This is a genomic window from Pseudomonadota bacterium, from assembly GCA_039815145.1.
Taxonomy (GTDB): domain Bacteria; phylum Pseudomonadota; class Gammaproteobacteria; order Steroidobacterales; family JBCBZW01; genus JBCBZW01.
Map to the genome: position 1 here is coordinate 1 of JBCBZW010000025.1, position 54228 is coordinate 54228.

Consider the following 54228-nt stretch of genomic DNA (forward strand, 5'->3'; position numbering starts at 1 on the left):
CGGAACTGATCACCGGGATGCCGACCAGCACCCCGTAGCCGACGAGCACCATGTAGAGGGAGATGCCCATGGCGCGCCAGTTGTCGAAGGGGTTGCTCGGTGCCGGGGTGCCCATCGTGACGACTCAGAATGCGTGCGGCGGCGTAGCGCTGCGGTGCGCAGGCGAGTAGAAGGGTTTGCTGCTGATCGTGCAGGGCTCCCAGGCGACGCGCCAGGCGAGCTCCCGTTGATAGTCGATCTTCGCCCAGACCCTGCCCGGCAGGCTGCCATCGGTGAGTTCGATCTCGGCGAGGGCCAGGTTGGCCTTGAGCACTGGCGACCACGTAGCGCAACGGACCACGCCGATCTCTCGCCCCTTGCGCCGGTTGTAGATGAATGCGTCGCCGACGGGTTTGTTGCCCGCCACCACCAACTTGGTCAGACGTCGTGTCGCCGGCCTGCTCTGCTCGGCCTTGAGCGCCGCTCGGCCGGTGAAGTGCCCCTTCTCCAGATCCACGGCCCAGCCCAGGCCGAGCTCGTAGGGCGACCGACGATGTTCCGGCATCAACGCGGTCTCGGCCGTGACGAAGTCGAAGCCCGGCATGATGAAGCCCGCTTCGATACGGGCCATCTCCATCGCGTCCAGTCCGATGGGCACGACGTCGTAGCTGGCGCGTTGCGCTAGCAGAGCCTGCCACAGGGCATCGGCCTGTTCCGGTGCCACCCAGATCTCGTAGCCAAGGTCCCCGGTGAAGCCGGTTCTGGAGACCAGGGCGGGCCCGCCCGCGAAGGACGTCTGCACGCTGCGGAAAGGCTTCAGTTGCGCCAGTTCCGTGAAACCTGCGGCCGCGAGCACCGTGTGCGATGTGGGGCCCTGCACGGCGAGGGCAGCCACCTCGTGGGTTTCACAGGTGATACTGACGTCGAAGCCGAGGGCACTGCTCAGCAACCAGTCGAGCTGATGGTGCTGGGCGCACAGGCGGTACTCACGCTCGCCGAGGCGGAAGATCGTGCCATCGTCGATGGCCTTGCCCTCGTCGTCGCACCACACCACGTAGGTGATGCGCCCCACGGCGAGCTGGCTCACATCGCGGGTGACCAGCCGATTCAGGAAGTCCCCTGCATCAGGGCCCGAAATGCGGTACTTCTCCATGGGAGTGAGATCCATCACCGAGCAACCGCTGCGGATCGCGTAGTACTCCCGGGCCAGGTTGTCCACCACCTTGGCAATCTTGTAGCCGTTCCACACGGTCCAGTGTTCGCGCGTGGACGCGGCCTCGTAGTGATCCAGAAACGGCGTTCGGCCGAGGGGCTGGCGGAAGTGCGTATGGTCGATGGCGCTCATGCGTCCCCCTTGCCGGCGAGGATGGCCGCGGCCGCGTTGCTTCCGGCGGTGCCGGCCACATCGCCACCGGGATGGCAGCCTGCGCTGCAGAGAAAGAGCCCCCGGATGGGCGTGGCGTACTGGGCGGCGCCGTAGAGGGGGCGCAACATCATCGACTGATGCATGGACAATTCACCGTGGTGCCAATGGCCGCCGACCGCGCCGAAGGTTCGTTCGATGTCCAGGGGCGTCATCAGATCGGCGCAGGTGACGCGAGCCGGCATGCCGCCGTCGTACTGACCGAGGGTGTCCATGACGGTGCGTTGCACCTCCTCGCGCCACGCACTGCTCTCCTCCGCAGCCGCCTTGTAGGGAACGAAGGAGGCATTGATCGACATGACGTGCATGCCCTTAGGTGCGAGGTGCGGAGCCGTGAGCGACGGGACAGTGATCTCGAGCACCGGAGCGTCGCTGATGCGACCGTACTTACTCGGGTTGAAAGCCCTTTCGACGTAGTCCGCCGAGGGGGCGACCAGCAGCCGGCCAGCGAGGGCCTGGCGCGAGACTCCGCGAAACTCGGGAAGGGAGTCGAGGCCGAGGTGCAGCTTCGCGACCACGCCCTTGCCGCGGATCTGGGTGACCCGGCGGGCGAATTCGGTGTCCAGGCGGGGGAGTCCGACCAAGTGCTCAAAGGTGCCGCGCGGATCGATGCCGGACACCACGGTTTGAGCGGCGATGTGCTCGCCGTTGTCGAGGGTGACGCCACTCGCCCGGCCCGCTTCGCCGGTGGTGATCGACTGCACCCGCGCGCCGTAGCGCACCGTTCCACCGGTCGCTTCCAACGCCTTTGCCAAAGCCGACGCAAGGCAGCTCTCGGGCCCGGCGGCCACCGTCACGGATCGATCTCGGGCGTTGGCCAGGCGATGCAGCCAGGTCAGTACCGTGCCGGGGGTGCGCGGGCCCATGGCCGACCCCTGCATGGCCTCGAGGGCCAGCAAGCCCTTCACCCGGTCGTCGTCGAACTGCTCGTCCAGGAGATCGTAGATGTTCATGCCGGCGACGCGTAGCAGTTCTCGCAGGCCTTCCCGGCCGAGACCGAAGCGCACGTTCAGGGCCAGGGAGGCCACGCTGCGCAGCTCGGCGGTGCTCAGGTGTTTCAGGCGCGGCGGCGCCTGGCGGAACACGGGACCGAGGCGCCGCGCAAAGTCGCTGAAGCGCTTGCGCAAGGTCCGGTACGCATCAGCGTCCGCTGCGGCCACGCCCTGGCCTGAGAGTTCGGGCCCTTGGGCAGACAGGGTGCAGCCCTGGGGATCGAGCACCGTCGTCGGCGCCGGCGGCGAGGGTGCGTAGCCATGACGGGCAAGGGCGAGTTCCTCGACCATGTTCGCATCGGCGGGAAACTGGGCGTGGGCAAAGGGTGCCTCGAATCCCTCCGCGAAGGTGCGGTGGGATGCCATGCCGCCGGGGCCGCTTGCCGCTTCCAGACACAGCACGCGCTGGCCGCCGCGGGCCAGGTAGTTGGCGCAGACGAGAGCGTTATGGCCGGCGCCGATGATGATCGTGAGGTGGGCGTCAGTCATCGGTGAACTCGCGGGGCGTGACGTCGGTGCGGCGCAGGTCGCCGAGGATCTCGCGGGCGGCGTTGCAGCCCGGCGCTCCCATCACGCCGCCACCGGGGTGGGAGGAGGAGCCAGCCAGGTACATGCCCTTGATGGGGCCACGATACTGAGCGGCACCCGGGAAGGGACGGTTGAAGAGCAGCTGATCGAAGGTAAGTTCGCCGTGGAAGATGTTGCCTTCGAGCAGACCCACCTCCGCTTCCAGTTCGTGCGGCGTACGCACCTCGGCGTGGGCGATGAGGGACTTGAAGTCGGGGCTGTAGTCCGCGATCTGGTCGATCACCGTGTTGCCGAAGGCGGTGCGCTTGTCGTCCGTCCAGCCACCCTCTATGTCGGCAGGGCAGTACTGCACAAACACACTCATCATGTGCTTGCCCGGTGGCGCGATCGTGGGGTCGTACTGGGAGGGAATCAGCGTGTCCGTGTAGGGATCGGTCGACCAGCGCTTGTCCTTCCAATCGTCGTAGGCGAGTTCCAGTCGCTCCAGGGTATCGGTGAAGTGCATGTGCCCCAGGGTGAGGGGCGAGCCCTCGGGCAGGGCGGGGAAGCTCGGCATGCCCTCGAGGGCGATGTTCAGCTTGCCGGAGGAGCCGCGGGTCTTGAACTGCTCGGCGCGCCTGCGCAGGGTCGGCGGCACGTCGTCGCTCTCCAGCAATCGGGTGAAGGTGGTTTTCGCATTGAGGCTGGAGACCACCACCGGTGCGTCGATCTCCTCACCGGAGGCGAGCACGACGCCGGTGGTTCGGCCACCGGAGGATTTGATGCGCTCCACCGCCGCATCACAGCGCACCTTGCCGCCGTAGCTCTCGAAGGCGCTCGCCAGGGCCTTGGCCACGGAGCCCATGCCGCCGCGGGCGAAGCCCCAGGCGCCGACGTTGCCGTCCACATCGCCCATGGCGTGGTGCAGCAGGACGTAGGCGGTGCCCGGCGAGTACACGCCGAGGCCCGTGCCGATGATGCTGCCGCCGGAGTAGTGGGCGAGGATCGTCTCGTTCTCGAAGTAGTTTTCGAGGTACTCGGCGATGGACATGGTGAAGAAGCGCACGAACTCGCAGAGCTGGGCCTCGCTGAGGGACCAGAACTTCTTCAGCAGGTAGGCGAACTCGAACGCGTCGCGGGGTCGCAGGGAGGTGGGGTCCGGCGGGGTGCGCAGGAGCATGCCGCGGATGAGCTTGCACCAGCGCAGCACGTCCGCGTCGAAGCGAACCGCTGCATCCGCATCCCGAGGGCTGTGGCGGCGCTGCTCGCGCCGGCGCACCGCCGGATGCTGATAGCTGCCGAAGTAGTCGCCGTCACGCTTGAAGGTCATGCTGCTGACGAGGGGAATCACCTTCAGCTCATGGCGTCCGAGGTCTAGAGCGGAGTAGATTTCCGGGCGGAAGAGGCTGCAGACGTAGGAGCAGTTGGAGTACTTCCAGCCCTCGTGCAGTTCGCGGCTAACGGTGGCGCCCCCGAAGTACGGGTTGCGCTCCAGGACCACGACGTCCAGGCCGCTCTTCGCGAGGAATGCCGCAGTCGTCAGGCCGTTGTGTCCGGCGCCGATCACGATGGCGTCAAATCGAGGCACGTTCGATCCCTGTGACTTCGAAGGGCCAGGGCTCGACGGTAATCAAAACTGCGCCGCCGGATCGTTTAGGCGTATAGGCGCGGTATTCGGTGCGGCGGACTGTCAGTACCGTCCATGGTCGACGTCACCGCTCATATCCACGGAATCACTCGCCAACATCGAGGTCTGCCGTGCCCAAGAGATCGCCCCACACGCCCCGCCGTCCGCTCTCCGACGAGGCGCTCGGCATGGGTGCGGACATCGCGCGTCGCGACTTCATCAACGGACTCAGCGCCTTAGCGGGAGCCTCGATGCTCCCGGGGGCGGCCTTGGGCGCGGGCCAGGCCTCGCCCACCGGCGCACCTGCTGGGGCGGCGGCCCCTTATCCGCCGACGCGAACGGGCATGCGCGGCAACCACGACGGTTCCTTCGACGTTGCCCACGCCCTCGCCAGGGCCGGCGCCGTAGACTTCGGGCCCGTGCGCGCCACGGGTGAGAAGTACGACCTGGTCGTCGTGGGCGCGGGGCTGAGCGGCCTGACCGCGGCGTTCCTGTTTCACCAGCGACACCCCGACGCGCGCATCCTGATCCTCGACAACCACGATGACTTCGGTGGGCACGCCAAGCGCAACGAGTTTGCCGTGCGCGGCGAGCGTCTGATCGGCTACGGCGGCACCCAGACCTTCGAGGAACCCCAGCGCTACCCGCGGGTGGTCAAACGGCTGCTCAAGGACCTTGGCGTGGACATGGGCAAGCTTGGCGATGCCTACGATCAGAACTTCTACCGCCGCCATGGCCTCGCCGGTGCCGTGCTCTTCGGCGAGAAAGACTGGGGCCGGCGTGAGCTCATCAAGTACGACCTGGGGGGATTCTGGAGCTGGCTGCCCCTGGCGCAAGGCGAAACGGCGAAGGCCGCAGTCGAGGCCATGCCCCTTTCACCAGGAGCCAAGGCGCAGATGCTGCGCGTGCTGACCGACCCGACCAACTATCTGGCCGAAATGAGCGATGAGGAGCGCCGCGAGTATCTCTACACCCTCTCCTATGCCGAGTTCCTACGTCGCCACCTGGACGTGAGCGAGCCGGAGGTGTTCCGCGCCCTCGCCGGCCTGACCACGGACTCGACCCTGGACATCGAACAGACCTCGGCGGCGGATGCCTTCACCTACGGCACCCTCCCCGGCGGCGAGGCGGCCGGCGAAGACACGAGCTTCGACTTCGCCGACGACCCCTACATCCACCACTTTCCCGACGGTCTGGCCAGCCTGGCGCGGATCATCGTGCGCCGCCTGATCCCCGCCGTCGCGCCGGGTCATACGATGGAGGATGTGGTCACCGCGCCCTTCGATTACGCGAAGCTCGACATGGTGGAGCATCGCGTTCGCCTTCGCCTCAACAGCACGGCGGTCAACGTCGTCAACGTGGAAGGAGATGCCGGCGCAGCCCCTCACGTGGCGGTTACCTACGTGAGCGCGGGCCAGGCACACCGCGTACATGGTGAGCGCTGCATCCTGGCCTGTAACAACGCCATCATTCCCGCCCTTTGCCCGCAGTTGCCGGCAATGCAACGGACCGCCCTGGCGCAGCGTACGCGTGCCCCCATCATCTACACCAACGTGGCCCTCACCAACTGGCGCGCCTTCGACAAGCTCGGGGTGGGGTGTGTGGCGATGCCGGGCCGCTTCTTCGTCAACGCCATGGTCGACTTCCCGGTCAGCATCGGCGATTACCAATTCTCGCCGACGCCCGACGCACCGGTGGTGGTGCACATGGAGCGCTTCCTGTTCTACCCGGACTCGGATCAATCCTCGCCCGATCTCTACGCCCGCGGTCGCCAGGAGTTGATGACCACGCCCTTCGAGACCTTCGAGCGCGAGGCACGATCGCAGCTGACGGAACTGCTAGGCCCTGGAGGCTTTGACCCGGCGAAGGATATCGCAGGCATCACCGTCAACCGCTGGGCCCATGGCTATGCCTACGGCTACGACTGGCGCCACGATGACTTCTACGACGACTGGGACGATGAGCGCTTCCCACACGTTGCGGGCCGCAAGCCCCTGGGTCGCATCGCCATCGCCAACTCCGATGCGGGCGCCGTCGCCCTGTTCCCCCAGGCTGCCATGCAGGCCTATCGCGCCGTGCGTGAACTCACTTGAGCCCAGCGACGCATCGCCTGGGCAGGAGACGATGACGATGAAAGACCAGAACTGGAGCGCGGCGGCGAAGGACCTCACGATCGAGGCCCGAGCGTTCCTTGGCGGTGACTACCAGGCCTCCCTGTCCGGCGAGACGAGACCGCTCACCCAGCCGGCCAACGGCGCGCCGCTGGCGGACGTGGCCGAGTGTTCGACGGCGGATGTCGATCGCGCCGTCACCATCGCTCGCAAGACCTTCGAGAGTGGCGTTTGGTCGCGCATGGCGCCTCGCCAGCGTAAGGCCGTCATGGTGCGCTGGTCGGAGCTGATGGAGCAGCACGCCGATGAACTTGCCCTGCTCGAAACCCTCGATGCGGGCAAACCGATCGGCGATACCACCGGCGATGACGTGCCCTCGGCGATTCGGACGATTCGCTGGAGCGGTGAAGTGATCGACAAGTTGTACGATGAGATCTCGCCGTCGCCGGCCGGCACCCTGGCCCTCGTGCAGCGCTTGCCCCTCGGCGTAGTGGCCGCGGTAGTGCCGTTCAATTTCCCCATCTCCACCACGGCCTGGAAGCTCGGTCCGGCACTGGCCACGGGCAACTCGGTGATCGTGAAGCCCTCCGAAAATACGCCCCTCACGGCGATCCGGATCGCCGGGCTCGCCGCCGAAGCCGGCCTCCCGGAGGGCGTTCTCCAGGTGCTGCCGGGCGATGGTCCTACGATCGGCGCGCACCTGGCCCGGCACATGGACGTGGACGGAGTAACCTTCACCGGTTCCACCGCCGTGGGCAAGCGCATCATGCAGGATGCGGCTCAGTCCAATCTCAAGCGGGTGTTTCTCGAACTCGGCGGCAAGAGCCCGAACATCGTGTTCGCCGATGCCGATCTGGACAAGGCCGCCGCCGGCGCCGCCCTGGCCGTGTTCTACAACGGCGGGCAGACCTGCACGGCAGGCACCCGCTTATTCGTCGAGAACGCCGCCCACGACGCCTTCATCGAGAAGGTGCTGGCCCACTGCCAGGCATGGCACCCGGGCGATCCCCTGGACCCGGACACGGCGATGGGGCCGCTGATCAGCCAGAAGCAATTCGACACGGTCTCTCGCTACGTTGCCATCGGCCAGGATGAGGGTGCATCGCTGGTCGCGGGCGGCAGCCGTGCCCATGCGGATTCCGGTGGCTACTACTACGAGCCGACGATCTTCACGGGCGTGCGCAACGACATGCGCATCGCCCGCGAGGAGATCTTCGGGCCGGTGCTCTCGGTGATCGGTTTCGATACTGCTGACGAGGCCATCGCCATGGCCAACGATTCGATCTACGGCCTCGCCGGCGCGGTGTGGACCACGAATATCAACCGCGCGCACAAGGTGGCCGATGCCTTGCGCGTGGGCACGATGACCGTCAACAACTACTTCGGCGGCGACATCACGGTGCCCTTCGGCGGCTTCAAGCAGAGCGGCAACGGCCGCGACAAGTCGATCCACGCCTTCGATGACTACACGGAACTGAAGACCACCTGGTTCGAGTTCGACGACTGAGCCACCACGCGAGGAATATCGCTTGAAGCGTACTGTCACACGTCGGGATTTTCTGAACGGAGTCGCCCTGGGAGTTGGCGCGTCGATGGCGCCGGGGGCACTGACACGGACCTTGGATCCCCACCTCGCGCTCGCGGGCTACCCGCCGGCGAAGTCGGGCCTTCGAGGCTCTCATGCCGGCTCCTTCGAGGTCGCCCACATGCTCCGCGACGGTGGCGCCATTCCCGAGGGTGAGGACACGGGCGAGACCTACGATCTGGTGGTGGTCGGCGGTGGCATCAGCGGCCTCTCGGCAGCCTATTTCTACCGTCAGGCTGCTGGCCGGGATGCCAGGATTCTGGTGCTGGACAATCACGATGACTTCGGCGGTCATGCCAAGCGCAATGAATTCACCGTCGGCGATAAGCAGCTGATCGGCTACGGCGGCACCATGCTGATCGAAGCGCCGGGGGGCTACCCGGCGGTGGCCGCGCGGCTGTTGCGCGAACTCGGTATCGACACGGATCGCTTCCGCGAGGCCTATCACCACGATTTGTTCGATGATCTCGGTTTGTCGTCGGCCATCTTCCTCAATCGCGAGACCTTCGGCCGTGATCACCTCGTCGTCGGGTCTGCCGGTGACGCCAAGGTGTTGGAGCAGGCGCCCCTCACGGGGCCTACGAAGGCAGAGCTGGTACGGCTGTTTGCCGATGAGCGCCACTATCTCCACGATATGGACTCCCGCGCTCAGCTCGCCTACCTGACCGACGTGAGCTATGAGCAGTACTTGCGCGATCGTGCCGGCATCGGCGATCAGGCCCTAGCCGTGATCAAGGATATCTCTCGCGGTGTGTGGGCTATCGGGATCGATGCATTCCCGGCCCGAGAGGCCCTGGTGAGCGGATACCCGGGCTTTGGCGATCTTGGTGAGTCGCTCTTCCCAGCGGAGGAGGGAGGCGCGGAAGACCCTCACCCGTACATCTACCATTTCCCCGACGGCAACGCGACGATCGCACGGATGCTCGTGCGCGACATGATCCCGGCGGCCGCCCCGGGCTCAACGATGGACGACATCGTACTGGCACGCTTCGACTACGGGGCCCTGGATCGCCCGGCGAATCAGGTGCGCGTTCGCCTGAACAGCACCGTCGTGCGCACCCGTCACCTGGACGACGAGCTGAGCAATCCCGTGCGCGTGACCTACGTGGAGGGCGGCAAGGCGCGCTCGGTCACTGCAGGCAAGGTGGTGCTAGCGTGCTATCACGGCATCATTCCGCACCTATGCCCGGAGATGCCGGATCCCCAGCGCAGCGAGCTAGGCCAGGCGGTGCGGGCGCCCCTGGTCTACACCAACGTCGTGCTGCGTAACTGGCAGAGCTTTGCCAACCTGGGGTTCCATCGCGCCCTGTGCTCCGGAAGCTTCTTCCACAACGTGATGCTCGACTGGCCCGTGTCCATCGGTGGCTACGACTACCCGGTGAATCCGCAGGATCCGATGGTGCTACACCTCAACCACGTGCCGGGTCAGCCAGGCCCTAGCGCCCGCGAGCAGTTTCGTGCCGGCCAACGCTCCCTCCTGACCACGTCCTTCGACACCTTCGAAGGGCACGTGCGAGATCAGCTGACGCGTATGTTAGGGCCCGGAGGCTTCGAGGCGGATCGTGATATCGCGGGCATCACCGTAAACCGTTGGCCCCACGGCTACGCGTACGCCCACGATCCGAAGACCGATCGCATCGCCTTCGAGCCGGATTTGTGGCCGCCTGAGGAGCGCTACTGGGAGCGCAATCGCAAGGCGTTTGGCAACATCGCCATCGCGGCCAGCGATGCGGCATCGAATGCGATGTCGGAGGCGGCTATCGAGCAGGCTCATCGCGCGGTGTCAGAGCTCGGCTCCTGAGGCTCCCCTGAGACTCACTGAACGCCCTTCGTGCCAGCGCTACCGTGCATCTTCTTCCTCGGATTCCACCAACGCAGCGAAGCCCGCGCCAGCTTCCGTCGACAAGTTGAACACCATCGACGCCCCGGCGTTGGAGATTGCCTCCACCTCGTCGTCGAACTTCGCGGTCGCGGCGATCTCACCGGTGAACGCATCAGCACGCATACGTTCGATCACCGCCACGGTCGCGGTGCGGTTAGGCAAGGCGATCATGATGCGAAGGGGCACGGAAGGCAGCACTAGGCGCTCCCAAAAATCCGTGTCGCTCGGATCCCCCGTGATCACTTCGCGGCCAAGCCTACGGTGCAGCGCCTCGGTCACCGGATCGATGTCCACCCCAACCACCGTGTTGCCCTCGCGCGAACGCATCGCATCGTAAGCCCCAGCCCCGACGCCCCCCATACCGATCACCATCGTGCGGTAGGACGACAGATCGATCCGATCGTCCTCGGGAATACGCGAGCGGCGCTGCATCGCCTTGAAGCGCCCCGAGTGGTTCGCGTAGAGCGGCTTGGCCACCGCGCTCAAGCCAGCGGCCACCACGAAGGAGAGGGCCAGGGCGACGGCCAGCGCGACCAACCAATCCGCCCCAAGCCAACCGTTGCTTACGGCGATCGCGGTGACGATCAGACCAAACTCGCTGAAGTTGGTGAGATTTGCGGAGGCGACCAGCGCCGTTCGCGCGCGCAAGCGGAAGAGCAACATGAGGGCGAAGAACAACGCCCCCTTGAGCAGGATCAAGGGCGTCAATGCGGCCCCGAGCAATAGCGTATCGATCGTCCACTGCGTGTTCAGGCCGATCGACAGAAAGAACCCGAGTAGGAAGAGGTCCTTGAACCCGAACAGAGCCTTGCCCATCTCGTCGGCCTTGGCGTGGGTGCCGATGAGCACCCCTAGGATGAGCGCGCCGAGATCGCCCTTCAGCCCCGCCCACTCGAACACCTCGGCGCCGCCGAGGGCCAGGAGCAAGCCGTACAGCACGAGCAACTCGCCGTGGCCCGCGCGCTTGAGCACGGCGTGGAGCACCGAGCGCAGGGGGATGAGGAGCACCAGGGCAGCGGCCCAGGGCGTGGGCAACTTGCCCGTGGATGCCGCCAGGAACAACACGGCGAACACGTCTTGCACGATCAGGATGCCGATGGCGGCGCGCCCGTGCAGGGCGGTCACCTCGCCGCTGTCCTCGAGCACCTTCACCACGAAGACCGTGCTGGAGAAGCTCAGGGCGAAGGCCAACAGACTCGCCTGTTGCCAGCTCAGCCCCGTGAGCGCGCCCACACCGACGCTGCCCAGCCACAGGAAGAGCAGCGCACCGAACAGGATCGTAAGGCCCGTGTGGGCGAAGGTGACGCCCCACACGTGGGGCCGCAGAAGCGTGCGCAGATTGAGCTTCAAGCCGACGGTGAACAGGAGCAGGGTGATGCCCAGGTCCGACAGCTTGGCGAGCACCTCACCGGAGGCACCACCGCTGGCCTTGAGCAGGAAGCCTGCGGCCAGAAAGCCCACTAGGGGAGGAATGCCGAGCGCGCGCGAGGCCAGCCCGCACGCGAAGGCCAGCGCGATCCACACGATATCGCCGAAGGCGATTGCTACCCAGTCGAATTCCATCGTGGCGCCGGTCCGTCGGGCGAGTCGCCAACGCTCATGCTACGCCAAGCCCACCCGCCACTCCCAGCGCGACGACTGCGTATTGACGACCGTCACCCCGCGCCGTCGGGCTCAGGCCTTCGGACGATCGCGCGCTGGCGATACCACGCGATCCCACCCCAGCCCGCCAACAGCACCGCGAACCCCGCGGCACCGAGCAGGCCGCTGTGGGGCCATACGGGCGTCGGCACGAACAGCAGTCCGATGCCGGTGCCAGCGTTCACCGCGCCGTGCATCGCGCCCGCGGCCCAGATGTTGCCCCCGCCCTCACGCACAAGGGTGAAGTAGGGCGCGAAGAGCACGGTCCAGGCGATCATCAAGGCAACACCCAAGAGGCCAAGACCGGGGTAGTTGTGTCCCATGAGCACGATGGGCGCGTGCCACAGGCCCCACAGCAGCCCGGTGATCAACGACACGCGCCAGAAGCCGAGGTGCGCGAGGCGCGTGTAGAGCCAACCGCGCCACCCGAGTTCTTCATTGAAGGTGATCAGGACCGTGTTGATCACGATGCCGACGGGCAGGTTCACCGCCAGGGTCAGCCACAGCAGCTGCTCGGGCGATACGGGAAGCGATGCCCCTGCCGCCTGCGCCGCCGCACTCGCCTGCGCGTGCAAGCGCGCCGCGGCGTCGGCCGGCGGCGCGCCAAGTACCACCAGGATTAGCGAGGTGGCGAGCACGATCAGTAGCAGCGGCAGCCCCCATCCGATCGCGACCCAGCGCACGGTGCGCCCCCATCGGAAGGGCGTGAGGCCCAAGGTGCGTAGGAACGCCCCGCGATCGAACAGGGCCGTGGCCAGCACGGCCCCCACGGCGGGCCCGAACATGTAGGCGAGCAACGCCGCGGCCACCAGGGGCGGCGGCGCGCCGGCGAGGCCCCCTGCCCCGTGCAGCCCCAGCGCGATCGCCCAACTGACGCCGAAGGTGGCGAGGAGAAAGGTCAGCATTCGCATATCGATCGCGCTCCGCTTATTTCGATGAATTACTAATTAGCAAAAATACGAAATAAGAGCAACACCTGAGCGGTGGGAGCGTGCCTTTGTCGATCAGCACACAAACGCGGGCATTTCCCTCAAGGCACTACTCCGCGCGCCGTTATCCGAAGAAGGATCGCTACGAGTACGCCCATGGCCGCCACTCCATCGACAGTGCTGGACCCGATCGCCCCTGCCCCCAGGCGCGGTGCGCAGCCCCTCGCCTGGGTACTGGTCGCCGGCTGGCTGCTCAGCGCGAGTGTGCTGCTGTGGCACTTCGGCCCCGGCGCCCAGGCCCTGTGGTCCTCAGACCCCAACGACGGCCGCGCCGCCTTCGTCTTCGACCGCGACGCCATCGCCCAAGCCCTGGCTACGCGTGCCGCCCTGCTCGTGCCCGCTCCGTACGAGGCCACGGTGTTGCACATTGCCGCCGAGGACTGCCGGTGCAGCAAACGCAGCAAGCCGCATCGCCAACGCATCGAGGCGGCTTACGCGGACCAGGGGGTGCGCTTTGTAAGCGTGTCGCCCGACGATCCGTTCTCGGCTGCCTTGCGCCAGGCGGTACCCGCCGCCCCCGCGGCGGTGGTGCTCGATCACACCGGTCGTGTGCTGTACGCAGGGCCCTACTCGAACGATGGCATGTGCCTGCCCCGCGGCGGCCAAGGCGCGGTGGAAGCCAGCCTGCAGGCGCTCCTCGACGGCGACGCACCCCCGATCTTCAACCCCCTCGGCGTCGGCTGCCTCTGCGCCCGCGCCGCGAACGACACTCACTCCTGAGCACGCCTGCCTTATGAAGCTATTCGTAAACTCGAACGACGCCAAGACGCTCACCCCCCTTTGGGCGCAAGCCGACCGCCTCATGCTCGGCGTGATGGGTTTGCTGACCTTGGTAAGCCTGGGGCTCGCCCCCTGGTACGGCACCTGGCTGGAGGCGCTGTTGATCGCGGTGCCGACGCTTGGGATCACCGCCTTCCTCGTCATCACCCAAGGCGGGGCGCTGCTGACCCGCTTGCACATGGGGGCGAGCTTCATGCTGATGAGCGCCCTGCACATCCACCAGGGCCACGGGATGATCGAACTGCACTTCGGCGTGTTCGTGTCCCTCGCCATCCTGCTCGTCTACCGCGACTGGCGCCCGGTGGTGACCGCTGCCGGCGTCATCGCCGTGCATCACCTGGCCTTCAGCCTCCTGCACGGCGCTGGCGTCTGGGTGTTCCCCGAGGGCGGCAACCTCGCCATCGTGCTCGTGCACGCCGCCTACGTGGTGGTGGAGACGGCCATCGTGGTCTACCTCGGGGGGGTGTTGCTGGAGGAGTATCTGAAGTCCCAGCACGTGGCAGACGACTCGCGGCGCGCGGCCGAGCGCCAGACCCACACGATCGATCAGGTACGCGCCACGGCCAGCGAACTCCTCGACCTCAACCATCGCCTGGGCGATACGGCCCGCACCGCCTCCGCCGCAGCGGCGCAGCAGGCCTCGAGCATCGATGAGACCTCAGCGCACTTGAACGAGATCAGCCAGTCCGTGCATCAGTGCACGGAGAACGCGCGTCTCACCGACGAGATCTCGGGCCAGGCGGCCCGCGAAGCCGAGGAGGGCAGCCAAGCCATGCGCGACACCGTCGCGTCCATGCATTCGATCGCGCGCAAGATCCATATTGTCGACGAGATCGCCAGCCGCACCGATCTACTCGCCCTCAACGCCGCCGTCGAGGCCGCCCGCGTGGGCGAGAAGGGCAAGGGATTCGCTGTGGTCGCGCACGAGGTGCGCAAGCTCGCCGAACGTAGCCAGGCGGCCGCTAAGGAGATCGGCACGGTGGCCAGCGAGAGCGTGGAGCTCACCGAGCGCACCAGTCGCCTGATCGAGGGCATGGTGCCGTCGATTCAGCGCACCTCGATGCTTGTTCGGGAGATCGCTGCGGCCTGCGCGGAGCAGTCTACCGGTGTGCAGCAGATCAGCGACGCCGTGACCGACCTGACGCAGGTGGCCGGCAGCAACGCGGAGGCGGTGGAGGCCTTGAATCGCTCAGCCTCGCAGATGGAAACGCTCGCCGCCCAGTTGGGGGATATCGCTGGCGGCGCTCAGCAGCAGGTGGCGCAGGTGGTCGATTCGGGCAGTGACGACGAGGGCGGCGCGCCGGAGGGGGATGACCTCGCCGTGTGGATGCTGTCGGACGCTGCGTCCGCCTGAGCGAGCACCCTCGCTAGGGCGCGCGCATCCCGTCGAGCTCCAACACGCCCTCCTCTTCGATCCGGATCGCCGGCAGCAGCGCGCTCACGTCGAGGCGCGCTGCGAGGCGCCAACGCACGTCCGTGTCGTTGCCGCGGAGCATCCCACTCACGAAACGCATGCTGTCGATCACGTTCAAGGTGGCGGGCAGCACGATGTTCGCTTCGCCGTAGCCCTCCACCTCGGGCAGGTTGTTGGCCACGCCCTCCACCACCTCGAGATCGTTGAGGAAGAGGCGATAGCTCATGCCGCGCATGGACAGGGATGAGGCGTTCGGGTTGACCACCAGCAGGTCGATCTCAAAGCGCGGTACCAGCTGATTGCCCTGGGACGAGGACAGGGGCCGCACCCCGAGCACGCGCACCGAGGGCGCTTCGAACTGAGGGTTGAGGGTGGAACAGCCGCTGGCCAACAAGGCCAGGACACCGAGCGTGAGAGCCGACAGGAGTGATCGCATCATGCGCGGAGTATAGCGGCGCTCACGGCGCTTCGCCCGCGATCGCCAGCACCGGTCAGACCAAAGCACGCCTCACGCAAGGTTCGACGCCTGATCGTGTCGAGGCTCTAACGCGCAAGGCTACGTAGCGGTACCGTACACTACGGATAACGGTCACGGACGAGGATCCCGATGCTTCCAGGATTCCCAGCTGCCAGAGGACTTGGCCGCGCCCGAGCGCTAGCGGGGGCGATCGCGCTGCTGGCGCTGCTCGCCCTGACCTCCCACGCCCAATCCCTGCGCGAGCGCATCGACCAGACCCTGAACGGCCAACTTACCGTCGCCGAGCGCATCGCCGTGCTGGACGAGGTGTTCCAGGGGCTCGAGGCCACCGCCGAGTCGGACCCGCAGCTCCTCGGCCACGCCTACGTCGCCCGCGGCTACGTGTTCCTCCAGGCAGGGCGTCTCGAGGAAGGCATCGCGGTACTGAACGAAGGCATGGCACGAGTGCCCGCCGCGCAGGCACCGAACGAACACGTCAACCTGCGTTCGATGCGCGCGGCCTCGCTGCTAGCGGCGGGCCGCACAGAGCAGTCGGTCGATGAGTACGAGTCGATTCTCGCCAACCTTCCCGAGACGGTCGATCCCAGTATCGAACTTCGCGCACGGGCCAACTACGCCAGCGCCCTGTTCGAATCGGGCCGCATCCTTGCAGCCTCCGAAGTGTTGCGCGAGTCAATCCCGAACGCCGAGTCCCTCGGCAACGATCGCATGGCCCTGGGGCTTGCTAACAACCTGCTCGTGATCCTGATACAACGCGGCCTGCATGAGGATGCTCAAGAGTGGCTGGAACGCCTCACACCGCTGCGCCAACGCGCGAACGACCTTTCCCTGTTGAATTCCCTACGCTTGCACGAGCTCGAACTACAACGGATCTTCGGCGATGCCCAAGGCGCTGCGGACGGCCTAAGAGAATTTGTGGCAAGTGACACGCCGGGTAACGCCTCGGTGATCGGAAACGCCTACGAGTATCTTGGCGACGCCGAACGCGAGCTTGGTCACCTCGTCGCGGCCGAAGCTGCCGGCCGTCGCGCCATCGAACTCCTTGAGAAAGTACCTTGGGAGTTGCCGGAGGCACACATCTCCCTGGCGCGAACACTGCTGGCAAAGGAACAACCGGCGCAGGCCGAGGCCGTACTCGACGCGATCTCCACCACCGCCCAACTCTCCCCCGCACGCACCAGCACCATCGCCAGCCTGCGCCTCGAAGCGCAGCTGCGTCAGGCTGGCCTCGACCGGTCGACGGCGCAGCTACAACAGCTGCTGCAGGCGGTGGAGGATGACCGACAGGTCGACTCCCTCGACTACACGCGGTACTACGACGCGCGCCTGGAGGCCCAACGTCAGCAATCGCAGATCGCTCGCATGCGTGAGGCGGAAGCGCTGCTGGCCGCGGAAGCCGAAGCTGCCGAAGCGCGCGCCCGCGAACTGGAGACCCGCCAAGCCGCCCTGCGCGATCACCGCAACATGGTGCTCGCCCTGATGCTCCTGGGCTGCGCGGCCGTGCTGGCCACGCTCTACAGCCTCAACCGCCGTCAGTATCAGCGCAAGCTGCTGGAGGGCGAACAGGAACGCAATCGCCAGCTAAGCGTCGCCGTGGAAGAACAGGCGGTGCAACTGAAGCGGCAACTGAGTGAACAGGCGGACATGGAGCACGCCCTGCACGAGAAGAAGCACACGGAGCAAATCGGCCAGATCGCCGGCAACGTGGCCCACGACTTCAACAACCTGCTGCAGGTGATCTCCTCAGCGAACGAGACCCTCGATCAGCAGTTCACCGAGCCTGCGGCGCGCGACATGCTGCGGGCCTCGAACCAATCGGTGGCCTATGCACGGGCGATGACGCGACAGCTCCTCGCCTACGCGCGCCAGCAGGAACTCGTGCCGAGGCCCGTGGATGTGGTGGGCCTCCTACGCGACAGTCGAACGCTTTTCCGCTCGGCTGTAGGCGAAGAAGTCACGATCGAATACGAGCTTCCCGACACCGCGGTGGCCATGCTGGATGCGTCCAAACTCACCTCCGCCGTACTGAACCTCCTGACCAACGCGGCGGACGCCATGCCCGCGGGCGGCACGGTACGTGTGACGGTCAGCGAGCCTGCGTGGGGAGCGCAGTGCGCCGAGGAGTGGCCATCCCTGGCCCCTGGCGACTACGTGGTGATTCGCGTGTCCGACACGGGCACGGGCATGGACGCGACCACCCAGGATCAGGCCTGCGAACCCTTCTACAGCACGAAGGCCGAACACGCCGGCACTGGCCTCGGGTTGAGTTCGGTCTACGGCTTCGTGCGTCAGACCGGCGGCGACCTGCGCATCGTGAGCGCGCCGACGCGAGGCACCACGGTCAGCCTCGCTGTGCCTGCGGCCGCGAGTGCACCCCCGGTACCGTTGGCTCACGAGGCACGTGCGGAGCCCACCCCGGCGAGCGCAGGCGAACGCGTGCTCGTGGTGGAGGACAACGACCTCGTGGCAGGCTCCCTGTGCGCCATCCTCGAGAGCATGGTCGCCGAGGTGCAGCACGTGAGCTCGGCGGATGAAGCGATCGCCCACCTCAGCGCAGGCAACGACTACGACTTCGTGCTCTCAGACGTGAGGATGCCCGGCGAACACGACGGCTACGACCTGGCCCGGTGGCTGGAAGAGCATCGCCCGTCGATGGCCACGATACTCATGAGCGGCTTCAACGATCACCTCGACGAAGACAGCCCCTACCGCATGATCAACAAACCCTTCTCCCGCGCCGAACTGCGCGAGGCGATGCGATCGGCGGAGCCCCTGACGTCAAGCTAATGCCCGCGCAGGGCTAGCCGATATCCGTATCCACGTGGAGCATGGGCGCCGCGTCGATACCTTCCGCATCCATCAGGACGGCGAGGCGCTGCAGGGCGGAGACGATCATCGACTTCTCCCAATCCTCCAGCGCGGCGAAGCGCTCGACGAACTCCTCCTGCAGAAGGGCCGGCGCGTCGTCGAGCACGATCGTGCCTTCGTCCGTGAGCTCGGCGTGGACCACGCGCTTGTCCACATCGCTGCGACGGCGCCGCACCAACCCGTTCTTCTCCAACCGGTCGATGATGGTGGTCATGGTGGCCTGACTGAGGCTCATCTGGGTGGCGAGGCGAGAGATCGACACGCCCTCCAGCTCCTTGATGGTCTGCAGGGTCAGCACCTGCGGCGCCGTGAGCCCCGAGCTCTTACGCAGGCGCCGCGAATGCAAGGTCATCGCACGGATGATCTTGCGCAGCGAGACCAAGACCGAGTTTTCGTCCGTCAAGCCAGTCGCTCCTAACGAGGCCAGTGCAGGTAAGCGGCCACTATACGACCGCCCGATGGGCAGCGGAATGGGCTGATGGCACCCGCCAGTAGGCCCGAAAGCTCAGGTTTCTGCCGACCTGCGACGGAACGGCCAAGACCTGAAAAATCCTTCGGACTAGAAATGTTTTCCATCCAGGCGCCTCAATGTTCGTCTTATACAGCAATACCAAGCAGCTGTTTCTACTAATTATTTTATTCTTCTCGCGCTAAGTGTAAACTCTCACGCCTAGGGAATTACTCACGAGTCTAAGCACCTCACCCCCGGGATGGGAAAAGACGGCCCTTGAGAGAGCGAACGGCAACCGAATCAGCGAGCGCACTGCACCCCGCCACGTCCCCTCGCGCGGACGGCGCCAGGCGGGGCGTCCCGTGACGCCGGGGGCCGACGGCTCGCCCCACGACGCCTTCCCCCAAGGCGTTTACCGCGTACGCGCTGCGGCGCTCGGCAAGGGCCAGTGGCGATATCGCAAGACCAGCTGACCTACTGACGAACCCACACATTTTGAGACGAACGAGGCGAGCATGAACAAGCGAATCTGTCTGAGCGCGGCTGTGGTAGCTGCCATTACGGCGAGCCCACAGGCGTCAGCAGAGATCGAGGAAGTGGTGGTGACTGCCACCAAGCGCGTCTCGACGACCCAGGACGTAGCCGTGGCCGTGCAGGCATTGGGCGAGGAGACGCTCAACCAACTCGGCGTCGCGAACTTCGAGGACTACCTGATCCAGCTGCCCGGGGTGACCGCCGGCGGTAGCGGCCCCGGCCAGAACACGATCTACATTCGCGGCCTCGCCTCCACCACGCCAAACCTGACCACCGCCGGGGTCGCCGGCCTCGCGCCTAACGTGGCCTTCTACCTGGACGATCAGCCGCTCGCCCAGCCGGGGCGCAACCTCGACGTCTACGCGGCGGATATCGCTCGCGTGGAGGTGCTCTCCGGACCTCAGGGCACGCTGTTCGGCGCCAGCTCGCAGGCCGGCACGGTACGCTTGATCACCAATAAGCCAGACCCGAGCGGCACCTACGGCAACGTGAAGCTGGGCACCGGCTTCACCGTGGGCGGCGAGCCGAGCACCAACGTAGAAGCGATGCTGAACGTGCCGGTGACGGACAAATTCACCCTGCGCGGCGTCGCCTTCGTGGACAACCAGGGCGGCTACATCGACAACGTGGCGGGCACCCGCGACGTCTCCGAGAGCGCCCGCTTTCGCCCGGCGGGCACTCTGCGCTCCAACGGCGTGCCCGTCTCGGACAATCGCGCGGGCTTCCAGGCCGGCGCAGACCTCAGCGGCGTCACCTTCATCGATGCCGACAACGCGACGCGCGTAGAGGACAACTTCAACGAGACCACCTACGCCGGCGCACGCCTCGCCGCTCGCTTAGATCTCACGGACAACTGGAGCCTGCTGGTCAGCCACATGCAGCAGCAGCTCGACTCCGAGGGGGTGTTCTTCTCCGACCCCACCCTGGACGACGACTACGAGATCCAGCGCTACCAGGACGACACGCTGGAAGACGAGTTCGGCAACACGAGCTGGACCCTCGAAGGCCGGGTCGGTGAGCTCGAACTGCTCTACACCGGCGCCTTTACCGATCGCGATACGGACCAGGTGGTGGACTACGCTGACTACCTCTTCGTCGGCCAGTACCTGCCCTACTACATCTGCGACGGTTCCGTGAGCTACCCCGGCGATGCCGCGCCCTCTGGCACCTGCCAGGCGCCCGACCTGTTCGTGACCTCCACCACCAGAACCAAGGTGCAGACCCACGAGATCCGCCTGAACACGCCCGTGGACCGCCGCGTCCGCGCCACCGTCGGCGCCTTCTACAGCGACCTCGAACTGCAGGAGCGCAACGACTTCACCTACCCAGGCTCGGTCGCTGCCGCCCCCTTCGGCGCCTTCGCACCGAACTTCCCCTTCCCCACCGGGTTCACCTCGGATGCGGGGCCCTTCCCCGCCGGGGTGATCTTCCGCAACGACATCCAGCGCACGGACGAGCAGTACGGCGTGTTCGGTGAGTTGACCTTCGACCTATCGGATCAGTTCGCCGTCACCGTGGGCGCACGGTGGTACGACATCGAAGTGGACTTCGACGGCAGCGCCAATGCGTCCTTCTGCAACTCCGGCGCCGCCGAAGACATCAACGGCTTCGGCACGGATATCACAGACCTCTACAACGGCGACGGTCAGATCACCTTCCGCGGCAGCTGTAACCCGGATAACCAGATCACCTACACGCTCGACAACATCGATGAGAACACGCCAGCTCAGGTGGTCGCCGCGCTGAACAACGCGCCGGACGCCGCCACCACGGACGGTGTCATCGGTAAGGTCACAGCGTCCTGGACGCCGAACGACAACCTGCTCTTCTACGGCACCTGGTCCGAGGGCTTCCGCCCCGGCCTGCTCAACCGCCCGGGCGGCGCGGCGGGACCGAACGGGTTTACGGTGCCCTTCACCCTGGATACGGATGATGTGGTCAACTACGAGATCGGCTGGAAGCTCGACCTCTTCGACCGCACGTTCCGCTTCAACGGTAGCGCGTTCCTGGTGGACATCGAGAACCTGCAAACCACCATCTTCGACCCCAGCATCACCAACCTGTTCTTCTCCGATAACGCCGCCAACGCGGAGATCTTCGGTATCGAGGGTGACTTCATCTGGGCACCGGGCAACGTGGACGGCCTCACCATCAGCGGTGGCTTCTCGTTCCTGGACACGGAGATCACCGAGGTCCTCACGCCCACCAACGACGTGCGCGAGGGCGACGAACTCGCCTTCGCGCCTGGGTTCCAGGCCACCCTACGCGCCCGCTACGAGTGGCAGCTGAGCAACGGCTGGACCGCCCACCTCATGCCCAATATGTCCTACTCCAGCGAAGCCTTCAGCGACATCATCACGATCAACCGTGACGAGATGGACAGCTGGGCACTGTTCGGCATCACGGCCGGCGTCACCAGCGACCGCTGGGGTGCGGAGCTCTACATCGACAACCTGTTCAACGAGCAGGCGGAGTTGGCGCGCAACTTCATCAACGATCGCGAACGGGTGACCTTTGCCCGTCCGCTGACCGGTGGCGTGCGCGTGAACTTCGGCTTCTAGGCGAGCCCTCGCGATAAGGCCGTGGCGAACGGTGAGCCGTCGCTGACGGCACAGGTGCAAGCGCTCATGCGGGCCGGCCAGCTAGGCGCGGCCCGCAGCACCCTCGAAGAGCGGCTCCAGGAGTCAGACGAGGACCTCGAGGCCCTGTACCTGCTGGCCGTCGTGCTGCGCTACCAGGGCGCACCCGAGGGCGCGCAGCAGACCCTGGATCGCCTGTTCGCGCTCGATCCCCAGCATGGCCGCGGCCATCAAGAGCGTGGCCACCTGATGAAATCGCTCGGTCGCGCGCAGGACGCGATCGAGGCCTTCACCGCTGCCTGCCGCTTTAACCCCGCGCTTCTCGCCAGCTGGCGCGCCCTCGAAGAGCTCCTCTCAGCGAGCGGCCAGGGCGCACGCGCCCAGCAGGTAGCGACCCAACGGCAACAGCTGGAGCAGCTGCCGAAGCCACTGCTGGTGGTGCACGACCTCCTCGCCCAGGGGCGCCTGCTGCAAGCGGAAGAACGCTGCCGCGCGTTCCTGCGTCGGCACCCGCGCCAAGTGGAGGGCATGCGATTGCTGGCGCAGATCGCCATGCAGCTGGGCGTACTCGATGACGCCGAGTTCCTCCTTGAGAGCGCCGTCACGTTGAGTCCGGACCACATCCCGGCCCACATCGACTACATCACCGCCCTGCGCAAGCGCCAACAGTTCGAGAAGGCGCAAGCCCAGGCGAGGGCATTGCTGGCGCGCGATCCCGACAACGTCCAGTTCCAGTCCATCTTCGCCGTCGAGTCGATGCAACGCGGCGACTACGACTCCGCCCTCGAACAGTTCGAACGCATCCTTGCACGCCTGCCCGACGATCCCGTCACGCTCACCTCCAAGGGCCACGCACTCAAGACCTGCGGACGCTACGACGAGGCCGTGGCCGCCTACCAGCGGGCCATCCAGGCACAGCCCCGCCACGGCGAGGCGTGGTATTCCCTCGCCAATCTGAAGACCTATCAGTTCTCCTCGGCGCAGCTCGAGCAGATGCGAGCGCAGCTTGAGGTACGCGACCTCCCTCACCAGGATCGGGTGTACCTGTGCTTCGCCATGGGGAAGGCGCGGGAGGACGAGCAGGCCTACGAGGAGAGCCTCACGCATTACGCCGAGGGCAACGAGATCAAGCGCCGCCAGAGCCGCTACGACGCGGATCGCATGCGCGCGGAGCTCGCCGCCCAGCAAGCCGTCTGCACGCCCGAGTTTTTCGAGGCGCGGGGCGGCTATGGCCACCAGGCACCCGACCCGATCTTCGTGGTCGGCCTCCCGCGCGCTGGCTCCACCCTGTTGGAGCAGATTCTCTCCTCACACAGCCAGGTGGACGGCACCCTGGAGCTGCCGAACGTACTCACCCTCTCTCAGCAACTCCGCCGCCGCCCCCGGCCGGACACCGCAAGCGATAGGTCCGCCGTGGCGGGCGCCTATCCGGCGATCCTGGCCGACCTCAGCGCCGAGGACTACGTACGCTTTGGTGAGCAGTACATCAAGGAAGCCCGTATCCATCGCCGCGGGGCGCCGCGCTTCGTCGACAAGATGCCCAACAACTTCCGCCACATCGGGCTGATTCACCTCATGCTGCCGAACGCCAAGATCATCGACGCGCGGCGTGAGGCGATGGCGTGCTGCTTCAGTGCCTTCAAGCAGCTGTTCGCGGAGGGGCAGGAGTTCTCGTACTCGTTGCACGATGTGGGGCGCTACTACGCGGACTACGTGCGGTTGATGGAGCACTGGGACCGCGTGCTGCCCGGCAAGGTGCTGCGCATACGTCACGAGGATGTGGTGGATGACCTCGAGGGACAGGTGCGGCGTTTGCTCGAGTACTGCGAGCTGCCCTTCGAAGCGCAGTGCCTGCGCTACTGGGAGACGGAGCGAGCGGTGCGAACGCCCAGCTCGGAACAGGTGCGCCGGCCGATCGATCGGGGGAGTACGGAGCAGTGGCGGGCGTTCGAGCCATGGCTTGCCCCCTTGCGGGAGGCCCTTGAGCAGGGGCAGTAGCGACTAGACTTCATAGGCTTGAGCTTCCGTTAGACGGCGTGGGATATTGTCGCAGCATCCCCTGGCAACCGGTGATCTCGTGACCGCATCCTTCGAGACCAGCACGCCTTCTGAACGGACAGCAGCCCCCACCGTCGGCGCAGGTCGCCTGCAAAGCCTCGATGTGCTGCGTGGGTTTGCGGTGCTGATGATCTTCGTCGTCAACATCAAGATGATGGCGAACGGATACAACCACTACGCCGATCGATCTCTTTGGCAAGGCGAATACGACCAACTGATCGGCTACCTGCACAACCTCTTGGTGCATGGAAAGTTCGTGACTATTTTTACGGCGCTGTTCGGAGCAGGTTTGGCGCTGCTCCTCGCACGCGAGAAGCCCGTTGCTCTGGCGGTCGTTTTGCGGCGCCTTGCTTGGCTAGCAGCTTTCGGTGCGATCCACCTCATCTTCATCCGGGAAGGTGACATCCTCGTGCAGTACGCCCTGGTAGGATTCCTGGCGATTCTCTTTGTGAAAATGACGGCGACTGCGCTGCTCACGATAGCGGTTTTCCTCCAGCTTACACTCTTCGTCGCAGGGGTTGTGTTTCCCGTTCATTACGACGCCATCCCCATACTCTGGCAGGACGGGCCCGACATGCACCTCGAGGTGCAACGGATCATGCTCGGAACCTCGAGCGACCAAGTGTCGGCACGCCTCGACGCCGTTCGGTTCTACATGCTGGATCTATTCGTGTTCGGCCGGGATTGGCTCGACAAGCTGTCGGTGATGCTGCTGAAAACAGGCTTCCTGACGGGCGAGCTTGCGGCTAGAACCTATGGCGAACTCACGATCATCACCGCATTGGTTTGCGCCACCTTCCTGTTGGCAGCACCGCTCTGGCTCGCCCGCTTCCGCTTCGGTCCGCTGGAGTGGCTTTGGCGCTCACTCACCTATGGAGAACGTCAGAAGATGATTCGATCTTGACCGTCGAGCGCTCGGCAAGTCTCAGGGCTTGAGATGTATCATCTGTAATCCCGAAGAGCCAGCCCGATCCGAAGGTGCATGGGCAAGGCCCACTGCGTAAGGGACGTTTCCGGTCATGCGCAAACCAAGATCGCACTTCACCGTCACAGCACTCGCGTTGTTGGCATGCGCAGCATGTTCGATGCCCGGGGGTAGTGAGTCCCTCGCCGACAGCCCTGTTGAGGCCCAAGGCTGGAAACGCTGCGCCGATGGCGTGGGTCGAGCTGAGGTACTCGCGCAAACGCAGGCCGCCATCGCCGTCCTGCACGACTTCTCGGACGCCATCTACGACCCGCAGCAAGTGGTCAGCTTGACCGCGCCACGTGACGTACTGCCCGGTGAGACACCGTACGTTCTCGGCTCTGCGTCCTGGGGTGAGGGCGTCTGGGGCCGTGGCTACTTCACGGCGAAGATCGACGCACCGCGCTTCGCAGGAGCCGACGACCACAGCGCGTATGCGAAGTGGTACCGATCACGCAACAACTCCACACACCCCCTGATCCGGGACATTGCCCGGCGAGCCATCGCCTACATGCGTCTCGAACGCCGAGGAGAGGCACCGCCGGGAAGCCTCGAGAAGATCGCAGCGGCGACGGATCTCCTGCTCCGCGTGCAACAGCCTGATGGACACTATCTGGTGTACCGAGGGTTGGCATCTCCCGGCGTCCCCTCCGCGCTGAACTGGGAAGAGACCGCGGGAACGATCCGCAGCACCTACTCGACCTCACAGGCGACCCGGGCCTTGTTGCTGGCGTATCAGTTCCACGAGGAGCGAGGGACCTTGACACCCCAACTCGAGAAGCGGCTACGGCAAGCCCTAATTCGCGCGGCGCAGTGGATTACCCAGTTCAGGGAGAAGGTGATCAACCGGGCTTACCTGAACGTTCGCGCGCAGGCCATCGAAGCCCTGCTGGCAGCGTACGCGGTGGGTGGCAACGTCTCTTTTCTTGACCAGGCCGTGGATCTTTTCAACGGGATGAAGGACCGTCAACGAGAGGACGGCGTCTGGGCGCTGAAGGGAGCCCCCGATGAACTCCACGACAGTGACGCCTCCTACACGGGCATCATTCTGCGAGCCCTTCTCAGCCTCAGAGAGCATCTTCCCGACGACTCCAGCGATCCCGATCACGCCCTCACCGTGTCGGACCTCGAGCGGGCCATCGCGAAGACGACGCAGCATTTTCTCGCTGCGAATACCGGTTGGGCAAAGGATGCACCTGCCGCCCGCGTGACCAAGGACGGCCACGTCCGACAGTACCGAGCACGCAGACGATCGACGGCCGGCTACGGATGGCAGGTGGCCACACAGATACAACGGGCGGTAGTGCTCAGGGTTCCTGGAGTCGACCCCGAGGCGTCGAGCGACTTGGCGCATTGCATGCTCGGCGCCATGGCGGGCGGTGTAAACAACGGCACGCTATTTCGAGAGACGGCAACGCTGATGGAGTCCCTCGCCTCGTTTTCGGCCTCCGAGTCCGCGGCACCCAACGCCCCCGATAGGAGGAACGGAGCGTTCTAGCGAGGTGGCGGCAGACTCCTGATCACCCCTCGCTGCCAACGCCATTGGCTCAGCACCACGAACCCTGCGAGAACCACCGCCCCACCAGCCTCGAGCAGGATCAGCAAGTTCATACGCAAGGTCAGCGCTGACATCGGCGCGTAGAGGTAATGACCCAGGGCGCTTACGCTGATTAGAGAGAAGACGCCGAGGCCGAGGGCCGCCATCCCACGACGTCGCGCACGGAAGGCGAAGTAGCCCACCGCCAAGCCGATGAGCGCGACGATGAACAGCATGTCCACGATGTGCGGACCGGTGATCCAGTCGGGCTCGGGGTAGCGATGAAAGAACACGATGTTGTCCAGGCAGTGCGCCGTGGCGACGATCAGGTTGATCCCCACCAGCACCAGCGCCGCCCGATCCCAGCCATTTGTGGGCATGGCCCTCATGAGCTCACCCTCGCGTGAGCGGCATTGAACCCCGCCGTCGTACCGGTGATCGGAATCCGCGTAGCCATGGCTCACCTCTTAGTCTCAAATGGCCGTAGCGCTCATGGTAGCGCCCCTTGGGGATCGACTTGCAAACCCGTGCAGGCACGCCGCGCCGTGGACAAGGAGCTGAGCATGACCCGTCGCAACTTATTGAACTTGATGGGCTTCGGTGCGCTCGCACTGGGCCTGATCACGGATTCGGCCGCGGCCCCTTGCCCGGCGGACTGGACGCCAGCCTTCCCCGTCGACCCCGTGCGCTACCCGTTCACGCACCAGTGCATCACCCTAGGCCAAGGCACGGTGCATTACTTCGACGAGCAGACGAACGCCGACCCCATCGCCACGGTGCTGATGCTCCACGGCAACCCCACCTGGTCGTACTTGTACCGGGATATCGCCCAGGGCCTGCGCGATGCGGGCTACCGCGTGATCGCCCCGGACCTCTACGGCTTCGGACTCTCAGACAAGCCGTCGCTCGCGAACTTCGGTTACCGGCCACGGGATCACGCGAGCACCGTCGCCGCCTTCGTCGAAGCGCTCGACCTGCGAGACCTCATCCTTGTAGTGCAGGACTGGGGCGCACCCGTCGGCATCAGCGCGGCCGCCAACGCACCGGATCGCTACGGCGCATTCCTCATCATGAACACCTTCCTGCAACCGATGAGCTTCGCTAACCCCGGAGTTAACCACCTCGGGGTCGATTTCTCCACCGACAACATCGTTAACGAGGACGAATGGCGCACCACCGGCCGCATGCCGCGCGACGTCGGCATCAGCCTGGGGTCGCTCTACGGCGAGGTGGGCAGCGAAGACTTCATCGCTGTGCGCGATGCCTACTGGGGCCCCTTCCTGGACCCACAGACGGAACTTCCCCTGAGCCCCGACATCGTGGCGCCGACCAACATCTTTGCGCAGAACCTGCTCCTGAGCGCACCCCTGCTGGCGCGCAGCCGCGCGACGATGCGCACGCAATTCAGCGACCGTCCGCTGTACCTGCTGTGGGGGCACGACGATCGCATGTGGGGCGCCCTGCGTTGCGACGTGGATGTGGACCCCGCCTGCCCCGCGGAGAGCACCTGCCGCTTCCGCGACGGTGCTCGCTTCTGCATCGGCGCCGACGACGACTTCATCTACCCCCAGATCGACAACGTGCGCGAGGCGTGGGGTGGCGCGAACATCGTCGGCGAGACCATCAGTCGAGACGGTATCCACTTCGTGCAGGAAGTGGAGCAGGAGGCGATCATCGAGGCGGTGCAGGCCCTGCAGGCCGCGATGACTCAGAGGCGAACTGAGCCCTAGCCCAAGCGGCCATGGTCGGCAGGTAGTCGGGCGGGTAGCCCAGAGAGAAGAGGTTGTGCCAGCGGGCCATCCCGTGACGGTAGCCTTCGAACACGTGTAGCTCGATGCGCTTTTCCTGCGCATCTCGCAGGTGGGTCAAGGTGCGCACGGCCAACCTCGTCGGCACGTTCTGATCATCACTAGCGAAAAAGACGAGCAGCGGCACGTCCAATCGCTCGAGGTAAGGGCTGGGGTCGTAGAAGATGTCGGCTGCGTAGCGCTCGAAGCGCGCTTGATCGTAGGCCGCGAGACGCATCCCGATCACCGCCAACCACTGGGCGTCCACTTCCTGCAGCCGACGGGAGAGTTGATCGCGCTGGGCGGGTAGCGGGGCTTTGGCGCGCGCGGCCTCGCGGTAGTAGTGCCAGATGTCCGAGCGTAGGGCGGCGATGGTGGCGAGGGTCGGCTCATCGTCCAGCCCCGCCGCGAGTAGCTCGTGGCGGATCTCCCACAAATTGGTGGTCATCCAGTTCGTCGGCGGCCCCGCGCGATTGATGATGAAGCGCAACGCGCCGTCGCGGGCCGCGATCTCCGGTGTGAACCAGCCACTCTCACTGGAACCGAACACGGCGACGCGCGAATCATCCACATCGTCCAGGGTGCGCACGAAGCGCAGCGCCGCGAGAGCATCTTCGATGAAGTCTGCGTAGGTCGCCTCGGCGAGTTCACCGCCGGAACGCCCGGAGCCTCGCTTGTCGTAGGCCAACACCGCCACACCCTCACGCAGGAGGGCGTTGGCGTGGGCGGTGACGAAGGGCGGCAGGCCAGCGGCGGCGCCAGACCCGTGCAGCAGGATGATCACCGGGTAAGGGCCTTCCCCACTCGCCCTCGGCACCAATAGCGAACCCGCGAGCACCACGCCGTCCGCGCTCGCAAACTCGCCCTCTCGCACCTCTCCGTGAAGACGCAGATGCTGGCTCCAGGTGAATACCCCGACGCAGAGCGAAAAAGCTAGTAGAGGTGTTAGGAGAAGCAATAGCTTGCGCATGGGAGACTCCAGGGTGACGGGTAACTCCCCTAACGCTGCGCACTGCCCGCAGGTGAAGTCGTCTCAGGTGGCGGACTGAGACGTCTCGTTCGAGGCGGTGAGTAGCGACTTTCGATAGGCGGCGGGGCTGGTGCCATACGCCGCGGCGAAGGCGCGGTAGAAGGTCGCCTTGCTCGGGAACCCTGCGTCCAGGGCGAGTTCGAGCGCAGTGCGTTGGGTGTTCGCGGGATCCTGCGCCAGCGCGCAGAAACTCGCCAGGCGCTGGGCAGTGATGTACTCGCCAACCTCCATCTGATGCTCACTATCGATCGCACGGCGAATCGTATCCGGGGCGAGCCCGGTCTGCTCGGAGAAGGCCTGCAGCGTGAACTCGGGATCCAGATGGGGTTGGCGCTCGGCCAACAGCGCGACGACCTGCCTCGTCTCCTTGGCGTTGGCGGACGCTGGCGGCGAGCTCGGCGGCGGGCGGTTCAACGCATCCGGATGGCTCAACACGTAGTAGCCGAAGAAGAAGATCACCCCGACGCTCACCAGTGCGCCCAGGGTATCCGCATCCCCCAAGGGGGCGTAGCCGATCACCTGCGCGAGCAGTGCGGCGTAGCTCAAGAACACGGCGAACAACACCGCTCCCAGCCAACTCAGCAGGTGGCGCAGGCGGGGACGCTCGCGGCGTTTGCTGCTTCGCAGACGCCCAAGCAGCAAGCACACGCTTATCGCGCCGTAGGTCGCGAAGCTAAGCGACTTGAGCAACACGAGGGCGACGACTGCAGTGCCCAACTGCGGGTGCGCGATGCCGATTGAGTGCTCCCCCGCACGCCCAAGGAGAACCGCCACGGCCAACGCAGCGCACGCGAGGGGAACGAAGTGCAGGGCGACGTGCCTCGGGCGTCCACTCCCCACCGGCGCGATCGCGGCGCGAACAAACTGGTACAAGGCAGGCGGCAGGGCGAACTCCAACACCAACCCGAGCGGCCAGTCGCGGCCGGCTTCGGAGATGTCCAGCAACTCGCCGAACAGCATCGCCCCCAGGAAGCCATTGAGCACGGCCAACCACCGCGCAGCCTCGCCGTTGCGCGTGCGCAGGGTGAGCAGGGCGACCGTGAGGAAAGCGGCCTGAGCGACGCCTGCAGCGAGCGCCCAAGCGAGTACGTCAGTGGAGAGACTCATCGTGCACGGCCGATCCTCGAGGATCGCCCAGCGTACCTGTCGGCACACTACCTCGGCGTCTCAGGAACGGCCCTGAGACGTTCCAAGCGTCTGTCCTAGTGGGCATCCAGGGGATGAAAGCGTACGAGCTGCCCCCCGTCACCCCTCGGCGGCACACTGCCCGAGAGCACGCGAGCGAAGTAGCGCTCCTCACAGTGCAGGCGGTCGCCGCTTACCTGACGAAGGGAGAGCTCGAACGCGAGGTGGGGAAAGTCTGGCGAGAGCGCCAGGTGAGACACCCATCTGCCTGTTGCGGCCGCCTCCAGCCGCATGCTGCTGGAGAGCGCGGGTGCGCGATGCGTAGGCATCTGATCCGGGGTGGAGAACGTGACGGGCACCCCGTAGTGCAGGCGTAGCTCGGCGCGGTGGGGGCCCTCGATGCCGTCGATTTCGATCGCCAGCTGCAAGCGATCTTCTTCGAGGCGAACGTAGTGGACGTCCGCCTCGAAGCTCTCGCCGGGAAACCCCGACATGCTGAACTCGCAGGTCTCATCCGCACGGGTGGAACCTGCACAGAGAGCAACGAGCCAGGCCAGGACAACTGGCGCGCGCAACGCTGGAAATCGCACGTCGCGTGCTCCTCTCCCTGAGACGACGTGATCCCGGAGCACGGCGACCATCGCCGTGCCCCGATCGGAACGGCTGCCTTAGCCCTTGGCCACGTAGGCGCTACACCAGCCCGTCGACTTCACGAGGTTACCCGCGAAGATCGGGCACGCGCCCCACGCTGCGCTGCCGCCCTGGAAGAGCTGGCAGTTGGCGCACGCCTGGCCCGCGGCGTAGCGCGGCTGGGCACCGCTGTCCACGGCGGTGGCGTCGTGCTTGTAGCCGAGGCTCGTGGCCTGGGCGCTGTTTTCGTCGAGCTTGTTGCCATCGACCATCTCGCCGACGGCGCCGGCGGCGTCTTCGACGCGCTGCTCAGCGGCGTCCATCGCATCGCCGACGGCCTGCTCAGCCTTGTCCATGACCGATTGCGCCTCATCGGCCACCGAGTCGGCCATGTCCGCCGCAGCGTTCGCTGCATCGTCCGCCATGTCCGCGGCGGTGTTCGCTGCATCGTCCGCCATGTCGGCTGCCGCGTCGATCGCATCGCTGGCACCCTGCTCTACCGCTGAGGCCGCATCGCTCGCCATCTCGGCGGCGTCGTTAGCGGTCTTCTCGATCGCCTCGGCCGCGTCCGCCGCGACTTCGCTGGCCGTGCTGCCGCCACCGGAGTCACTTCCCCCGCCGCAACCGACGAGGCCCAGGACCGGTAGCGCCGCTGCGCTGGTACCAAGCAGCTTGATGACTTCTCTACGATCCTGCTTCGCGTCTCGCTCGCTCATATGACTCTCCCAGGGTGGCGATGTGTTGATCCGACAAACATAACGGAGACCGTGCATAGTGCCGCAAGGCGTAGGAAAGCAGTAGCGTCGCTATTTTTCTTTGCGATTCACCCAACCTCGAGTACGCGACAACCATGCCACCTACAGCGCCAGTCACGTAGACTTCTGGATGTGATTAAGATCGATTCGCAACTACTGTCCGAGGATGCCCTGGTGGGCGTGATCGATGACTTCATCCTGCGCGAGGGCACGGACTACGGCCAGCACGAGCTAACGCTCGAGGCCAAGCGCGAGCAGGTGCGCGCCCAGCTGGACGCGGGCAGCGCCGAGATCTGGTTCGACCCCGACTCGGAAACGGTCACCCTGCGCCGTGCGGACGATCCCCCGCCCACCTAGTAGTCCCCTTGGCAGCGCCCTAGGGCGCGCAGGCCAGCTCGCGCTAGGGCACCTGGGTGAAGTGACCGTGAATGCACAGCCACTTGCCCGCCTCGCGGACGAAGATGCGAGTGGACTTGCCGCGACTGGTGAAGCGCTCGTCGCCGATCATGCCCGAGTCGGTCCAGTAGTAGGTGAGCCAGGCGGTATCTCCGCGCACGGTCACCTCAGGTTGGTGCATCTGCGTATGCACCCCGGTTGCACGCGAGGTCCAGTCCTCCATCGCGCGCAGTTCGAGCGCCTTGCCCTTGGCGAGGTAGACGTCGCCCTCGCCGAATAGCGTGTAGTCCGGATGCACGTGCTGCGCGTAGGCCTCGACGTCGCCGCGCTCGAGGGCCGCCCACATGGCCACCAGGGTGGCCTTGATGTCCTCGGCGTCGTCCGCCTGGGCCGGCAGCATCCATGTCACACCCACCAGTAGCGCGCAGCCTAGCCTCACCCACCTCGTCATCCTCATCTCCCTGTCGTCGACCAGTCGCTCAGCGCCCCAACGCCTTCGAGCGCACGTGCGAGACCATAGTACTCCGCCCGGCAGCAACGGCGCTGGCAACATCGCCCGCGCGTGCTAGCGTCGCACCCTAATCGGCCCACCACCTCCCGGGAGTGTCCATGACCCTTCGCCGCACCCTTCCCCTGCTCGCCCTGTGCCTTGCCCTCTCGGGCCCGAGCTACGCAAGCAAGCGCATCGCCCTCACCTTCGACGACGCCCCGCGCGCGGACGGTCTCGTGTACTCGGGCGAAGAGCGCGCCGGCGCCCTAATCGATGCATTGGCCAGCGTGGACGCGGGCCCCGTCGCCTTCTTCGCCACCACCCAGGGCATCGAGCGCGAGCGCGATGGCCGCGAGCGCCTCGAGCGCTACGCCGCCGCCGGCCACCTGATCGCCAACCACACCCACTCCCACCCGTGGGCCCACCGCACCGAGGTGGCGGCGTACCTGGCCGACGTCGACCAGGCGCAGACCTACCTGAAGGAGATGCCCAACTACCGGCCCTGGTTCCGGTTCCCCTTCTTGGACGAGGGGCGCGAACCTGCTCGGATCCAGGCGATCGCCGACGGATTGCAGGAACGGGAGTTGGTGAACGGCTACGTCACCGTGGACAACTACGATTGGTACCTCGACCAGGCCCTGCAGGACGCCCTCGCCGAAGGTCGTCCGGTGAACTATGAGGCCCTCGGCCGCCTGTACGTGCGCATGCTCACCTACACCGCCGAGTACTACGACAGCATCGCCGCGCAGATGCTGGGCGAATCGCCAGTGCACGTGCTGCTCCTGCACGAGAACGACCTGGCGGCGATGTTCGCCGACGACCTCGTGCGCGCCCTACGCGATGACGGTTGGACGATCGTGAGTCCCGACGCGGCCTACGACGCCCCGCTACCTACACCGAAGACTCGCCACACGAGCCAAGGTCGCGTCTTCGCCCTGGCCGCCGACGCCGGACGCTCTCGCAACACCATGTGGACCTGGGCGATCGATGAGGGAATGCTGGATGTGATGCTCGCGCGCAGCGGTGCACTCCCGCCCGCGCCATCAACGTCTGAGCGATAGCGCAGGCACGTCTCTCGCTGGTAGAGCAAACCTGGCCTACCGGTTCCGCTGAGCGAGCACGCGCTCGCTCGTCGGCCTGCGGAGTCAGGTCTCGCCCCTCGGCCCCCTCCCGTATCGTAGGGAAAAAGCAGAACGACCGGGAGACGACCCGCCGGAGCTCGCGAGCGCATCCGCACACACCTCGCTGCACCCTGGCGCACACACGAGGTAATGGCATGACGATGAACTCACCACCGCCCCGCTTGGGGCTCACCATCGCCACCGTTGCGGGCGCTCAGCTTCTGCTGGCCTCGGCGGTCGGCCTAGCCGACACCCAGCCCACCCTGGCCGGCGCCGAGGCCAGCGAGCGCTTCACGCGGATCCGGCCCCTCGCCTACGAACGGGCCCTACGCAACCCGCTCAAAGGCTTCACCAACAACGGCGGCAGCGACAACGAGTGGGCCACCCTCACCCATCACTACTTCAAGTGGAACGAGCTGGAGAACGACGTCTCGGACGGCCTAGACAAAATCCTCGAGGTGTCCGATCGGGTCTTCGGCGACGTCGAGGCGCGCAACATCAAGGTGATCCCGCGCGTCTATCTGCACTGGGATGCGGATCATGAGAAGTACTGGCCCGACGACATGGTCACTGACGACTACGAGAGCCCCCAGTTTCGGGAGCGAGTGACAAGACTGGTCGATCGCCTCGGCCAGGCCTGGAACACCGATCCTCGGGTGGCCTTCGTCGAACTGGGCATCTTCGGCAAATGGGGCGAGCATCACTCGCCGGATCCCACCCTCGCGATGCAGGCTCTCGTGGGGCAGGCGTTCCGCGATGCCTTCCCGGATAAGCACGTGTCCGTGCGTCACGTATGGGAGGACTTCTCGGGTTTCTCCTTCGGCGAGTATTGGGACTCGTGGGCCCATCAGCAGCAGATGTGGGGCCACGGCAGTGGCGTCGCCGAGGTCAATCGGACCGACGATCGCTACCTAAGCACCTACATCGGTGGTGAGGTGGCCTACAACTGGGGCAGCTCCCACATCCAACCGGGCGATTCACCCACCGACAGCGTGTCGGATCCCGTGCACCGGGACTTCGTGGAGAATTCCATCCGTTGGCTGCACTGCAGCCAGCTGCGCTGGATCTCCGCCTACGACGAAGACGATCCGGTGGCGCGCGCCGGCGCCGAAGTGCTGCAGCGAGCGATGGGCTATCGCTTCGTGCTGCACCAGGTCATCGCCTCGAAGCGGGTGCGCGGCGGCGTGTTGCGCTTCGCCGCTTGGGTGAGCAACGAGGGATCCGCGCCCTTCTACTACGACTGGCCCGTCGAACTGGCCCTGCACGACCCGAGCAGCCGGGAGGTCGTGTGGTCGACCACGCTGGACGGCGTGGACATCCGCGAATGGCACCCGGGCCAGGACTGGACCGAACCCGCCTGGGTGGCGAGCGACGAATGGCCCGATTGGGTCGTGGCCGACGGCTGGTCGCCGATGCCGCTGGCCTGGGGCACACCGCCGCGGGTCAACCGCATTCGCGCAGACGTCGCCGTGGACGCGCCCGCCGGGGAGTACGTGTTGAGCATCGCGGTCCTCGACCCGGCCAGTGGCCAGCCGAGCTTGCGCTTCGCCACAGCCAACTACTGGACCGGTGGCCGCCACCCCCTGGGGCTGGTGGCCATCGACGTCGATGGCGGCGGTCAGCTGCCGCCGGACACGGTGTTCGACGACCCCATGGCGGACGACACGGTCCACTACTAGCCCGGGAGCCGAGCAAGGGCCGTGCGCTATGATGCACGGCCCTTGCCCACCATCGGTCTGTCGCGATGTTCAAACGGCTCATTCTCGGTTCCGTCCTCCTGGTCATCCTCGCCGTCGCCATCACCCTCGGCACGCTGCAGTTCAGCGCGCTCAGGGCCATCGACCAGACCCTGCGTGAGCCGCCACCCGCCGCTACCGTGAGTGTTCCGCGGGGTACGGCGGAGGGCGCCAGCCCGCAGGCGGTGATCTTCGTCGGCAACAACTGGCAGGGGTCGATCACGGTGGTCGACGCTGCCGACTACCGCGTGCTCGGCACCATCAACGGCATCCCGGACAAGCAGGAGCGACTGCAGGCGATCAAGGCCGACTTCGTCGACCGCACGATGTTCTTCGGCATTCGCCACCTGATCGGCGAGGGCAACGACCAGTACGTCGACGACATGTACAGCACCCTCGACGGGCGGCGGCTGATCGTATCGCGCCCCAGCTTCGCCGATGTGGTGGCGATCGACATCAACACCGGCGCCATCGACTGGCGCTTCGAGGTGGCCGGCGTGCGCGCCGACCACATGGCCCTCTCGCCGGACGGCCGCCACGTGGCCGTGTCCGCCTCCACGGGCAACGTGGTGCACGTCATCGACGTGGCGAGCGGCGAGGAGTTCGGCCGCTTCCCCACCGGCGACTCACCCCACGAGAACGTGTTCTCGAAGGACGGCACGCGCATCTTCCACGCCAGCATCGGGCGCGTGTTCTCGCCCTTCGACTCCCTCGGCGGAGGCTTCGCCAAGGGGGAGCGTCGCTTCCAGGTGGTCGACGCGAAGACCATGGAGGTGCTCGAGCGTTGGGACATGCGCGAGAAGCTCGACGCCTTCGGCCTGCCGGACGTGAGTCCCGCGGTTCGACCCATGGCGCACAGCGCGGACGAGCGCCTGTTCTACTTCCAGCTGTCCTTCCTGCACGGCTTCGTGGAGTACGACCTGGAGGAGGGTCGGATCCTGCGCAAGGCGGACCTGCCCAAGGTCACCACCGCCAAACGGACCGAGTACATCAACGACTCCGCTCACCACGGCATCGCCATCAGCGGTGACGATCGCACCCTGTGCGTGGCGGGCACCATGGACGACTACGTCGCTCTGGTGGACGTGGCGTCCCTCGAGGCCCAGATCCTGAGCGGCCTGGGTGAAAAGCCCTATTGGGTGGTCGCCGATCAGACCGGCGAGCGGTGCTTCGTCTCCTGGAGCGGCACGGATCAGATGTCGGTGATCGACATCGATGGTGCGCGCGAGATCGCCCGGGTGGACGTGGGAGATCACCCTCAGCGCATCCGCGAAGGCTTCGTGACCGGTGCGTGGTATCGCGCGAGCGGGAGAGGATCGTCGGCCCGCTGATCGCCCGCCTCGGCTGACGCCAAAAGGCGACAGGGGCGAAAAAGGTGGAGGCAAGGGCAGGGAGACCCTTGCCTCCGTACTAGGGACCACTTCAGTTACGAAGCTCCTCTGGGGAGCAGGTGGCCTGGCTGATTTTGCGAGCGAGGTCCTCGCACTTTCGTGCAAGTAATTCGGTTAGCTAGGCTGTATATCTTTCTTGTAGAAAAGCTTCGTGGGGATGATTGGAGCGCAACCGCGCAGCCCTGACAAGCACCTCACGACAATCCACCTCCGCTACGTCACTACTGATACATCTGCTCTCAATTGCGATCGCCAGCGGCAAGCATCGGGGGCTCGGCGCACCGCAATATGCGCAAACTCACCCCTACCCTCCCGCCCAGCGGCCTCGCCCGGCCGTCTTTCGAACCATCGTTTCTCGAACCGGTCCATCTGCTAGCGCCTTGGCCACGCGTCGCTTCTCGCGGCGTGGGTGGGCGGTCCCTGGAGCGAGGCGGACATGTTTAGGAAGAGGCGACGAGGACCTCGGGAAGCGACCGTGCGCCTGGCCCTGGCCTGCGTGGGGGCAGCCACCGTCACGGCGGCGCTGCTCCTCGCCATGCTCGCTCTGATCCGAAAGGACGCTTCGGTTTCTGTCGAAGCTGACGCGCGCAACCCGACGCTGCTGTTCTACCGACGTGCTACCACCCCCGAGGCAACGTCCGAGCGACGACGTGACGAGATCCGATCAGCCGCCGTGACCGCGAAGGCGCCACCCTCCAGTGCTCCGACCCTCGGCGCCGACCTCGCCGTAGCACCCCCCTCGGCACCCGCCATCGACGCTGAGCCGATCGCCCCGCGATCGATCGTCGTGCCAGCCGGGCCACCGGCGCTGCCGAGCGTTCGCCGCGCCGAACCATCGGTCCCGGCGGACTGGGATGCCATCGCCAGCGAGGTCGTGCGTGGCGCTGATGCGCGAGATCGGGCAGAGCGCCCTTCGCACTTCTCGGGCCGACCTCAGGAGGGCCCGGTGATTCCCCTGCAGGCTCCCCCAGCGAGACGACGGCGGGGCGATATCCCCGAGTCGTACACCAACGCCTACGGGGAGGTGGAAATCCAGGTCACCCCGTACTGTACGGCTCGCCAGCAACGTCCGATCGAAGTGCTCGACTCGATCGACACCTTACCGGCGATCATCCACTGCAAGCCCGAACCCAGCACCTTCGAACTGCCGGAGGAAATCCTCCGCCGAGCCAAACGATCACGCACAACCCCGTAAAGCACGGGCATGGCGATGAGGTTGAGGTGCGGGGAAAAAAGTGGAGGTGAGGGCGGGGAACCCTCACCTCCCAAGTACTAGGGACCACTTCAATGTGCGAAACGCCTCTTTGGGAGCAACGGACCTGAGCTAGTTTGCGAGCGAGTTCCTCGCATTCTCATGCGAGTAATTCGGTTAGCTAGGCTCTCTGACGAGAGATTGGCAAAGGCGTTTCGCGGGATTGATTTGAGCGCAGCAACCCTGTGGTGACAAGCAGGAGTGCGAAATAATCGCGCGCCGCACGACGGCTGCTACTTCTGCTCTCAATCGCACCCTCGCGGCGGCTCATCACTCATCCGCACTCGCGCGAGTTTGCGCAAAAGGGCGCTCACAAAGGCGAGCGCTTGGCGAATGCGACGGCACAACGCGAGCAGCCCGAGCGAACGAAATCGCTCAGGCAGAGGGGCTACAAGGGGAAGAAAAAGTGGAGGTGAGGTCAGGGAGATCCTCACCTCCATACTAGGGACCACTTCATTACGTAGCTTTTCGACTTAAGCCTGTGGCCTGGCTGATTTGCGAGCGAGGTCCTCGCACTTTCGTGCAAGTAATTCTGTTAGCTAGGCTCATTTAAGAGCTTGGCGGAAAAGCTTCGCGGGAGTGATTGGAGCGCAACGTCCAGGGACTGACAAGCGCTCGCGGGGAATAATCGTGCCTGGCCGCACGGGTGATACATCTGCTCTCAATGGTGCCCCCAGAGCGCCAGGAGTGGGATCCCCAGAGCGCCGCGCGTGCGCAAAAAACGGCACGCGCAGCGTCCCCGGGGTGCTGTCGCTAGCGGGCGACCGCGCCGACGCCGTCCTGCTCGATGCTGGAAGGCTCACCGATACGCACGTGGCGAGCTCTCACCAGGCGCCCGTACTCGTCGTACTCGCCCTCCACCTCGATCAGGCGGCCGGCGATCACATCGTCGAAGGAGCCACCGATGAAGACAGTCTTCTCGGTAAGCTCGATCGGCGTGCCGTCCACCTCGAAGCGGCCCACCAGCGGCTTCACGTCGGTCACCAGGCCCTCGATGTCGATCTCCTGCAGGGGTTCGCCACGCAGACCGCGGTCTTCGCGGCTCACGCCGATGGCCTTCAGCACCGGACGCTGCAACACGCCACGCACCTCCACCCAATCGCCGCGACGCGGCTTGAAGGGACCGAAGCCGGTGACCACCGCGCGGGAGAAGTCGACGAGCTGATCGCCGATCACCAGGTGATCACCGCGCACGGCCACCACTTCGCCGGTGACCTCGAAGGCACCCGCCGGGGCGGGGTCGATGCGGGTGGCGAGCAGACGGCCGCTGAGCCCTGCGTAGCCGCTCACCTCGATCCGCTGGTTCAGCTGAAAACGGGAGAAGCCGTTGCCGAGCTCCGGCGAAATCCGGGTGCGTCGGTTCACCGTGATCAGCTGGCCGAGCACCGTGAGCTGAGCGGTGCCATCACCGTTGATACGGATCTGGTCGATCGGCCCCTGAACTGCATCGCGGAAGGTCACGAGCCCCACCGTCGGCAGGGTCTCGGGGCCGGTGCTCGCGTGCGTGTACACGATGTCACGCAGTTCCACCAGCTGCCCCTGACGCAGCTCCGAGGCCGCACCTGGAACGCCGTCGATGACGATTTTCGCCTGACTTACGTCGTAATCCACACCTGCCACCCGGAGCGTTCCGATATCTCGGATATGCCCGTTGGCCACGATACCGCGTGCCACGCCTCCTCGGTCGATCGCCGCCACCGCTATCGCCGCCACGGCGAGTAGTAGGGGCAGTGCCAACCAACGCATGGCAACGTCCTTGTTATTCATGCATCTCTCCAGTGTATTCGTGTCGTGTGGTCCGCCCATTGACCTATTGCTCTTGTTGTACTGGTTGCGCAGCAGCCTGCGTGGGCTGCTCGTCGATAATCGTGTGAATCTCGTAGGCGCCGGCGCCGATGCGTACGCTCTCTTCGTTTGCATCATTCGAATTCTCGTGTGCGATCAGCCAGGCGTCTACGTCCTCTAAGAATGTCTGAGCCCGCTCTTCGAGAAACGCGCGGAAGGCCGGTGCGTGCTTGAGCGGAATCTCCGCACTCCAGGCACGACCTTCGAAACGACTCTGCGCGGGATCTTCGCGGTAAATGTTGTGGCGTACGGTAGTACCCAGATCCGCCAGCACCAGGCCCGCACGCTCGATCGCATGGGGGTCGGTGGATTCCGGCTGGAAGTAGCGCGTGAGCGGACGCAGAGCGCCGTCATCCTCACGCTTGACCGCGCCCACGGACATCAGTTCCTTCAGCATCGCCGTCAGGGGAATATCCGCCCCGCTGTAGCGCTTGTAGAGCGATGTGAAGCTGAGTTCGCCCTCCATCGGGAGCGTCAGAGGACCGCCCTGCTCATCCAGGAATGCCTCGTCCGTGTGCCACCCCATCAGCACCCGTGCAGCGCTGTGCACACGGTCGCCCGTGGGAGACTCCTCACCGGCCAGGATGTCGCGCTGGCGACTCGCGTCGCGACGGGTCAAGCCGGTCAACATGGCGACGCGCGATATATTCGTGGGACGCCCGTCGATACCAAACTCCTTCATGGCCACGTCCACGTAGGCCAGCCGCAGCAGATCTGCGAACTGTCGAAACGTGATGCCCGACCGCAAGGTGATACTCACGATCGGACGCAACATGCGCCGAACGAAGGTACCGATTGAGGAGCTGATATCTGCCACTGTGTCCTTTGGTATCAATTGTTGTCCGACACATCGGGGCCCGTAGGATGCCCCAGGCCCGTGCGGAATTTCAAAACGCCGCTGCTGAGCGACTACGAAGCCACCCGCGGCCGCCCACATGATTAATAACTCAATGATTTAGATCACAATTCTGACGTGAGACATATTGACTCAAATGCACCCGGCGGGCAGCCAGCGCGGTGCGGCGCAGAAAACGGCAGCAGACAAGACCTAATGGGAGGGCGGCGCTAACCAGTGCCGCACCACCTGATTCGATGACGTTCGAGAAGGAGATTGATGGATGACCAGCCTCGATGCGGCGACCCTCTACGCCGGACTGCTACTGCTACTGATGGTGTACCTGAAAGGGAACTGCGGCTTCACGCGGATGCGTGAGAAGGTCTTCCTCGGGGACGGCGGCAACGACGCCATGCTGCGGGCCATCCGCGCCCAGGGCAACGCCGTGGAAGACGTGCCGATGGTGCTCATCGGGCTCTTCGCCCTCGCGGGTCTTGGGGCCAGCGCGCTGATGGTGCACGTGCTGGGGGGTGCCTTCGTCCTGGCCCGCGTGCTGCATGCGCTGGGGATGCTCGGTGGCGTCGGCTTCGGGCGAGTCGCGGGCACCCTCATCACTCAGCTGGTGATGATCGGCACCGCCGGCCTGTGCCTGTGGCAGGCGCTCACCTGAGGTAGCGCGTGGCGGGTAGGCCGGGTCATCGGGCCCGGTCGACCGCTGCGCGTAGCGCCCGGATGCGTTCGGGGCCGACCCGGCAGCAGCCACCGAGCAGGCGGGCCCCGGCGGCCAACCAGGCGCTCACCTCGCCTCCCTGCGCCGTGACCCCTGGGGCCGGCAGCCAGCGTCGTGTCGCTGCGTCGTATTCCTCGCCCGCGTTGGGGTAGGCGATGAGCGCCTTGGGGGTGGCCTCGCCGAGCCGCGTGAGCAACGGCTCGACCAGCACGGGCTTCACGCAGTTCACGCCGATCGCCACCAGGTTGTCGGACGCCTCGCACAGGCGCGCCACCTCAGCGATCGGCGTACCGTCCCACAAGGACTCGCCGGTGCCGCAGCTCATGCTCAACCATGCGGATACGTTAGGTGTTTCGCGCAGCAGGCGCAGGAGCACCGCCACTTCGCGGACGGAGGGAATCGTCTCGCACGCGAGCAGATCCGCCCCACTCGCCGCCAGGAGTTGCCAGCGCTCGGCGTGGAAGGCGTAGAGCGCCTCATCCTCGACCCCGTATGCCCCGGTGTACTCCGAGCCATCTGCGAGGTACGCGCCGTAAGGCCCCACACTCGCCGCTACCAGCGGGCGCACACGGCCCGCGCGGTTCTGCTCCTGGGCCCAAAAGGCATCACGGGCTTGCACAGCGAGGTCCACGGCACGGGTGATGAGCCTTCGCGCGTGTTCATGGTCGATCCCTCGCGCCGCAAAGCCGGGCAGGCTGGCTTGGTAGCTCGCCGAGGTGATGCAATCCGCACCGGCCTGCAGAAACGCCTCGTGCACCTCGCGAATCGCCTCCGGCGCCTCGATGAGCACCTTCGCGGACCAGAGGGGATCGTCGAGATCGAAACCCCTCGCCTCGAGGGCGGTGGCGAGCCCACCGTCGAGGATGACGGGCGCACCCCCATCGCTCCCCAGACGCTCCCGCAGCGTGCCTGGCGACAACATCGCAGCCGTCAGCTTCGACCGTGATCGATCATCAGGAGAATCCTAATGAGATCGATGGGTAAGACCGCACGATCACCTCGCCCGGCCCTACGCAGGGTGCCGTCGCCCCTGCAACAGTACAACGCTCAGCAGCGACAGCATAAACAGCAAGACGGGCACCACACTCAGGAGCAGTCGCTCCCACCCCACGGCCAGCACCGTCGATCCCGCCAACAGGCTGGCCACAGCGGCGGTGCCAAACACGCAGAACTCGTTGACCGCCTGCGCGCGAAATCTCTCCGCAGGGCGATAGGCTGCAACCAGCGCCGTGGTGCCGCCCACGAAGAGAAAGTTCCACCCCACCCCGAGCAGCACCAACGTGGCGAAGTAGTGCATGACCTCGTGGCCTGCAAACCCCGCCAGTACGCAAGCGAGCAGTAGCAAGGTTCCTCCCCACATCAGGCCGCGTACCCCGAGCTTGGCGATCAACAGGGCCGAGAGGAGCGATGGCGCGTACATGGCGATCACGTGCGCACGCACGACGGCGGCCGTGTCCGCGACAGCGTGCCCGTCCACCACATGCATCGCGATGGGGGTGGCGGTCATCAAAAAGGTCATCACCCCCTGCCCGACCACGGCGGCGATCACCGCCAGCGCAAAGCCCTTCGATCGCACCATCTCCAGCAAGGGGCGTACCCCATCAGCCGACCCAGGCGGAGAGGATGCGTGAGCGGCGGGCGGCGCGAGGGGCCTCATCATGCCCACCAGCACGACCGCCACCACGTGAGCCGCCGCCAGCCCCAGGAAGGCGCTACGAAACGGCACGCTACCGTCCGCGCCGGCCCCTCGGGTCACCAGCTCGGCGCCGAGGAACGCGCCCCCGATCGAGCCCATGAGAATGAACGACACCGCCTGACCGGCGCGCGCTGGGGAGACACACTCAGCCGCCGCAAATCGCAGCTGCTGACCGAAGGTCATGGTGGCGCCGATGCCCACGGCGGCCAAACAGAAGAAAGCGAAATGCTGATGCTCCACGGCGTTGGCGGCGAGCAGCGCACTTGCGATCGCCAGCGTAGAGGCCCCCACCGTGCCCCAGCGACGGCCCACACGCGACATCAACAGGCTCGCTGGCACTGTAGCGAGCGCGGTCCCCAGAACCATCAGGGATACGGGCAGCGTCGCGAAGCCGGACGGCGCGAACTGGCTGCCGACGATCCCGCCGACACTCACCAGCATCACGGACCCGGCGCTGAAAATCGCCTGCATCAATAGCAGACACAGCAGGTTGCGCTGAAGTAGGCGGTCCGGCGGCGCATCGCCAACGGCGTCCGGCTGCAGTGGCGTGTTCAGAACTCCCCCGAGCGGTTGGATCGAGTGACGGGTAGGCGCGTCAGGCTAACAGGAACGGCGCAAGCCCGGGAGCCGCGGGCCCCCCAACGCCTACAGGTAGGGACTCAGCAACGCCGCCAGCGAATCGCGCACGCGCACGATCACCGATCGCGAAGACAAGGACTCATGGCTGAGCGCCGCACTACGCTCGATCGTCGTTGCTATGTGGGCGCGCAAGTGCTCGGTCAAACGGCGCGAGAAGACCTCCACACCGATCTCGAAGTTCAAGCGCAAGCTGCGCGGATCCAGGTTGGCAGAGCCGATCAAACTGTAGCCATCGTCGATGCAGAGCAGCTTGCTGTGGGCGAAGGGAGCCGGCTGGTAGTAGATCTTCACCCCCCAGGCCGTGAGCTCTGCGAGCACGTTGCGATTGGCCCAGTGCACGACGGGGAGGTTGTTGAGCGCGGGCAACACCACCTGCACGCTCACCCCTCGCAGGGCCGCCGCCTGCAACGCGGCCACCATCTGCCTGTTCGGCAGGAAGTAGGGCGTCATGATCTGAATCGACGACTGGGCGGCGCCGATCGCCGCGAGGATCAGCAAGGCCAGCGAGTCGATGCTCTCGTCCGGCCCGTCCGCCACCACCCGACACTCGCACTGCCCAGGCGACTCAGCTAGCCGCGCCGGCATGGCGGGCGCTTCGCGGCCCGTGGAGAACTGCCAATCGCGGGCGAACAGCGCTCGGATCTCCCGCGTCACGGGGCCCCTCAAGCGGAAGTGCACATCGGTGATCTCCCGTGAACGCAGCGCGGTCTCACAGTTGTCCTCAGCGATGTTGATGCCGCCCACGAACGCCACGTCGTGGTCGCAGGTGAGGAGCTTGCGATGGTTGCGGCAGTTGAGGGAGAACCCCGGGAAGCGCAAGCCCGGCGGCAGGAAGCTCTCCACCTCCACCCCCGCCTCGCGCAACAAGGCGCGGGGGCGACCGCGGGAGTAGAACTCGCCGACGCCATCAAGTAGCACCAGCACGCGCACACCGCGCGCCTTGGCCTCGACGAGGGCATCGATAAAACGCTTACCCGTGGCATCCGCGCGCATGATGTAGGTCGCGAAGCAGATCTGCTCCTGCGCGGCGTCGATCGCCGCCAGCATGGCGGGGTAGGCGTCATCACCGTTGTGCAGCACATCGAGAGCATTGCCTCCGACGAGGCCCTGGCCCGTGATCCGCTCCCCTACGCCGACCAATCCCGACTCCCCCACCTCCTCATCGCGCAGGGCCAGGGTGCGGGCGGACTCGTGGGCCACGTGGAACACCCCGCGACCGCGCGACCGGGCGCCGACGCGCACGCGGTTGATACCCAGGAAGTAGTAGGCGATGGGGCCCGCGTAGGGCACCAGCAGGCACACCATCAACCAGCTGGACGCGGCGCGCACGTCACGCTTGTACAGTAGGATGTGATAGCTGGCGAGCGCTGCCGGCAACACGTGCAGCAACGCCAGGGGCACCACCGATAACGCGCTCATGCCAGCGATACTACACCCCTCTCCATGCGCCTAGTGGTGTGGAACATCCGCTACGGGGCCGGCATCGGCAAGGCCATGCACTGGCCCTTTCCGGGCATCGGGTATCTGCGTCGCAACGACGATAACCGCGAGCGCATCGCCGCCTACCTCGCGGGTCTCGACCCCGACATCGTGGGTCTATTGGAAGTGGACGGGGGGTCGATCCGCGCGGGCCTCGATCAGGCGAAGGCGATCGCCGACGCCCTTGGGCACTACTCCGTCTACCGCTGCAAGTACGGCCCCGCCTCCTTAGGCCTCCACCTGCCGATCGTCAGCAAGCAGGGCAACGCCTTCCTCGCCGCGCCACGCGTGCTGGGGGAGCGTTTCCATTACTTTTCGCGTGGCACTAAGCGGCTGGTGATCGAACTGGAACTGGAGGGGGTAGCGATCTTCCTGGTGCATCTGTCCCTGCGCACCCACCATCGGCGCCACCAGCTCGACCATCTACGAGAGCTGATCGGCCCGGTGACCAACCCGGCCATGGTGGTGGGCGACTTCAACACCTTCGGCGGCGCCGAGGAGTTGTCTCACTTTCGAGAGGCCCTCGGCTTGCGCAGCGCCAATACGCAGGGCCTTCGCACCTATCCGAGCCATAAGCCCAAGCGAGAACTCGACTACATCCTGCACGATGAGCGCATCGTGATCGAGCACTTCGCCGTCGGTGACTCCCTGGCGTCCGACCACCTGCCGATGATCTGCGACTTTCAGCTGCCGCGTCCGCCAGCGTAAGCGGGGCGAGCGACCGATCAGATGATCCCGCCGCCCACCATCAGGCGCACGGCGGCAATGGCGAAGACCACCAAGCAGAAATTGCGTCCGCTATCGGAGCGCGACACGGCCCCGCACAGCACGCCCACCAACGCGATCGGGAGCACCATCCAGTTCCCCCACCCCAACAGCGGCAACGCCGACGGGATCGCCAGCAGCAGCGCGAAGATGCCGATGAGAAAGGCCAGTATGTTCAAAACAGCGTCCTTAATCGGGAGCGTTGACGGTTCCCTGCCGCACGTGTTGCCAAAGCGCCAGGCGACGGGTGCTCTGGTGTTCACCGTATTCTAGCGGTCGTACAGCACCTGCATGGCGGGTCCGGGATCGAGACCACCATGCCCATCGCGTAGCCAAGGCCGAATCCGAGGGGGCGGTCGTGCGGGCGTGAACGCGTCGTCCGATCAGCGGCATTTGTCACCCTTGCCGCGATTCATAGGAAACCAATAGACAACGAACAGGCTCCCCACAAGCACGTAAGCCGTGCCACCTCTAGCGTATTGAGCATTGAGAAAACGAAAGCCTATTCAGTCACATACGCGGCGTTTCCTCAATGACCGCGCTCAGAAACGAGCGCCATCCTCAATAATCGTGAACCTGGAGCCAGACCATGGTGACGTCATTGTCGTTCGTTGTTGCAGCCATACTTTTCAGCGGTTCTGAGGCGACGGAAATCGCCGAACTCCCGTTGGCAACACACTCTTCTGCCACCTACCTGGTGGTGGAGACCCCGGGGGGAGCGCCCGAAGCGCCCTACGTTCACCAGATCAGCAGACGGCAGTGCTCGGATCCGGTCCGGCCGGTCTTCGGTCGCAGCCGGTGTCACTGAGGTCGGCTGTTCGCAACGGGTGGTCTCCCGGCTAGCGTGTCGCTCCGGGGGCAGATGACACACGGCCCAGAGGCAGCCGGCGGCGTTGCTTCTGGGCCGTCTCCGCCAAGAACCCTTACGGGAGCGGCGCTATTTCTCCGGCTGCTTCCATGCGAGCCAGGTGGGCCCGCTGCTCGGCGAGGTCGGCCAGTATTTCGTGGTTGATGGCCTGACCCTCGGGCATCGCCAGGAGCGACTCCGGCACCATCCGATGCTTGGAAAGGTCCAGGCGGCCGCCGATCGCACGCCACTCGCGCACGCTCTCCAGCGCTCTCTCTTCGTTGCCCATGGCCATGTGCAGCCAGGTATCCAGGGTTTGGATGCCGCTCCAGCGATGACGGCTGGTCGCTGGCAGCGCCTCGAGGATCTTCGCCGTCAACGGCGCCGCCTGGTCGCCCCGGCCGGCCAGGTGCAGGGCGGCCGCGTACACCAGGGCCAGGTGGTAGCGGTCAGGGATACTCCCCACGTCTGAGCCGCCCAGCAGGAATTCCGGATAGTGGGTCTCCACGCGCTCGATCGCGCGCTCGGGATCTCCCGCCGCAAGATCGAACCCGCAGAGCATCACGTCGACCCAGCGTAGTTGGCCCGAGTAACGTTCCCCCATCTCCTCGAGCAGCGCCTGGAGCGGTTCGTCCTCGCCGCGTATCAGGTGGATCCTGATCCGTGCGACATCCGCTTCCGCCCCCGTCGGAGACGCTGCGAGAAACAACTCGAAGAAGCGCACGGCCTCATCGGGAACCCCCAGGTCATCGTAAGCCGTTGCGAGGTTCAAGAAGTTGAACGCCGTGTCCGGGTCCAGGGCATAGAATCGTCGGTAGGCTTTGATCGCCTCGTCGTGGCGATAGAGCTTCAAGAAGTACAGGTCGCCAGCCACGCGATAGGTCTCGGCATACCCGGGTGCACTGGCGATGGCAGCGTTGAATTCCTCGAGCGCCTCATCAAAGCGTTCCAGCTCGACCTTCACCCACCCGGCGATCGACAGCGTGATCGGATTCTGTGGATCCACCGCTTTGACGTTGGCCAGAAGCGCGAGCGCCGACTCGTGTCGACGCAGCCAGTTGCTCTGGAAGAAGGCGTACATGCGCGCCGCGTCGGCATTTCCCGGGTTGAGCTCGAGCGCCCGTTCGTACGCTGACTGCGCCGCGTCGCGATTCCCCTTGTCGCGTTCGAGGAGTGCCAGAGCCTCGTAGGCTTCGCTGAGCGCGGGGTCCAGGCTCAAGGCCTTTCTCACTGCCACTTCGGCAAGTACCAGGTTCTCCTTTAGGGGCAGGCTGCTGTAGGTGCGTTGTTCCAGCAACGCCAGGCCCAGCTGGGCATGGGCTTCGGCGAACTCCGGATCGAGGCGCACCGCTTCTCGATAGTGCTCCACCGCCTCGCCGAACCCTTTCGTGGTAGTCAACGCGGCACTGACACGACCGCGGAAGAAGGCGTCCAGCGCCGCCGTGCTCTGGGTGGGGGCCTCGGCGATGTCCTGTTGTTCCTCCTGAGACAACACGGCGCGCAATGTGGTGGCCACGGCGAGGGTGATCTCGCTCTGGATGGCAAAGACGTTCTCGGCGTTCAGTTCCCGCGTGTAGGTCTCCGCCCAGATGTGCTCGTCGGTCGCCGCATCGATCATCTGCACGTTGATGCGAATGCTGTCGGCGGCGCGCTGTACACCCCCTTCAATGATGAGAGCTGCACCAAGTTCCCTGCCGATCGTGGGCATGCTCTTGTTGCTGCCGCGATAGGCCATCATGGAGGTGCGGGATATCGCGGCGAGGCCGCTGATCTTGGTGACCTGCGTGATGAGATCATCGTGGAACCCATCGACGAAGAACGCATCTTCCTCCACCTGGCTGTGGTTCACGAAGGGCAGGATCGCGATGGTGTTCGGGCGCAGTTCGCCCGGCTCCGGACCGTTTGGCCTGACGTCTGCGGTGGGCGTGGTGGGCTGGCTCGAGGTGGGCTCTTCCGCCAGCCAAAGGAACGCGGCCGCTACTGCAGCAACCAGTGTCCCTAGGGCAAGGTACGGTCGCCACTTATGTAACGCGGGGGTTGGGGGCGAATCGGCTGGTGCTGCCTCGTTCGAGGCCGCCCCGGCCGGACTTGGCGCTGCCTGAGTCTCGCGTACCTCACCGACGAACTGATAGCCGCGACCGCGCAGGGTTCTGATGTACTTCTGCTGCTCACCGTTGTCGCCAAGCACGGCCCGCGCCAGCTTGATTTCGTTGCTCAGCACGTTGTCCGAGACGACGCGCCCAGACCAGAGTTCGTTGAACAGCTCCTCGCGCGTGACCAGGCGATCACGGTGCTGCATCAGAAAGACCAGCAGGTCGAAAACCTTAGGCGTTAACGAAACCGCCTCTCCCTCGCGCGTCAGTGAGAAGCTGTTGGTGTCGAACTCCAGCCCCGCACACTGGAAAATCATCGGTTGCCCACGCGACGTCCTCGCCTTTTTCCAACATGTTGACACAAAAGGACTTGCCCGCGGCAGGCGCCAGCGCCATCGACCGGCATGCCCGGATGCGCTGTCCGCCACCGCTTCTCCACCGGGTGCAGGGGGTGGATGACTTACTCACGCGATTCTTCTGTGCCACCATCGACAGCTCACCGGGTGCCCCGACAGGTCAACTATGATTTTCCAGTGCTCAGGACTGGAGTTCGACACGGAGAGCTTCGCCGTAACCCGCGAAGGCGAAGCCGTCCCGGTGCCCCCCAAGGTATTTGACCTACTGATCTTCCTGATGCGTCACCGTGATCGGCTGGTGACGCGCCAGGCGCTGTTTGAGGCGCTCTGGGCCGGCCGCGTCGTGTCGGACAACGTGTTGAGCAACGAAATCAAGCTGGCACGTGCCGTCTTGGGCGATGACGGCGAGCAACAGCGATTCATCAAGACCGTTCGCGGCCGCGGCTATCAGTTCGTGGGCGAGGTTCGGGAGGTCGAGGCTGCACCAGAGGCGGCCATGGGCACCGTGTCGACGCGCGGGCCCGCTGTGCGTCGCGCGTTGCTTGGTGGGTCCGCGCTGCTGCTGGTCCTGGTGCTCGGCGTGCTCTGGCTGAGGGACCCGGTCGAACCTGCTCCCATGGTTGTGCGTGGCGCTTCTGCGCCAGCGGAACTCCGGCCGAACACCATCGCCATCCTGCCCTTCATGAATCGCAGCGATCTGAAGGAGGATGCGTACTTCGTCGACGGCTTCCATGACGACCTCATCACGCAGATCGCCAAGATCAGCGGCCTGACCGCGATATCCCGCAGCTCGGTGATGGCCTACCGGAGTAGCGATAAGAGTCTGCCCGAAATCGGTGGAGAACTCGGCTCCAGCCTCATCATCGAAGGCGGCGTCCAGCGCGCTGCTGAAAGCGTGCGCATCAATGTGCAGATGATCGATGCGGCAACCGACGAGCACCTGTGGGCAGAAACTTATACACGCGAGCTCAATGCGCAAAACGTGTTTGCGATTCAAAGCGAGATAGCGCTTGCCGTTGCAGCGAAGCTTCGCACGGTGCTGTCGCTGGAGGATCAACAGAACATCGCCCGGGTGCCTACCGAGAATACTGCAGCGCTGGAGGCCTTCTTCCGCGGTCGCGTGAGCATGGCGCTCGACACGGGCGAGGCGTTCCGTGTGGCGGTAGAGCATTTTCGCGAGGCCGTCAGGCTTGATCCGGCGTTTGCCAAAGCCCACGCTCAGCTAGGGTTGACCCTACTCGAACATCGCACCTTTAGCAGTCAGTCACTGCCGCAAAATCTGGTACTTGCTGAGGTCGCGATCAACAAGGCCTTAAGCCTCGACCCAACACTCAGCGAAGCCTATGAGGCCTTGGCCCTACTCGAGCGAGACAGAGGAAACACAACGGAGGCGAGAGCAGCCTACGAGCGGGCGATCGAGCTCAACCCCGGTAACGCCCACGCCATTCGCATGTATGCGTTCTTTCAGAGCGCTTGGCTGGGTGAGCACGAGTCAGCGCGCGCGCTCCTGGTCAATGCTAAGGCGATCGACCCCCGCAATCCCATCACGTTGGCGATAACGGGCTGGGTGCTGGTTCGCCTCGAGCGCTTTGAGGAAGCGCTGGCAAACCTCAATACCGCCAGGGAGAACGCCCCGGACTACGCCGAGACCTATCATGTGCTGGGTGATCTGTATTCGCTACATCTGTACGGGCATGACAAGGCCATAGAGGCCTACGGGCGTTTCTACGCCTTGAACCCGGACACAGTATCCAATCTGTTGTACATCGGAACGGCTTACGACGATCTCGGCATGAGCGAGGAGGCCGTTCGCTATTTCGAGCGCTACCTCGGTGCTGTGCCAGAGGGGTCCGAGGCTGACGTCGCTCGCATCCGGACATATCTGATTCGTGGTGAGGACCAACAGCTCGAGGCCTTGCTCCAGGATATGGGCGAAAGGTATGGCGGTAACGTTCGGTGGGTTGATGTGATGCTGAGCACCTTCGACCTTGCTCGGGGGCAACCCGAACGGGTTATCGACCGCGTGGAGCAACACTATCCTGAGTTCCTGCTGGGCGGTGCTGAGATTGCGAGTATCCCGGAGCAGTTTGACCTGGCGTTGGTCTATGCCACAGCGCTGCATCTCACGGGTGAGGCGGAGCGAGCGATGCCTTTGACTGCCCGAATCCTTGAGCTGATCCCGACGAAGAGTCGCCATCGTTGGGATGGTGTGATGACCAAGGACACCTGGCTTCACGTGGCCATGGGCGACGAAGAGAGGGCGCTGCAGAGCGTGCGCGACTGGCGTGCCATGGGTGGACTGGTGGATCTGACCAAGCACCGGATGGTACCGGCATCCCTGTTCGATCATCCGGACTTTCAGGCCATCAACAACGAGGTGCTTGGAGAACTCGCCAAGCAACGCGCCAATCTGGCTCGCATGCAAGCCGCGGGAGAACTCGCGCCGCTCCCGGAGTTTCGGGCGTCTCGATAACCTCTGAGCGTTCGGGAGCAGTGCAACCTTCAGCGCGCGGTCCCACCCCGTGTTAACGGTCTGCTGCGAGCACGAACGTGAGCGCCGTACCGTCCTTGGCGCATAATCGCGGGTCACGGTCGCGCGGGTCTGTCGCGCGCCCCAGCCAGGCGGGAGAGGCGAATGCGCTTTGTCACCTACAGCGACGGTAATACAGGCCGCGCCGGCGCCCTTCGCGAGGGCAACCAGGAGATCGTGGATCTCGCGAGTGCAGCGGGAACGGCCCCGGACGCCGCTGCCCTAGAGAGTCTCCAGCGCATCATCGAGGGCGGCGACGAGGCGCTCGCCCGCTGCGCCAGCCTCACGCGCAACCCGCCTGGCCACGCGATCAAACCCCTGGCGCAATGCGACCTCCTCGCCCCGCTGCCGCGGCCGCTGCAGATGCGCGACTTCATCGCCTTCGAACTGCACCTCACCCAGTGCCTGCGCACCGCTGCCCGCATGCGCGGTGAGAGCGAGGAGGCCGTGGAGGCGGCCCGCCCACCGCCGGCCTGGTACCAGCAACCGCTCTACTACAAGTGCAACCGCCTCGCCGTGTGTGGCACGGGCACGGCCATCCACTGGCCCGCCTACTCGCACGTCCTGGACTACGAGCTGGAGTTCGCCGCCGTGATCGGCTGCGGCGGGCGCGACGTCGCCGCCGCTGACGCCCACCAGCACATCTTCGGGTACATGATCTTCAACGACTTCAGCGCCCGCGACGCCCAGCTCGCCGAGATGCCGGGCATGCTCGGGCCCGCCAAGTCCAAGGACTTCGACAACGCCAACGTGCTCGGACCATGGCTGGTCACCGCCGACGAGGTGGGTGATCCCTACGACTTGTCCATGAGCGTCAGCGTCAATGGCGAGCTGCGCGGCGAGGGCAACAGCGCCACCATGCACTGGACCTTCGATCGCATCATCGCCCACCTGAGCCAGGCGGAAACGCTCCACCCCGGCGAGGTGCTGGGTTCGGGCACCGTGGGCAACGGCTGTGGCCTCGAGAGCGGCCGCTTCCTCGCCGATGGCGACGAGGTCACCCTGCGCGTGGAGGGACTGGGTGAACTCACCAACCGCGTGCTTGCCCCGCACACGAGGAGCCCGTCATGAGCACCCCCTGCTACCGCCACGGCCTGCACGACCTCGGCAACGGCACCTGGGCCTGGATGCAACCCGACGGCACCTGGGGCTGGTCCAACGCGGGGCTTGTCACTGACAGTGGCGCCTCCCTGCTCGTCGACACGCTCTTCGACGAACACCTCACCCGGAAGATGCTGGACGCCATGCGCGACGCCGCCGGCACCGCCGCCGGCGATATCGGCACCCTGGTCAACACCCACGCCAACGGCGATCACACCTTCGGCAATCGCCTGGTGGAGAACGCGCGCATCCTCGCCTCCGAGGCCAGCGCGCGGGAGATGGAAGACGTGCCGCCCGCCATGCTGGCGCAGATGATGGCGGCCACGGACCAGCTCGGTGAGCTCGGGGGTTACCTACAGCATTGCTTCGGTCAGTTTACCTTCGACGGCATCCCCCTCACCCCACCCACGGAGACCTTCAGCGGTGAGCTGCAGGTGGCGGTCGGCGACAAGTCCGTGCACTTGATCGAGGTGGGACCTGCCCACACCCAGGGCGACATCCTGGCCTGGGTGCCGGACGACGACGTGCTCTACACCGGCGACATCCTCTTCATCGAAAGCACGCCGATCATGTGGGCCGGCCCCGTCGGCAATTGGCTACGCGCCCTCGAACGCATCCTCGCGATCGACGCCAGCACCATCGTGCCGGGCCACGGGCCGATCACCGACCGGGCAGGTGTGCAGCGCGTGCACGATTACCTCAGCTACATCGATCGCGAAGCACGGGCGCGCTTCGAGGCGGGCATGAGCAGCGAGGAGGCGGCCTTCGACATCGCCCTCGGCGACTACTCGAGCTGGGGGGATGCAGAGCGTATCGCGGTGAACGTCGACACGCTCTATCGGGAGTACCGGGGCGATGACAGCCCGATCGATGTCATGCGCCTGTTCACCCTGATGGCCGCCCTGCACAAGGCAAGGCCCCGGGGCGCCTGACAGCCGATCACCCGTCGGACCGGAAGGCCAGAAAGAAAAAGAGCGCCCCGTGTAGGACGCCCTTTCTTTGAATTCACGACGCTTCGTGCGTCGCCAGCGAATCGCGCCCTAGGTGGACCGTCGCCGGGTCACGATCAACCCCAGCAGCGCGCAGCCGAGCAGGAAGCCCGACACGGGCAGGGGAATCGAGGTCGCCCCGACCAGCACCTGGTATTGGCCACCGCTGTCGCCGGTGGCAAGGCCTGAGACCATGAAGGTGTACGTGCCC

The 54228-nt window shown here is 65.5% G+C and carries 41 protein-coding genes; 21 read left to right on the top strand and 20 right to left on the bottom strand.

What is annotated here, in order from left to right:
• Positions 1–124: 124 nt before the first annotated feature.
• From AAF184_09060 to AAF184_09070, 3 genes are read right to left on the bottom strand one after another with little or no spacing between them, the layout of a single operon-like run.
• Positions 125–1324: an aminomethyltransferase family protein gene (locus tag AAF184_09060; protein ID MEO0422469.1), complete on the bottom strand. Its 1200-nt coding sequence runs from the start codon at positions 1322–1324 to the stop codon at positions 125–127.
• Positions 1321–2883, bottom strand: a complete 1563-nt coding sequence (locus tag AAF184_09065; GenBank protein MEO0422470.1) for an NAD(P)/FAD-dependent oxidoreductase — start codon at positions 2881–2883, stop codon at positions 1321–1323. Before AAF184_09065 ends, AAF184_09060 begins: the two co-directional genes overlap by 4 nt.
• Entirely contained in the window at positions 2876–4489 is a 1614-nt protein-coding gene (locus tag AAF184_09070) for an NAD(P)/FAD-dependent oxidoreductase (protein MEO0422471.1), read from the bottom strand. Before AAF184_09070 ends, AAF184_09065 begins: the two co-directional genes overlap by 8 nt.
• 170 nt (positions 4490–4659) lie before the next feature.
• On the opposite strand from AAF184_09070, the gene AAF184_09075 reads away from it, so the two are divergent.
• The 3 genes from AAF184_09075 to AAF184_09085 all read left to right on the top strand — a co-directional run bounded on the left by AAF184_09075 (position 4660) and on the right by AAF184_09085 (position 10025).
• The gene (locus tag AAF184_09075) at positions 4660–6621 is read left to right on the top strand and encodes an FAD/NAD(P)-binding protein (protein ID MEO0422472.1); all 1962 of its coding nucleotides are present in this window, start codon (positions 4660–4662) and stop codon (positions 6619–6621) included.
• Between the two features lie 31 nt (positions 6622–6652).
• Complete coding sequence (locus tag AAF184_09080) at positions 6653–8146, top strand: aldehyde dehydrogenase (GenBank protein MEO0422473.1); 1494 nt, start codon at positions 6653–6655, stop codon at positions 8144–8146.
• 85 nt (positions 8147–8231) lie between these two features.
• Complete coding sequence (locus tag AAF184_09085; protein MEO0422474.1) at positions 8232–10025, top strand: FAD-dependent oxidoreductase; 1794 nt, start codon at positions 8232–8234, stop codon at positions 10023–10025.
• A gap of 39 nt (positions 10026–10064) precedes the next feature.
• Here the strand turns inward: AAF184_09085 and AAF184_09090 are convergent, their stop codons facing one another.
• Together AAF184_09090 and AAF184_09095 are read right to left on the bottom strand one after the other, a co-directional pair.
• Positions 10065–11669 carry a cation:proton antiporter gene (locus AAF184_09090; GenBank protein MEO0422475.1) on the bottom strand — a complete coding sequence of 535 codons (1605 nt, stop codon included), beginning with the start codon at positions 11667–11669 and terminating at the stop codon, positions 10065–10067.
• A 92-nt stretch (positions 11670–11761) separates the two neighbouring features.
• Entirely contained in the window at positions 11762–12658 is an 897-nt protein-coding gene (locus tag AAF184_09095) for a CPBP family intramembrane glutamic endopeptidase (GenBank protein ID MEO0422476.1), read from the bottom strand.
• Between the two features lie 174 nt (positions 12659–12832).
• Here AAF184_09095 and AAF184_09100 point away from each other — a divergent pair, with 174 nt between their 5' ends.
• Positions 12833–13456 (top strand): DUF6436 domain-containing protein, encoded by a 624-nt coding sequence (locus AAF184_09100; protein ID MEO0422477.1) that lies wholly within the window; start codon positions 12833–12835, stop codon positions 13454–13456.
• A 13-nt stretch (positions 13457–13469) separates the two neighbouring features.
• Positions 13470–14870, top strand: a complete 1401-nt coding sequence (locus AAF184_09105; GenBank protein ID MEO0422478.1) for a methyl-accepting chemotaxis protein — start codon at positions 13470–13472, stop codon at positions 14868–14870.
• A gap of 13 nt (positions 14871–14883) precedes the next feature.
• On the opposite strand, the gene AAF184_09110 is transcribed toward AAF184_09105, so the two are convergent.
• The gene (locus AAF184_09110; GenBank protein ID MEO0422479.1) at positions 14884–15369 is read right to left on the bottom strand and encodes an LEA type 2 family protein; all 486 of its coding nucleotides are present in this window, start codon (positions 15367–15369) and stop codon (positions 14884–14886) included.
• A gap of 168 nt (positions 15370–15537) precedes the next feature.
• Between AAF184_09110 and AAF184_09115 the strand changes: the two genes are divergently transcribed.
• Positions 15538–18195, top strand: a complete 2658-nt coding sequence (locus AAF184_09115) for an ATP-binding protein (protein MEO0422480.1) — start codon at positions 15538–15540, stop codon at positions 18193–18195.
• Positions 18196–18208: 13 nt separating this feature from the next.
• Here AAF184_09115 and AAF184_09120 read toward each other — a convergent pair whose 3' ends face one another.
• On the bottom strand, positions 18209–18628 hold the full coding sequence (locus AAF184_09120) for a MarR family transcriptional regulator (protein ID MEO0422481.1): 420 nt from the start codon (positions 18626–18628) through the stop codon (positions 18209–18211).
• Positions 18629–19242: 614 nt separating this feature from the next.
• Here AAF184_09120 and AAF184_09125 point away from each other — a divergent pair.
• The 4 genes from AAF184_09125 to AAF184_09140 all read left to right on the top strand — a co-directional run bounded on the left by AAF184_09125 (position 19243) and on the right by AAF184_09140 (position 26360).
• Positions 19243–21822 carry a TonB-dependent receptor gene (locus tag AAF184_09125; protein ID MEO0422482.1) on the top strand — a complete coding sequence of 860 codons (2580 nt, stop codon included), beginning with the start codon at positions 19243–19245 and terminating at the stop codon, positions 21820–21822.
• A gap of 21 nt (positions 21823–21843) precedes the next feature.
• Complete coding sequence (locus AAF184_09130; GenBank protein ID MEO0422483.1) at positions 21844–23838, top strand: sulfotransferase; 1995 nt, start codon at positions 21844–21846, stop codon at positions 23836–23838.
• 79 nt (positions 23839–23917) lie between these two features.
• Positions 23918–24802 (top strand): DUF418 domain-containing protein, encoded by an 885-nt coding sequence (locus AAF184_09135; protein MEO0422484.1) that lies wholly within the window; start codon positions 23918–23920, stop codon positions 24800–24802.
• Between the two features lie 181 nt (positions 24803–24983).
• Entirely contained in the window at positions 24984–26360 is a 1377-nt protein-coding gene (locus AAF184_09140) for a hypothetical protein (protein ID MEO0422485.1), read from the top strand.
• Here the strand turns inward: AAF184_09140 and AAF184_09145 are convergent.
• Entirely contained in the window at positions 26357–26779 is a 423-nt protein-coding gene (locus AAF184_09145) for a hypothetical protein (protein MEO0422486.1), read from the bottom strand. The genes AAF184_09140 and AAF184_09145 overlap by 4 nt on opposite strands.
• Before the next feature lie 183 nt (positions 26780–26962).
• On the opposite strand from AAF184_09145, the gene AAF184_09150 reads away from it, so the two are divergent.
• Positions 26963–28129: an alpha/beta fold hydrolase gene (locus tag AAF184_09150; protein MEO0422487.1), complete on the top strand. Its 1167-nt coding sequence runs from the start codon at positions 26963–26965 to the stop codon at positions 28127–28129.
• Here AAF184_09150 and AAF184_09155 read toward each other — a convergent pair.
• The 4 genes from AAF184_09155 to AAF184_09170 all read right to left on the bottom strand — a co-directional run bounded on the left by AAF184_09155 (position 28071) and on the right by AAF184_09170 (position 31687).
• Positions 28071–29156, bottom strand: a complete 1086-nt coding sequence (locus AAF184_09155; protein MEO0422488.1) for an alpha/beta fold hydrolase — start codon at positions 29154–29156, stop codon at positions 28071–28073. The two genes, AAF184_09150 and AAF184_09155, sit on opposite strands and share 59 nt — an antisense overlap.
• A gap of 63 nt (positions 29157–29219) precedes the next feature.
• Positions 29220–30323 (bottom strand): AraC family transcriptional regulator, encoded by a 1104-nt coding sequence (locus AAF184_09160; GenBank protein MEO0422489.1) that lies wholly within the window; start codon positions 30321–30323, stop codon positions 29220–29222.
• Between the two features lie 95 nt (positions 30324–30418).
• On the bottom strand, positions 30419–30835 hold the full coding sequence (locus AAF184_09165; protein MEO0422490.1) for a hypothetical protein: 417 nt from the start codon (positions 30833–30835) through the stop codon (positions 30419–30421).
• Positions 30836–31009: 174 nt separating this feature from the next.
• Positions 31010–31687, bottom strand: a complete 678-nt coding sequence (locus AAF184_09170) for a high-potential iron-sulfur protein (GenBank protein ID MEO0422491.1) — start codon at positions 31685–31687, stop codon at positions 31010–31012.
• A gap of 171 nt (positions 31688–31858) precedes the next feature.
• Here AAF184_09170 and AAF184_09175 point away from each other — a divergent pair, with 171 nt between their 5' ends.
• Positions 31859–32083: a YheU family protein gene (locus AAF184_09175; GenBank protein ID MEO0422492.1), complete on the top strand. Its 225-nt coding sequence runs from the start codon at positions 31859–31861 to the stop codon at positions 32081–32083.
• A gap of 43 nt (positions 32084–32126) precedes the next feature.
• Here the strand turns inward: AAF184_09175 and AAF184_09180 are convergent, their stop codons facing one another.
• Positions 32127–32561, bottom strand: coding sequence for a DUF4440 domain-containing protein (locus AAF184_09180; GenBank protein ID MEO0422493.1), 435 nt, complete (start codon positions 32559–32561; stop codon positions 32127–32129).
• 170 nt (positions 32562–32731) lie between these two features.
• Between AAF184_09180 and AAF184_09185 the strand changes: the two genes are divergently transcribed.
• The 4 genes from AAF184_09185 to AAF184_09200 all read left to right on the top strand — a co-directional run bounded on the left by AAF184_09185 (position 32732) and on the right by AAF184_09200 (position 38055).
• Positions 32732–33673: a polysaccharide deacetylase family protein gene (locus AAF184_09185; GenBank protein ID MEO0422494.1), complete on the top strand. Its 942-nt coding sequence runs from the start codon at positions 32732–32734 to the stop codon at positions 33671–33673.
• Positions 33674–33888: 215 nt separating this feature from the next.
• Positions 33889–35412 (top strand): DUF4832 domain-containing protein, encoded by a 1524-nt coding sequence (locus AAF184_09190; protein ID MEO0422495.1) that lies wholly within the window; start codon positions 33889–33891, stop codon positions 35410–35412.
• A 65-nt stretch (positions 35413–35477) separates the two neighbouring features.
• Positions 35478–36800, top strand: coding sequence for a serine/threonine protein kinase (locus AAF184_09195; protein MEO0422496.1), 1323 nt, complete (start codon positions 35478–35480; stop codon positions 36798–36800).
• Between the two features lie 496 nt (positions 36801–37296).
• Positions 37297–38055, top strand: a complete 759-nt coding sequence (locus AAF184_09200; GenBank protein MEO0422497.1) for a hypothetical protein — start codon at positions 37297–37299, stop codon at positions 38053–38055.
• 810 nt (positions 38056–38865) lie between these two features.
• Here the strand turns inward: AAF184_09200 and AAF184_09205 are convergent.
• Together AAF184_09205 and AAF184_09210 are read right to left on the bottom strand one after the other, a co-directional pair.
• Positions 38866–39879 (bottom strand): DUF5666 domain-containing protein, encoded by a 1014-nt coding sequence (locus tag AAF184_09205; GenBank protein MEO0422498.1) that lies wholly within the window; start codon positions 39877–39879, stop codon positions 38866–38868.
• A gap of 43 nt (positions 39880–39922) precedes the next feature.
• Positions 39923–40894, bottom strand: a complete 972-nt coding sequence (locus tag AAF184_09210) for a DUF6502 family protein (GenBank protein ID MEO0422499.1) — start codon at positions 40892–40894, stop codon at positions 39923–39925.
• Between the two features lie 181 nt (positions 40895–41075).
• Here AAF184_09210 and AAF184_09215 point away from each other — a divergent pair, with 181 nt between their 5' ends.
• Positions 41076–41462, top strand: a complete 387-nt coding sequence (locus AAF184_09215) for an MAPEG family protein (GenBank protein ID MEO0422500.1) — start codon at positions 41076–41078, stop codon at positions 41460–41462.
• A gap of 25 nt (positions 41463–41487) precedes the next feature.
• On the opposite strand, the gene mmuM is transcribed toward AAF184_09215, so the two are convergent.
• The 3 genes from mmuM to cls all read right to left on the bottom strand — a co-directional run bounded on the left by mmuM (position 41488) and on the right by cls (position 45276).
• The gene (mmuM, locus tag AAF184_09220) at positions 41488–42444 is read right to left on the bottom strand and encodes a homocysteine S-methyltransferase (protein MEO0422501.1); all 957 of its coding nucleotides are present in this window, start codon (positions 42442–42444) and stop codon (positions 41488–41490) included.
• A gap of 87 nt (positions 42445–42531) precedes the next feature.
• Positions 42532–43689: an MFS transporter gene (locus AAF184_09225; GenBank protein MEO0422502.1), complete on the bottom strand. Its 1158-nt coding sequence runs from the start codon at positions 43687–43689 to the stop codon at positions 42532–42534.
• Positions 43690–43863: 174 nt separating this feature from the next.
• Positions 43864–45276, bottom strand: a complete 1413-nt coding sequence (gene cls / locus AAF184_09230; GenBank protein MEO0422503.1) for a cardiolipin synthase — start codon at positions 45274–45276, stop codon at positions 43864–43866.
• 24 nt (positions 45277–45300) lie between these two features.
• On the opposite strand from cls, the gene AAF184_09235 reads away from it, so the two are divergent.
• Positions 45301–46044 (top strand): endonuclease/exonuclease/phosphatase family protein, encoded by a 744-nt coding sequence (locus tag AAF184_09235; protein ID MEO0422504.1) that lies wholly within the window; start codon positions 45301–45303, stop codon positions 46042–46044.
• Positions 46045–46061: 17 nt separating this feature from the next.
• Here AAF184_09235 and AAF184_09240 read toward each other — a convergent pair whose 3' ends face one another.
• Together AAF184_09240 and AAF184_09245 are read right to left on the bottom strand one after the other, a co-directional pair.
• The gene (locus AAF184_09240; protein ID MEO0422505.1) at positions 46062–46280 is read right to left on the bottom strand and encodes a hypothetical protein; all 219 of its coding nucleotides are present in this window, start codon (positions 46278–46280) and stop codon (positions 46062–46064) included.
• 744 nt (positions 46281–47024) lie between these two features.
• A complete protein-coding gene (locus AAF184_09245; GenBank protein ID MEO0422506.1) occupies positions 47025–49358 on the bottom strand; it encodes a winged helix-turn-helix domain-containing protein in 2334 nt (777 codons plus the stop codon).
• 205 nt (positions 49359–49563) lie between these two features.
• Here AAF184_09245 and AAF184_09250 point away from each other — a divergent pair, with 205 nt between their 5' ends.
• The 3 genes from AAF184_09250 (at position 49564) to AAF184_09260 (ending at position 53960) form a co-directional block, all read left to right on the top strand.
• Positions 49564–51870, top strand: a complete 2307-nt coding sequence (locus tag AAF184_09250) for a winged helix-turn-helix domain-containing protein (protein MEO0422507.1) — start codon at positions 49564–49566, stop codon at positions 51868–51870.
• Positions 51871–52032: 162 nt separating this feature from the next.
• Positions 52033–52998: a fumarylacetoacetate hydrolase family protein gene (locus AAF184_09255; protein MEO0422508.1), complete on the top strand. Its 966-nt coding sequence runs from the start codon at positions 52033–52035 to the stop codon at positions 52996–52998.
• A complete protein-coding gene (locus tag AAF184_09260; GenBank protein ID MEO0422509.1) occupies positions 52995–53960 on the top strand; it encodes an MBL fold metallo-hydrolase in 966 nt (321 codons plus the stop codon). The genes AAF184_09255 and AAF184_09260 overlap by 4 nt, the downstream gene beginning before the upstream one ends.
• The last annotated feature ends 268 nt before the right edge of the window (positions 53961–54228 follow it).

Bases quoted from the DNA above. Each gene is read 5' to 3' on its own strand.
- AAF184_09060 (MEO0422469.1), bottom strand. From the start codon at position 1,324: ATGAGCGCCATCGACCATACGCACTTCCGCCAGCCCCTCGGCCGAACG.
- AAF184_09065 (MEO0422470.1), bottom strand. From the start codon at position 2,883: ATGACTGACGCCCACCTCACGATCATCATCGGCGCCGGCCATAACGCT.
- AAF184_09080 (MEO0422473.1), top strand. From the start codon at position 6,653: ATGACGATGAAAGACCAGAACTGGAGCGCGGCGGCGAAGGACCTCACG.
- AAF184_09085 (MEO0422474.1), top strand. From the start codon at position 8,232: ATGGCGCCGGGGGCACTGACACGGACCTTGGATCCCCACCTCGCGCTC.
- AAF184_09090 (MEO0422475.1), bottom strand. From the start codon at position 11,669: ATGGAATTCGACTGGGTAGCAATCGCCTTCGGCGATATCGTGTGGATC.
- AAF184_09095 (MEO0422476.1), bottom strand. From the start codon at position 12,658: ATGCGAATGCTGACCTTTCTCCTCGCCACCTTCGGCGTCAGTTGGGCG.
- AAF184_09100 (MEO0422477.1), top strand. From the start codon at position 12,833: ATGGCCGCCACTCCATCGACAGTGCTGGACCCGATCGCCCCTGCCCCC.
- AAF184_09105 (MEO0422478.1), top strand. From the start codon at position 13,470: ATGAAGCTATTCGTAAACTCGAACGACGCCAAGACGCTCACCCCCCTT.
- AAF184_09110 (MEO0422479.1), bottom strand. From the start codon at position 15,369: ATGATGCGATCACTCCTGTCGGCTCTCACGCTCGGTGTCCTGGCCTTG.
- AAF184_09115 (MEO0422480.1), top strand. From the start codon at position 15,538: ATGCTTCCAGGATTCCCAGCTGCCAGAGGACTTGGCCGCGCCCGAGCG.
- AAF184_09120 (MEO0422481.1), bottom strand. From the start codon at position 18,628: ATGACCTTGCATTCGCGGCGCCTGCGTAAGAGCTCGGGGCTCACGGCG.
- AAF184_09125 (MEO0422482.1), top strand. From the start codon at position 19,243: ATGAACAAGCGAATCTGTCTGAGCGCGGCTGTGGTAGCTGCCATTACG.
- AAF184_09140 (MEO0422485.1), top strand. From the start codon at position 24,984: ATGCCCGGGGGTAGTGAGTCCCTCGCCGACAGCCCTGTTGAGGCCCAA.
- AAF184_09145 (MEO0422486.1), bottom strand. From the start codon at position 26,779: ATGCCCACAAATGGCTGGGATCGGGCGGCGCTGGTGCTGGTGGGGATC.
- AAF184_09150 (MEO0422487.1), top strand. From the start codon at position 26,963: ATGACCCGTCGCAACTTATTGAACTTGATGGGCTTCGGTGCGCTCGCA.
- AAF184_09155 (MEO0422488.1), bottom strand. From the start codon at position 29,156: ATGCGCAAGCTATTGCTTCTCCTAACACCTCTACTAGCTTTTTCGCTC.
- AAF184_09160 (MEO0422489.1), bottom strand. From the start codon at position 30,323: ATGAGTCTCTCCACTGACGTACTCGCTTGGGCGCTCGCTGCAGGCGTC.
- AAF184_09165 (MEO0422490.1), bottom strand. From the start codon at position 30,835: ATGTCGGGGTTTCCCGGCGAGAGCTTCGAGGCGGACGTCCACTACGTT.
- AAF184_09170 (MEO0422491.1), bottom strand. From the start codon at position 31,687: ATGAGCGAGCGAGACGCGAAGCAGGATCGTAGAGAAGTCATCAAGCTG.
- AAF184_09185 (MEO0422494.1), top strand. From the start codon at position 32,732: ATGACCCTTCGCCGCACCCTTCCCCTGCTCGCCCTGTGCCTTGCCCTC.
- AAF184_09190 (MEO0422495.1), top strand. From the start codon at position 33,889: ATGACGATGAACTCACCACCGCCCCGCTTGGGGCTCACCATCGCCACC.
- AAF184_09195 (MEO0422496.1), top strand. From the start codon at position 35,478: ATGTTCAAACGGCTCATTCTCGGTTCCGTCCTCCTGGTCATCCTCGCC.
- AAF184_09200 (MEO0422497.1), top strand. From the start codon at position 37,297: ATGTTTAGGAAGAGGCGACGAGGACCTCGGGAAGCGACCGTGCGCCTG.
- AAF184_09205 (MEO0422498.1), bottom strand. From the start codon at position 39,879: ATGAATAACAAGGACGTTGCCATGCGTTGGTTGGCACTGCCCCTACTA.
- AAF184_09210 (MEO0422499.1), bottom strand. From the start codon at position 40,894: ATGTGGGCGGCCGCGGGTGGCTTCGTAGTCGCTCAGCAGCGGCGTTTT.
- AAF184_09215 (MEO0422500.1), top strand. From the start codon at position 41,076: ATGACCAGCCTCGATGCGGCGACCCTCTACGCCGGACTGCTACTGCTA.
- mmuM (MEO0422501.1), bottom strand. From the start codon at position 42,444: ATGTTGTCGCCAGGCACGCTGCGGGAGCGTCTGGGGAGCGATGGGGGT.
- AAF184_09225 (MEO0422502.1), bottom strand. From the start codon at position 43,689: ATGCAGGCGATTTTCAGCGCCGGGTCCGTGATGCTGGTGAGTGTCGGC.
- cls (MEO0422503.1), bottom strand. From the start codon at position 45,276: ATGAGCGCGTTATCGGTGGTGCCCCTGGCGTTGCTGCACGTGTTGCCG.
- AAF184_09235 (MEO0422504.1), top strand. From the start codon at position 45,301: ATGCGCCTAGTGGTGTGGAACATCCGCTACGGGGCCGGCATCGGCAAG.
- AAF184_09245 (MEO0422506.1), bottom strand. From the start codon at position 49,358: ATGATTTTCCAGTGTGCGGGGCTGGAGTTCGACACCAACAGCTTCTCA.
- AAF184_09250 (MEO0422507.1), top strand. From the start codon at position 49,564: ATGATTTTCCAGTGCTCAGGACTGGAGTTCGACACGGAGAGCTTCGCC.
- AAF184_09255 (MEO0422508.1), top strand. From the start codon at position 52,033: ATGCGCTTTGTCACCTACAGCGACGGTAATACAGGCCGCGCCGGCGCC.
- AAF184_09260 (MEO0422509.1), top strand. From the start codon at position 52,995: ATGAGCACCCCCTGCTACCGCCACGGCCTGCACGACCTCGGCAACGGC.